This window comes from Lysinibacillus sp. PWR01 (genome assembly GCF_043359455.1).
GTDB classification, from domain to species: Bacteria; Bacillota; Bacilli; order Bacillales_A; family Planococcaceae; genus Lysinibacillus; species Lysinibacillus fusiformis_F.
The window spans coordinates 115,344-173,014 of record NZ_JBHERJ010000067.1 but is presented as its reverse complement, the minus strand read 5'-3'; the positions used below and the strand labels follow the sequence as shown (position 1 = coordinate 173,014).

The 57,671-nt window shown below is 31.7% G+C and carries 52 protein-coding genes and 2 pseudogenes (1 of these 54 only partly in view); 41 read left to right on the top strand and 13 right to left on the bottom strand.

Features of this window, described 5'->3' with window-relative positions:
- Positions 1 to 218: 218 nt before the first annotated feature.
- The 5 genes from ACEVFT_RS14070 (at position 219) to ACEVFT_RS14050 (ending at position 4,225) form a co-directional block, all read left to right on the top strand.
- Positions 219 to 341 (top strand): hypothetical protein, encoded by a 123-nt coding sequence (locus ACEVFT_RS14070; protein ID WP_393950454.1) that lies wholly within the window; start codon positions 219 to 221, stop codon positions 339 to 341.
- A 231-nt stretch (positions 342 to 572) separates the two neighbouring features.
- The gene (locus tag ACEVFT_RS14065; RefSeq protein ID WP_393950452.1) at positions 573 to 1,706 is read left to right on the top strand and encodes a hypothetical protein; all 1,134 of its coding nucleotides are present in this window, start codon (positions 573 to 575) and stop codon (positions 1,704 to 1,706) included.
- A gap of 897 nt (positions 1,707 to 2,603) precedes the next feature.
- Entirely contained in the window at positions 2,604 to 2,846 is a 243-nt protein-coding gene (locus ACEVFT_RS14060) for a hypothetical protein (protein WP_393950450.1), read from the top strand.
- Positions 2,847 to 3,368: 522 nt separating this feature from the next.
- A complete protein-coding gene (locus ACEVFT_RS14055) occupies positions 3,369 to 3,833 on the top strand; it encodes a hypothetical protein (protein WP_393950449.1) in 465 nt (154 codons plus the stop codon).
- 17 nt (positions 3,834 to 3,850) lie between these two features.
- Complete coding sequence (locus ACEVFT_RS14050; RefSeq protein WP_393950447.1) at positions 3,851 to 4,225, top strand: DNA adenine methylase; 375 nt, start codon at positions 3,851 to 3,853, stop codon at positions 4,223 to 4,225.
- A gap of 3 nt (positions 4,226 to 4,228) precedes the next feature.
- Here the strand turns inward: ACEVFT_RS14050 and ACEVFT_RS14045 are convergent, their stop codons facing one another.
- Positions 4,229 to 4,627, bottom strand: coding sequence for a hypothetical protein (locus tag ACEVFT_RS14045; protein ID WP_393950446.1), 399 nt, complete (start codon positions 4,625 to 4,627; stop codon positions 4,229 to 4,231).
- Between the two features lie 179 nt (positions 4,628 to 4,806).
- Here ACEVFT_RS14045 and ACEVFT_RS14040 point away from each other — a divergent pair, with 179 nt between their 5' ends.
- Complete coding sequence (locus ACEVFT_RS14040; RefSeq protein WP_393950445.1) at positions 4,807 to 5,310, top strand: hypothetical protein; 504 nt, start codon at positions 4,807 to 4,809, stop codon at positions 5,308 to 5,310.
- A gap of 183 nt (positions 5,311 to 5,493) precedes the next feature.
- Here ACEVFT_RS14040 and ACEVFT_RS14035 read toward each other — a convergent pair whose 3' ends face one another.
- From ACEVFT_RS14035 to ACEVFT_RS14005, 7 genes are all read right to left on the bottom strand, one after another.
- Complete coding sequence (locus ACEVFT_RS14035) at positions 5,494 to 6,936, bottom strand: Eco57I restriction-modification methylase domain-containing protein (protein WP_393950443.1); 1,443 nt, start codon at positions 6,934 to 6,936, stop codon at positions 5,494 to 5,496.
- A 5-nt stretch (positions 6,937 to 6,941) separates the two neighbouring features.
- Positions 6,942 to 7,601: an HNH endonuclease gene (locus tag ACEVFT_RS14030; protein ID WP_393950442.1), complete on the bottom strand. Its 660-nt coding sequence runs from the start codon at positions 7,599 to 7,601 to the stop codon at positions 6,942 to 6,944.
- Positions 7,591 to 8,286 (bottom strand): hypothetical protein, encoded by a 696-nt coding sequence (locus tag ACEVFT_RS14025; protein WP_393950441.1) that lies wholly within the window; start codon positions 8,284 to 8,286, stop codon positions 7,591 to 7,593. Before ACEVFT_RS14025 ends, ACEVFT_RS14030 begins: the two co-directional genes overlap by 11 nt.
- Before the next feature lie 8 nt (positions 8,287 to 8,294).
- Entirely contained in the window at positions 8,295 to 10,418 is a 2,124-nt protein-coding gene (locus ACEVFT_RS14020) for a sensor histidine kinase (protein WP_393950439.1), read from the bottom strand.
- A gap of 71 nt (positions 10,419 to 10,489) precedes the next feature.
- Positions 10,490 to 10,633, bottom strand: a complete 144-nt coding sequence (locus ACEVFT_RS14015; RefSeq protein ID WP_393950491.1) for a 23S rRNA (pseudouridine(1915)-N(3))-methyltransferase RlmH — start codon at positions 10,631 to 10,633, stop codon at positions 10,490 to 10,492.
- 29 nt (positions 10,634 to 10,662) lie between these two features.
- A complete protein-coding gene (locus ACEVFT_RS14010) occupies positions 10,663 to 10,866 on the bottom strand; it encodes a 23S rRNA (pseudouridine(1915)-N(3))-methyltransferase RlmH (protein WP_393950437.1) in 204 nt (67 codons plus the stop codon).
- Positions 10,867 to 10,972: 106 nt separating this feature from the next.
- Positions 10,973 to 12,352, bottom strand: coding sequence for a CAP domain-containing protein (locus ACEVFT_RS14005; RefSeq protein WP_393950436.1), 1,380 nt, complete (start codon positions 12,350 to 12,352; stop codon positions 10,973 to 10,975).
- 435 nt (positions 12,353 to 12,787) lie between these two features.
- Here ACEVFT_RS14005 and ACEVFT_RS14000 point away from each other — a divergent pair, with 435 nt between their 5' ends.
- The 7 genes and pseudogenes from ACEVFT_RS14000 (at position 12,788) to ACEVFT_RS13970 (ending at position 16,631) form a co-directional block, all read left to right on the top strand.
- On the top strand, positions 12,788 to 12,940 hold the full coding sequence (locus ACEVFT_RS14000) for a hypothetical protein (protein WP_393950434.1): 153 nt from the start codon (positions 12,788 to 12,790) through the stop codon (positions 12,938 to 12,940).
- 85 nt (positions 12,941 to 13,025) lie between these two features.
- A complete protein-coding gene (locus tag ACEVFT_RS13995) occupies positions 13,026 to 13,484 on the top strand; it encodes a recombinase family protein (protein WP_393950432.1) in 459 nt (152 codons plus the stop codon).
- A gap of 46 nt (positions 13,485 to 13,530) precedes the next feature.
- A pseudogene (locus ACEVFT_RS13990) lies at positions 13,531 to 13,707 on the top strand (recombinase family protein); the annotation flags it as partial.
- A 315-nt stretch (positions 13,708 to 14,022) separates the two neighbouring features.
- Complete coding sequence (locus tag ACEVFT_RS13985) at positions 14,023 to 14,562, top strand: hypothetical protein (protein ID WP_393950431.1); 540 nt, start codon at positions 14,023 to 14,025, stop codon at positions 14,560 to 14,562.
- A 95-nt stretch (positions 14,563 to 14,657) separates the two neighbouring features.
- On the top strand, positions 14,658 to 15,158 hold the full coding sequence (locus ACEVFT_RS13980) for a hypothetical protein (RefSeq protein WP_393950429.1): 501 nt from the start codon (positions 14,658 to 14,660) through the stop codon (positions 15,156 to 15,158).
- Positions 15,159 to 15,182: 24 nt separating this feature from the next.
- Positions 15,183 to 15,977 carry an RNA-dependent RNA polymerase family protein gene (locus ACEVFT_RS13975; RefSeq protein WP_393950428.1) on the top strand — a complete coding sequence of 265 codons (795 nt, stop codon included), beginning with the start codon at positions 15,183 to 15,185 and terminating at the stop codon, positions 15,975 to 15,977.
- Positions 15,978 to 16,145: 168 nt separating this feature from the next.
- Entirely contained in the window at positions 16,146 to 16,631 is a 486-nt protein-coding gene (locus tag ACEVFT_RS13970) for a hypothetical protein (RefSeq protein ID WP_393950426.1), read from the top strand.
- A 391-nt stretch (positions 16,632 to 17,022) separates the two neighbouring features.
- On the opposite strand, the gene ACEVFT_RS13965 is transcribed toward ACEVFT_RS13970, so the two are convergent.
- Positions 17,023 to 18,177, bottom strand: a complete 1,155-nt coding sequence (locus ACEVFT_RS13965; protein ID WP_393950425.1) for a tyrosine-type recombinase/integrase — start codon at positions 18,175 to 18,177, stop codon at positions 17,023 to 17,025.
- Between the two features lie 34 nt (positions 18,178 to 18,211).
- Complete coding sequence (locus ACEVFT_RS13960) at positions 18,212 to 18,604, bottom strand: helix-turn-helix domain-containing protein (RefSeq protein WP_393950424.1); 393 nt, start codon at positions 18,602 to 18,604, stop codon at positions 18,212 to 18,214.
- A gap of 2,267 nt (positions 18,605 to 20,871) precedes the next feature.
- On the opposite strand from ACEVFT_RS13960, the gene ACEVFT_RS13955 reads away from it, so the two are divergent.
- On the top strand, positions 20,872 to 21,492 hold the full coding sequence (locus ACEVFT_RS13955) for a M1 family aminopeptidase (RefSeq protein WP_393950423.1): 621 nt from the start codon (positions 20,872 to 20,874) through the stop codon (positions 21,490 to 21,492).
- 366 nt (positions 21,493 to 21,858) lie between these two features.
- On the opposite strand, the gene ACEVFT_RS13950 is transcribed toward ACEVFT_RS13955, so the two are convergent.
- Complete coding sequence (locus tag ACEVFT_RS13950; protein WP_393950421.1) at positions 21,859 to 22,059, bottom strand: hypothetical protein; 201 nt, start codon at positions 22,057 to 22,059, stop codon at positions 21,859 to 21,861.
- A 1,147-nt stretch (positions 22,060 to 23,206) separates the two neighbouring features.
- Positions 23,207 to 23,992 carry an IclR family transcriptional regulator gene (locus ACEVFT_RS13945; RefSeq protein ID WP_393950420.1) on the bottom strand — a complete coding sequence of 262 codons (786 nt, stop codon included), beginning with the start codon at positions 23,990 to 23,992 and terminating at the stop codon, positions 23,207 to 23,209.
- 417 nt (positions 23,993 to 24,409) lie between these two features.
- On the opposite strand from ACEVFT_RS13945, the gene ACEVFT_RS13940 reads away from it, so the two are divergent.
- From ACEVFT_RS13940 to ACEVFT_RS13830, 24 genes and pseudogenes are all read left to right on the top strand, one after another.
- Positions 24,410 to 25,357, top strand: a complete 948-nt coding sequence (locus ACEVFT_RS13940) for a sugar kinase (protein ID WP_393950418.1) — start codon at positions 24,410 to 24,412, stop codon at positions 25,355 to 25,357.
- Positions 25,332 to 25,985 carry a bifunctional 4-hydroxy-2-oxoglutarate aldolase/2-dehydro-3-deoxy-phosphogluconate aldolase gene (locus ACEVFT_RS13935; protein WP_393950417.1) on the top strand — a complete coding sequence of 218 codons (654 nt, stop codon included), beginning with the start codon at positions 25,332 to 25,334 and terminating at the stop codon, positions 25,983 to 25,985. Before ACEVFT_RS13940 ends, ACEVFT_RS13935 begins: the two co-directional genes overlap by 26 nt.
- On the top strand, positions 25,986 to 27,074 hold the full coding sequence (locus ACEVFT_RS13930) for an alanine racemase (RefSeq protein ID WP_393950416.1): 1,089 nt from the start codon (positions 25,986 to 25,988) through the stop codon (positions 27,072 to 27,074).
- Between the two features lie 109 nt (positions 27,075 to 27,183).
- Positions 27,184 to 27,645: a RidA family protein gene (locus ACEVFT_RS13925; protein WP_393950415.1), complete on the top strand. Its 462-nt coding sequence runs from the start codon at positions 27,184 to 27,186 to the stop codon at positions 27,643 to 27,645.
- Positions 27,646 to 27,751: 106 nt separating this feature from the next.
- Positions 27,752 to 29,080, top strand: a pseudogene (locus ACEVFT_RS13920) (GntT/GntP/DsdX family permease).
- Positions 29,081 to 29,477: 397 nt separating this feature from the next.
- Positions 29,478 to 29,795, top strand: coding sequence for an ArsR/SmtB family transcription factor (locus tag ACEVFT_RS13915; RefSeq protein WP_393950413.1), 318 nt, complete (start codon positions 29,478 to 29,480; stop codon positions 29,793 to 29,795).
- A 69-nt stretch (positions 29,796 to 29,864) separates the two neighbouring features.
- Positions 29,865 to 30,545, top strand: coding sequence for a type 1 glutamine amidotransferase domain-containing protein (locus tag ACEVFT_RS13910; RefSeq protein ID WP_393950411.1), 681 nt, complete (start codon positions 29,865 to 29,867; stop codon positions 30,543 to 30,545).
- A 227-nt stretch (positions 30,546 to 30,772) separates the two neighbouring features.
- The gene (locus tag ACEVFT_RS13905) at positions 30,773 to 30,931 is read left to right on the top strand and encodes a hypothetical protein (protein WP_393950410.1); all 159 of its coding nucleotides are present in this window, start codon (positions 30,773 to 30,775) and stop codon (positions 30,929 to 30,931) included.
- 206 nt (positions 30,932 to 31,137) lie between these two features.
- A complete protein-coding gene (locus tag ACEVFT_RS13900) occupies positions 31,138 to 32,157 on the top strand; it encodes an NADP-dependent oxidoreductase (protein ID WP_393950408.1) in 1,020 nt (339 codons plus the stop codon).
- A 128-nt stretch (positions 32,158 to 32,285) separates the two neighbouring features.
- On the top strand, positions 32,286 to 32,384 hold the full coding sequence (locus tag ACEVFT_RS24765; protein WP_483869623.1) for a cysteine-rich KTR domain-containing protein: 99 nt from the start codon (positions 32,286 to 32,288) through the stop codon (positions 32,382 to 32,384).
- A 1,493-nt stretch (positions 32,385 to 33,877) separates the two neighbouring features.
- The gene (locus ACEVFT_RS13895) at positions 33,878 to 34,816 is read left to right on the top strand and encodes a trigger factor (protein WP_393950407.1); all 939 of its coding nucleotides are present in this window, start codon (positions 33,878 to 33,880) and stop codon (positions 34,814 to 34,816) included.
- Positions 34,817 to 35,454: 638 nt separating this feature from the next.
- Positions 35,455 to 37,215: an ABC transporter ATP-binding protein gene (locus ACEVFT_RS13890; protein WP_393950405.1), complete on the top strand. Its 1,761-nt coding sequence runs from the start codon at positions 35,455 to 35,457 to the stop codon at positions 37,213 to 37,215.
- 13 nt (positions 37,216 to 37,228) lie between these two features.
- Positions 37,229 to 38,974 carry an ABC transporter ATP-binding protein gene (locus ACEVFT_RS13885; protein WP_393950404.1) on the top strand — a complete coding sequence of 582 codons (1,746 nt, stop codon included), beginning with the start codon at positions 37,229 to 37,231 and terminating at the stop codon, positions 38,972 to 38,974.
- A gap of 53 nt (positions 38,975 to 39,027) precedes the next feature.
- On the top strand, positions 39,028 to 41,934 hold the full coding sequence (locus ACEVFT_RS13880) for an insulinase family protein (protein ID WP_393950402.1): 2,907 nt from the start codon (positions 39,028 to 39,030) through the stop codon (positions 41,932 to 41,934).
- A 77-nt stretch (positions 41,935 to 42,011) separates the two neighbouring features.
- Positions 42,012 to 42,326 (top strand): thioredoxin family protein, encoded by a 315-nt coding sequence (locus tag ACEVFT_RS13875; RefSeq protein WP_393950400.1) that lies wholly within the window; start codon positions 42,012 to 42,014, stop codon positions 42,324 to 42,326.
- Positions 42,327 to 42,361: 35 nt separating this feature from the next.
- A complete protein-coding gene (locus ACEVFT_RS13870; protein ID WP_393950398.1) occupies positions 42,362 to 42,877 on the top strand; it encodes a hypothetical protein in 516 nt (171 codons plus the stop codon).
- A gap of 639 nt (positions 42,878 to 43,516) precedes the next feature.
- Complete coding sequence (gene pepF, locus ACEVFT_RS13865) at positions 43,517 to 45,334, top strand: oligoendopeptidase F (RefSeq protein ID WP_393950396.1); 1,818 nt, start codon at positions 43,517 to 43,519, stop codon at positions 45,332 to 45,334.
- Between the two features lie 22 nt (positions 45,335 to 45,356).
- On the top strand, positions 45,357 to 45,788 hold the full coding sequence (locus tag ACEVFT_RS13860) for a RidA family protein (protein WP_393950394.1): 432 nt from the start codon (positions 45,357 to 45,359) through the stop codon (positions 45,786 to 45,788).
- Between the two features lie 121 nt (positions 45,789 to 45,909).
- Positions 45,910 to 47,085 carry a trans-sulfuration enzyme family protein gene (locus ACEVFT_RS13855; RefSeq protein WP_393950392.1) on the top strand — a complete coding sequence of 392 codons (1,176 nt, stop codon included), beginning with the start codon at positions 45,910 to 45,912 and terminating at the stop codon, positions 47,083 to 47,085.
- Between the two features lie 45 nt (positions 47,086 to 47,130).
- The gene (locus ACEVFT_RS13850) at positions 47,131 to 48,606 is read left to right on the top strand and encodes a sigma-54 interaction domain-containing protein (protein WP_393950390.1); all 1,476 of its coding nucleotides are present in this window, start codon (positions 47,131 to 47,133) and stop codon (positions 48,604 to 48,606) included.
- Between the two features lie 77 nt (positions 48,607 to 48,683).
- Positions 48,684 to 49,610 carry a trigger factor gene (locus tag ACEVFT_RS13845; RefSeq protein WP_393950388.1) on the top strand — a complete coding sequence of 309 codons (927 nt, stop codon included), beginning with the start codon at positions 48,684 to 48,686 and terminating at the stop codon, positions 49,608 to 49,610.
- Positions 49,611 to 49,693: 83 nt separating this feature from the next.
- A complete protein-coding gene (trxB, locus tag ACEVFT_RS13840) occupies positions 49,694 to 50,617 on the top strand; it encodes a thioredoxin-disulfide reductase (protein WP_393950386.1) in 924 nt (307 codons plus the stop codon).
- 153 nt (positions 50,618 to 50,770) lie between these two features.
- Positions 50,771 to 52,750: an S-layer homology domain-containing protein gene (locus ACEVFT_RS13835; RefSeq protein ID WP_393950384.1), complete on the top strand. Its 1,980-nt coding sequence runs from the start codon at positions 50,771 to 50,773 to the stop codon at positions 52,748 to 52,750.
- Between the two features lie 136 nt (positions 52,751 to 52,886).
- Positions 52,887 to 53,183 carry a YerC/YecD family TrpR-related protein gene (locus tag ACEVFT_RS13830; RefSeq protein WP_393950382.1) on the top strand — a complete coding sequence of 99 codons (297 nt, stop codon included), beginning with the start codon at positions 52,887 to 52,889 and terminating at the stop codon, positions 53,181 to 53,183.
- 633 nt (positions 53,184 to 53,816) lie between these two features.
- Here the strand turns inward: ACEVFT_RS13830 and rpoN are convergent.
- Entirely contained in the window at positions 53,817 to 55,082 is a 1,266-nt protein-coding gene (gene rpoN, locus ACEVFT_RS13825) for an RNA polymerase factor sigma-54 (RefSeq protein ID WP_393950380.1), read from the bottom strand.
- Between the two features lie 136 nt (positions 55,083 to 55,218).
- Between rpoN and ACEVFT_RS13820 the strand changes: the two genes are divergently transcribed.
- From ACEVFT_RS13820 to ACEVFT_RS13810, 3 genes are all read left to right on the top strand, one after another.
- Positions 55,219 to 55,626 (top strand): hypothetical protein, encoded by a 408-nt coding sequence (locus ACEVFT_RS13820; protein ID WP_393950378.1) that lies wholly within the window; start codon positions 55,219 to 55,221, stop codon positions 55,624 to 55,626.
- Positions 55,627 to 55,953: 327 nt separating this feature from the next.
- Positions 55,954 to 56,079, top strand: coding sequence for a hypothetical protein (locus tag ACEVFT_RS13815; protein WP_393950376.1), 126 nt, complete (start codon positions 55,954 to 55,956; stop codon positions 56,077 to 56,079).
- Between the two features lie 993 nt (positions 56,080 to 57,072).
- A protein-coding gene (locus ACEVFT_RS13810) for a spore germination protein (protein WP_393950374.1) crosses the window boundary here: on the top strand, positions 57,073 to 57,671 show its start. The gene runs 1,042 nt beyond the window's last position; only the first 599 of its 1,641 coding nucleotides appear in the window; it begins with the start codon at positions 57,073 to 57,075; the stop codon falls past the right edge of the window.

Genomic DNA, 57,671 nt, shown 5'->3' with positions numbered 1-57,671 from the left:
ACAACGTTTTAAGTGTTTTATTTCGTCCCAAAACTTACGTTGGGTAACTTTTCTCTGAGATTCTATTTATATGTTATCGTCATTCAGAACAAGTGGATCGAACAGTCTTCTTTAAAATGATTTTTCGCAGCATCTCAGAGCGTTATTTAATGTTAAAATTGAACCAACCTTGTCTTAAAGGAGAATTTTAATGAAAAAGCTATGCAGGAGGGTCAAACATGGGCTTGAAACGTACTATAAAGAGAAAATCTACACAGCCTCACACCAAAGTAACTAATTTTGGATTTGATAACACGATTAAGAAAATTGATAAGGCGATTGCTCTGCTTGGACAAAAATAGCTCATTTAGTTCTCGATAATCTTGTCTACCAGAATGTTCTAATATTTCGGTTGCGATATGGCTCACATTTCAATTACGAAATACAATTAACATTGTTAATTAAAAAATGTGTAAAAAATAATTGACCGAAAATGTATTTTTTTATAAAAAATGAGAATAATAAAACTTTTTGTATAAAATTTATATCTCTTTAACAGAATGTCCTTATAGAAAAATAAGGAGTGGTTTAAATTGAGTAATGAATCAGGAGCAAAAAAGAAAATGTTATCATTATGGGCGACTGAAAAAAACAAAAAAGTAGCTGGGAAAAGTTTTAATACTGTTACAGTAAAAGATAAATACAATGCATTCTGGATTTGTGATTTCAATAATCCTAATTGTCTATTTACAGTAAAATCACCAGAGAAGGTTTATCAAACTATAGTAAGGGGTGGGGTTGTCTGTCAATTTTGTAAAGGTACGAATATAGAAGTAAGTGTTCAAACCAAAGCTAACCATGAACATATCGATAAATATTGGCACAAGGGAAGAAATAGTGCAATGGGTTACATCCCTTCTACTAAAGCTGCAACTTCTAATGATTACATTTATGTAAAATGTGAGGAACATAATTGGGGAATATACGAAGAACAAAAACAAAGGTGTGCTGATTTTACGTATGGTCGTATTGCATGCCCACAGTGTAACGGAAAACAAGCAACAGTAGAAAACAATCTTAAAATTAAGTATCCAGTTATCGCCAAAGAGTTAAATCCTAATTTCAATTCTGAATCGATATTACCTAGCACTTCAGCTAAATATCCGTTTTGGTGCAGCCGTTGCAGGATGTATTATTTAAAAGAAGTACGACAAAGAACTGCACAAAATCAAGGATGTCCAATTCATAATTCTTCCCATAATTTTTCAAGAAGTGAAAGATTATTAAAATTAATATTAAATGAAATTATTGGTGATTTTGATAAGCAATATCTTGATATAACGTGGGAAAGTGGACGTCGTATTGAAATAGATTTATTAGAAAGTTCCTTACTTATAGGCATTGAATTTGATGGTAATTATCACAAAAAAAGAAAACAAGTAAAAAGAGACCAAACTAAAAATGACTTGTTATATAGACACCTTAAAACTATAGGCATGTCATTATTTATTAGAATACGCGAAAAAGGATTACCTGAATTACAATATCACGAAAATCAAGAACTAATTATTTGTGGAAAGTATAGGAATAGTTTTAAATTTCTAATACCTGCTATCCAACAATTAATTACTTTAATTAATAACCGGATGCAGTTAAATATAAAATCTTACTCGGATACCGAACTTTTAATTTTAATAAAAAAGTACCTACCATTAGCAAGGAGTTAGATGGAAAGGGGGGATAGTATAAACAATTCTTATTGAATTTGTTGGGTGAAGAAGATGAAGATTATGAGGATACATTCTAAGATGTCATAAAAATTGGCATCTTATTTTTATTCATTGAGTATTTAATGGTTTCGAAAACAATATTCCTCTAATAGGAACATATGTTTTGTGTGGATATTCCAATAAATAATTATTGATTATTGAAAATATGTTTATGAGAATAAAATCAATCATGATTGATTGAGCTAATACATAGTAGATAGAGAGAGTCTGAATAGAACAGTATAAACTGAGTACCAATAATACTTCACCCACACCAAAAAACGAACTCAAGCAACTCAGAATTTGTAACATTTCTTGTATCTAGCTTACCCATTCCAACCTACATCCTTTTTTTCTACCCAAACACCCGAGCAACCATTTGTTAAAGGAAATCTGAAACTTGAATCCAGAGTAAAAATGAATTAACAGTTAGTCGGCGTCTAGAAATATATAAACTAGAGATAGACTGAGCAAAAATAAATACCATCCAGAGAACAACAACATTTTATCCCACACCACGCAAACCCAAGTAACTCAGCCATTTTCAAATTTCCCATTCAACTTGAGTATTAGCTTTTTACATTTTTAACATTCCCCATAATAACCGAACACCCACTCACCCAATCACTAGTATTGATAATTAGGTCGCAGTCATCACTTCAAAAAAGTTTTTAAAATGAGTTTGATTTTATGAAAAAAGACATAGTGCAGTAAGAGTTTAAAAAAATGATGGTATAAGTGAAATTTTTCTTCATTTTTTATTTATTAGAAGGGTGAGTTGAATATATTTGGGGTGATTTTCAAAAGATGCTCTTTAAGTAGAAAAAAAAATTCTACTAGAGAGGAATGGTATTAATGAGTAAAAATCAATCTGCAAAGAACCAAGTAAAAGTAAAAAATGGGGTATTACTACAGATGGATATTCAATTCCCAAATGGTATCAAAGAAGTAGAAACTGATTGGAAAGTAGAACTACTACTTGAAGAACATCCTGAATTCACTGGTAATGTCTATATTGCCAAGTTTACAAGCAAATGGGGCAATACTAATCCAATTTACTGCCTTTGTTCTGACCTTAATTGCAAGAAAAAACAATAAGAACTGATAAGGGAGTTAGTAAATAGGGGGAGATTTCATCCAGATGAACTTGAGGCATTTATACAGTATGTTGATTGTCTAAAGGTAGCTGAACTAATTACTTCAAATGATGAGGGGTATAAGCAACATATTTTAGGAACTACTGAACTCACAAATAATGATGAAGCTGAAAATGTTTATCGTGCTATTGTTGAGCATGCAATCGAAAATGAATCTGTATTCCCATCTAAGAATTTTGGTGGTTATAGAGCTGAACATGACGGAGTTCGATTAGACCAACCTAAAGAAGAAGCTAAATATGGTGAATATGCTATCGCATTTGAGGCATCAAGTTACGTGACCTTTTAGAAGTTAACAACACTAAAAGACTTAATGCTATATTAGGTGATTTAGCTAAGAGAGGGTTATTTTTTCCAGGCTCATCTGAAAATCGAAAGAAAGTTACCTTACGAACTGGTTATGCTCAACACTGTTATATCTTTAAAATTGATGAATTAGTTTTGTCTGAAGGAGGTAAGTAGAATGTTTGATGTTAAATATATAAAAGTACTCAAAACAATAGGGGGTAAGAGCCGCCTAAAAGTATTACTTCCCATTATTAGATATATATGCAGCACCCATAAAATTAATGGTTTTCTAGGTTTATTTGGAGGAGGCAATAAGTTCGTTCCTCAATTAAATAGGAGAGTAGTACTGTTCAGGCTATATAATGAGCTAGATAATGGTGATAATGGTATCTCAAATGTTATGGCTTGTTTGTCGGATTGGGGTAGTGCGAGAGAATTGGTGAACTTGACATGGGAACTGCAAAAAACAATTAAGAGCGAAGAAGACTTTGAAAAAGCTCGTAAGGAAAAACGCTCCGAAGATACACCTATGCTTAAATCAGCAGCACTTACGATTATTATTGCAGAATATAGTCGAGCCGGAGACAGAAAAAGTTTTTGTAAAGAAAATGCTGAGAAGGGATTAGCTATGATATTTTAGTTAGATACAAAGAGTTAGTGCCGTTATTACAAGATGTTGCAATAACCCAAGCAGACTACAAGTTCTTTATTGAGGAATATAGACACAGAAGCGATTTTCTATGCATCTTAGACCCACCTTACGTGGACTCAGATATCTACGAGGATTCATTTCCAAGATGGAAACATGAGGAATTGGTTAGATTAATTGAGAAGGCTAAGATGAAAATTTTTCTTTGTGGAACTGATAACGATATCTATGAATATCTAGATAAGGACAAGGGTTGGAACAAATATTACGTTGGTGACATTCCAAAAAGCAGTGCAGCGAAATCAGGGGAAAAACAACCTGAATTCATTTGGACCAACGTAAAAGTACCTTTGTATTTGTTACCCAAGCAGATAAAAGAGTAACAGTCACCCACTTACCCGTTCAACCCAAATTTCATTGGGTGAAAATAGGATGTCTAGTGTACGGTTTTTGTACGAAACCTTAATACCGTTTTGTGTGAATCCCTTAGTTGTGCTGAATTCACCCTTTAAGTTTGAGTAGTCGTACTTTGTATGCTCGAAAGATGGTGGTGCAGGGTTTTCTGATGAACCACCGTTTACTACAGGTGGTGTTGGTGTTTCAATACCACCTGTGCTTGTACCAGTGTTAAGTGTGTCCTTGATTGTACCTCCTTTGACTGCATCGTTGTAACGACCCATGAAAGCTACGATGTGCGCTCTTGCAAGCTTTGTGTTTGCTCCAAAGTTGTCTAGTGTTTGACCCTTAGATGCGTTTACCCCTGTTGAAAGCCCATTTGCATACATGAAGTCAACCCTTTGATTGGGGTCATCTCTATAACCTATGGGTAAAGGGTATAATCACTTCAAAAGAATTCATGATAAAAGTCGACATGAGAAAATCAACATTCTATGCAAAGGTTAAAAAATACCGACAACAACAAAAAACATCATAGTTTAAATACAGGATTTGAAAGGAGTATTGTATGGAAGAGAGTAAAACAGGAAGTGTATTACCATTAGAAAATTTAAGAGCAATACAATGTATGCGTAGACTACCACTACCCCGTAGTGTCATTGATACCTACAAATATCAAAATAGGATATTGAAAACCTATTATTATAACTTAAATAATATTGAGGAAACTGAGATGGATGCCCATGATCAATTGATAGTTGACGAACTGGATAAGTACGGTAGAAAAGTATTTCATATTTTCCACTCCAGAGGGATGGTCGAGTACGCTCCAAATAAGAAAGATTGGATGATGAGACGAGCGTATGCATTTATTAACAGAATAAACAATGATAAAAATATTAATTCAATTAGTCATAGTGAAATAGGACAAGGGGTATTAGATGCCTTTGTTATTTGTGAACCAATTAATACTGAAGCTTCTAAAGTATTAGCAAATGGCGTTTTTTCATCTATTAGCTTATCAAAGATTATATGTTTAAGTGGAGAAGAGAAAGTAATTTGGCATTTTTGATAGGTGTAAGATATTTAGAGAATTAAAGTTGAGATTAAGAAGCAATATTAAAAGAACTTCCTATGTTTTAGTAGGAAGTTTTTTTAATATTGGTTAAAGATATTAATAATGTTAATAATGAAAAGCTAGAGAGAGATGACCTATATATGACTCTACTTTACGCTATAAAAGGAGTTTTTGTTTTTAGTGGGGAATTGGATAATTTAAAATATCTTTGACTGAACAACGAACAGATTTACCATTGGCATTTATTCCTCTTAAAGAAATATAATTAAAAAAATCATTTGAATTTAGAATCTCCCTAGCATAAGTTAAATCTTTATCAGCAATTGGTACTATATAAAAACCAGAATAAGGTATGGTTTCTTTATCTAAGAGATAGCAACGAATTTGATGAGTAATTACTGACGATATCATCAGTTTTTCTTGGTCTAAATATAATAATGCTTGTGACCGACCATATTCAAACCATCTAGCGGAATTATCAGATTTTCTATTACTCAACTTATCAAAATAATTTTTTAAGTATTTTGTTGCTCCTGGATAGTTTGATTTGAATTCTTCCTCAGTAATCCTAACTAATAATCCATCTAAGTACTTATATGGAAATATAATGTATTCCTCTTTTCCTAAAGCATATGATCTCGGGCTAGCTGCTTTTCTTAAAATATCTTTTTCAATTATAGACCCTTCTATTTCAATAAAATTTGATGTTTCATTTATAATGTCTGCCTTTTTTATTACATAAATAGAGTTTAGTAATGTAGCAACACTATTGGATACTTTGAAATAGTCTTGAAATCTAATATCATTTTTATTGCTCATATAATTTTCTTCAACACTAAACAACCATTTATTTTCTAGAAGATCTTTCTTAATTTTAAATTCACTAGCATTATCTTCATCAATGTATCGTATCCACTCTTTTTTTACTGATTTATCAAGAAAGATAATAGCAGGAGATGTTAGTGCATCTTTAAAAACTGTGCTTTCTTTATAATCATAAACGGCTCTTAAGAATTTTTTTATATAATCCCTTAAAGATTGTGCGAATACATTTTTGAAAATACTATTTGGGATAATATATACCATTTTCCCTTGCTCATTTAAATCTTGTATACTCTTTTCAATGAAAGCATAACAATAATCAAACTTTCCTTTATCACATGTTGTAAAATTATCTCTTAAAAATTCACGTTCTTCAATTTCCAAATCTTGATATGTTATATATGGAGGATTGCCAACAACGTAATCCACTCCTCTTTCCAATTGATATTTTAAGTAATCTTTATTGTTTATATTCCAATCAACTGACTCGATTCCTTTACTTTTAATAAAAGAATTTAGATTATTTATACAAGTTTCTTTTACATCATTATCTATTTCGAAACCTATTATATACGTCTCTAAGTCACTTTTTATTTTTTTTCTAGAGTAGTTTTTTTTCTTTGCCGCATTAAAATATCTATTAACAATTTGGATTAATACATCCCCTTCACCACAAGAATTTTCTAGTATGTATTTGCCTAGGATTTTTTCACCCTTGTAATTTATGCAATCAAGCATTTTGTTGACATATTGTTTAGGAGTAAAAATTTGACACCTATTTTTCATTGTATTCACCATTAAACTTAGTAATTTCTTCTTCTTTTACTTTCAATTTTGAGTATGAGAGTTTCCATTTCTTTAACGATTCTTTCAGTTGGGTATCTATCACAAAAGTCCTTCATTTCCATAAGCAGAAAATCTAAACGTCTTAATTGATTTTCAAAATTTAAGTCCATATAAAATTTTTTAATATCAGTATTTTCTTTGAAGTCTGCACTAATTTTTATAGAATAGTCATCTTTTCGTTCAAAGATTAAAGGTAATTTATTGTGATCGGGATGTAGCAAGTCTATACTCTCTTTACTAGATAAAAAGTTAGTTTTCCCACGATTACACATTTGACAACTACTAACTAAATTGTCTATGCCGTTTATATGATCATAAGTATATCCTAAGTTTAATCGTAATACTGATTCTGGTATAAAATGATCCACTTCAAACTTTGAAGAATCAATTACCTGCGTACTTATTCCACAATAAGCACATTTTTCATAATAAATAAATCTAAACTTTTTGTTAAAACCATTTTGTCTGTTTCTAATATAATTATATATATTCTCAGCACGAGGGTGAATTAATCGGAAATCACCCATAAAGTCAATTTTTTTAGACCCTAAATTAAAATTATAATTAGTATACTCTGTGTTTCTGTAGTCATTAGCAACAGTAACATTACTTCCCATAATAATTTTTTACCTCTCTAAATAGTTTTATCAATTCATCTAAATCTTGTTTTTCAAACAAGGCTGTATCCACTATCCCTGAAATTGTATTTTGAATAGTGCCAATTAGTACTTCATCTACTTCATTTTCCATAGTCAATTGGTCTAAAACTTTATGTTCTTCTATTGTTGCTAAAATATATCGTATTAACACTGGGAGTAATTGTTTATGATAATGCTCTATAGATGAGCCATTCCCTTTCCATTTTTCTACAGTTAAAGAATTCGCTTTACCTCCATTTTGACTAATAACTATTGTTTTTATAAAAGGGAAGACTTGTCTTAAAATTATTTTAAATTGCTCACCTGTAAATTTACTCAATGGAGAATTTTCATTCTCAAACAACCATGAGTCGATAACAATTATATTAGCCCTACTTACCATCTCATTACTCAAAAGAGTTTTATAGTCGTCGTCTTCTGGTTCGAATTTATAACTATCAAATTGGAATTCATAATCTTTATAAATTTCCACTTTATTAAAAAAACTTGTAATTTCATTTTCTTCAGTGTTATTTTCATAAAATCCAATATTTTGCAATGAATTCTTTTTGCTATTTAGGAACGCACATAATTGATCTAAATACCGCTCAATATCACGATTTAACCTGTCATCTATATAGCAAATGTTAATCTTACTTCTCATCTTTTTCATCACCCTTTTAGCGAAAAATATATTTCAAAACCGTAATTACTAGTTATCTCAATAACTTCTCCGTCATACATATGCAATGTATTATTAACTATCCACATTCCAAGACCATGACCGTCTCTTCTAGAAGTTTCATGCACTTCTAAAATTCGCATAGGATCACTTTTATATTTCTCACTTAATCCTACACCATTATCAGAGTATTTAAATAGCAATTGATTCCCATCATTAGTAACTTCAAAATTAATTTCCAATTGACCTACCATTTCATTGTTTTGAATGCTATTTAATATTAAATTATCAAATATAACTTCTAGTACATCCTTTGATATTTTATATTTAATGGGCATATCGTTTTTTATAGATATATCAAACTTTAACCATGTATATTGAGATGTCCAAGTTTCGACTATTTCATTTAAGGTTTTTTCAATAGACTGTATTTTAGATTGGAATTTTTGTTTCTCTACTTTTTTTAGTATCACGTCTATAAAAGATATCAGCTTTAAGTTAATATCTTCCAGCTCTTCTAATATACCAGGAACGTTTTTATAAGCAACTTTTGTACACTCATCAGAGTTTAAAACCTCCCAAAAGCCATACTCTTTGAGTGCGTTAATTATATCTTCATAACCACTTTTTAATGCACTTCTTTTATTGTATAACTCATGTCCTATTGCACTAGCTCTTAATCCTTGTGTAGCTAATACATTTAAAATTCTAACATCATACTTATGTTGCTTTTCACTTTCAACACGTGCCTTTGTTTGTTCATCAGCTTCTCGTTGAACTTCTATTATTTCTGCTGCTAGAGAGGAAAGTTCTTTTCTTGACATTGTAGTTACTTTTTCAGGGCTTTTTAAAAAGGCTTTTATATGGTTTTTTTCCTCTTTAACAGGCATACTATCTAAATATAATTGATTAATTTTTCTTATAATTGATTGACGGTATTTCTCGAATCTGCTAAGACCAAATCCTATAATTTCCTTTAATAATAAGTAGTATTCATTTTCTTCAAGGCCTTGTCTATTTGCTAGATCTTTCAAATAAGGGTTAATCCTTTTGTCAATCTTTACAAAACCGTAAATTTGGTTACTTCTTACTCTCCAACTACCTGATAAATGTGTTGCAGCTGCTGGAGATTTTCTAGCTCGAGGTGTTATATCTAACCAATCTTTAGTTCCGTCAAAGGATGTTATACTAAATGCATTTCTATACAGGACGATACCTGTAGGCGCTGGAGGTAAATTATTATGTTTGTATTTAAACTTTTGTACATTTTCAGTAGATGTTTTACCTAATAAAAAATATAATTCCGCACTGAAACTACCCAAGCCTGATAAATACTCATCTAAATTATCAAATTTTCCTTTTAATTCTTCAGACATATCAAATTTATCGTTATAGTGATTTATAGACATATTACTAACTAAAGATTCAACTTCTTTTCTGAATTCATCCGAATTCACACTAATTGACAAATTCATATTTGTACTATCATACGATAATGTTATTGAAGCTGAATAATCTTCACCTAATTTAATATCACTAAATGTGTGTTTAATGGGGATTTCTTCATTATTCAAGTGATGTATATTTATTACCATTTTATTATCATTATAAGAACGCCCTAGAAAACTTTTCAGATTCTCTATATCCTTATTTCTCCATACATCTCTTAAATTATTAATCTCGATTATAGTACCTTCAATAATATCAAGTTCAATTTTTTTAAAATCAGTTGTAACCCAGTTAGTTTCCCATAGAATAGCTTCTTCACAAATTTTTTTTGAAAAAACTTTAGCATCATTTCCTAATCTAGCTAAAGCAAATCTACCTACCCCTTTAGAACCTGATAAAACTCTGTCTTTGTAGGTATCTATATTTGCTTTTTTACTTTTCCCTACATGCATCCAATTATTTTTAATATCTTCTTCATTCATTCCACAACCATAGTCAATTATTTTAATATGATTACTATCGATAAAAATATCGCAAGTTTTAGAACCAGCATCATAGCTATTTTTCACCAGTTCGAAAATAGCAGATTCTTTTGTACTGTAATTTTGTCGCCCTAATAGTTCTGCTATTTCTTCCTCTTCTATAGTAAATCTTAAATTCTCCATTGATATCACTTCCTTTATGAGTATTTAAGTTTTCTTGATAACCTAATACATTGCAACTTTTTAGTTGCCGATTATTTATGATATGGCTCATTCTGAAGAATACGATATCCTCGATATATTTGTTCAGTTAATACTAATGCGTGTAATCCTAAGTCAACATCCATAGGTATAATTGAAATAGTTTCATCAAATTCAAAACTAGTAATACCAAGAATGAATGTAATATCTGATTTACCGGTTGTGCCTAGTGTATCAATTTTCCCAGCCAGCTGTTAGTAATACCAATTTTGTATGTTTTAACAGACAACTTCTTAATCAACTGTTCTGGATTTTTAAATTCTTTCATTTTAAATTTTCCATATCGAGATAAACGTTTTTCATACTCTTTTATTCCTTCATAACAGAATTTATCGAATTTATTGCCGATTACATATAACTTGATATTCACGGATAACCTCCCTCTATAATCTCTTATTTTACAGGAAGATATGAAATTATATAACCATAGACAATGCATTAGCATAAAGTATGGTTTAAAAATGGCTTACTAATCACTAATTATTAAATGTTTGTTCATAGCGGTGGAAGAACGCTACTGCATGTGCTCGTGTTAAGGATGACGTTGGCATGAAGTCTTTGTCCGTTTTAGCTGTTGTTAAGCCGTAGTCCCGTAAGAATCGGATGGCTACTGGCTGAGATACTGTTCTGCCGTAGTGCATTGATGCTAGGATACGAGCAAAATTACCACGTGTGATGTCCTTGTTTGCTAAAGCCTTTTTAGATGCTGTGTTTGCACCGTTAACTGGTAGACCGTATTTACTCGCTAGTTGGTAGTTTACATCCGCTACCCATGATGTCTTTGGTTTTGTTGAAGCCAGTTCATCAGGTTTGAAGTAGCGTAGTAATACCGAAAGCATTTGGTTTTCGGTTAAGTTTGTGTTCGGTTTTAATAAATTTTCGTATTTCTTTGTGACTGGATTGTACACATTTTGATACCCATTAATACCCCTGTTAACTGCCCATTGAAAATCCTCTGCCCAGTATTGGTCTGCTCTGTAGTCAGCGAATTTTGTTATGTCAATGCTACCTACTGGTGGTTTAGAAGGATTCGTGGGGTACGATGGGTCAGTTGTTGACTTTCCCACAGTTGTGAACGACCATGTTTCTGACTGTGCGTTACTATTATCGTCAGTCCATGTTGCCTTTGCTGTGTATTTTTCACCCTTTTTAAGTTCAGCTTTAGGGATTGTGTAGAAGAAATAACGAGTCCCATCTGATTGATTTTTAGGGTTAAGTGTGTCTACACGAATATTTTTACTGTCATACAATTCAATGTTAAATGCTGAGTTACGTTTTACACTATCTGGTGAGAAAGATACTACATACCCTGACTTTGTTACCCCGTATTGAGTTAAAGGACTCCCTTCAACGTTTGTTAAATTATACGCAGTATCTACATTTATTTGTCCATTGTAAGGATACTTAACTGTAGTGTAAGATTGGTTTTCGGTATTCTTATTATCTGTTAGTACAAAGACAAGGTTATTTCCACTGATAACAATACCTACTGTATCAACACCCCCTGCCAAGAGTAAAGTTCTGTGGGAAGTAGACTCTAGCAAATTAGCAAAAGCCTTTGGTGCAAAGGCTAAAGCTTCGGAAAAACTGATATATTCTGAAGGGTTACTCCCGACTGCAATAAATCTATCCTTTACAGTCTCACCAGTAAAACCCGATTTACCCCTCTCTTGTGTATGCGTTGCTCCGTGTGTTGCCACGTACACTGCATGGTTTTGAGCTGACTCGGATAATCGTGCGTCAATTGTTAGTTCAGGTGCGCCTGATGCCTTACGAACTGCGTTTAATTCTTTGAGGTACTGTGTTACCTGTGCCGAATACGTGTAGTTGGCTACCGACTGTTGCGCTTCTGCCACTGGCGTTGGTGCGATGTAATTAATGGATGATACCCCTGCCGCTAACTTGTCGCAATAGCAAATGCCTTCAAAAACTTCTTTGATATACTAATTTTCTCCTATTCTATAAAGTAATTTTATATACCAATACAACTATATTTTTGCACATATTTAGGGGTGTGTGAAGATATTAGAGATTTTAATTTCTATTTATACATAAATAATCCAAATAAAATATTATAAAAAATACCACTTACATTGGTTAAGCCGTATATTTTTAGTTTACCCAAAGAATAAGTGTGATTTTTTTATATGTAATTGTATGATCAAAACAAAAGCTGATTGATACTAAGAAATTAGTATAGTAGCATGAGGCAAATTAAGAGAATTATCAAGAGATTCTCCATTTAGACATGGAGTTGAACTCCAAATACCCTATTTCGGAGTGAGATAATCATGTCAACTGAATTAGAAAAATTATTTAAAACGGAGCAAGAAATACAGCAACATATTCTAGCTGACTTTGCTTTTGAATTGTTTAGAGAATTAGAGAAATTAGCTGAAATTTATGGTAAAGAAAAATTGATGAATATGGTTTTAGAAAAATAGAGAATATCGTGAACAGTAAAATGATCTACTTTAGATAAGCGATTTAATAGAGTTATAATTACAAAAAAAGGAAGTGTATCAGCGGATGGAAAAGAAAAAAGTAGCAATAGGATATATCCGAGTTTCGACCGAAGAGCAAGCAAAGGATGGTTATAGTTTAGATAATCTAGAATCTGTAATAAATAAAAAATGTGCTTACGAGGGATTGGAACTAAAGCGCATATTCCACGATAAAGGGATTTCTGGTTCTTCGATGGATAAAAGGGAAGGTATAAAAGATCTTCTGAAGTATATAAAATCTAATAAAGTGGATTATTTAGTTGTCTATAAGGTCAGTCGTTTGAGTAGAAAGATAGCAGATGTGGTAGCTATTGCAGATCATCTAGAAAAAGTAGGAGTAAAACTAATTGCTATTGAAGATAATATTGATACTTCAACACCTATGGGTAAATATTTTTTAGTATTGGGTGCAATATTCGCAGAAATGGAACGTGAAAATATCATTACTCAGGTTAAAGGTGGCATGGAACAAAACCTCCTCTAGGATATGATTTAGATAAAAAAAACTTAAAGTTAATGAAGAGGAAGCTGAAATTGTTAAATTTATATTTAACGAGTATTTGAAAGGCAACGGTTATAAAGCAATCGCATCTTTTCTTAATGAAAAAGGTTTTAAAACAAAGCTAGGCAAATTGTTCAATGGTAATGGAGTTAAAGAAATTCTAAAAAACCCTATATATTGTGGTCAAGTAAGGTGGGGCTACTGAAAGGATTGGGGAAAGCTTCATGAAGGATAGTGAGACTCCCATAATTATAGAGGGTATTCATGAGGCAATTATAGAGAAAGAAATTTTCGATAAAGTACAACATATTAAAAAGTATTCCCCGATATCATATGAAACAATTCAACGGAAATCATTTATTAAGTGGTTTAATCCGTTGCCCTGACTGTGGTTACGGTATGTCTATGCAAAATGGTTAAAGTAAGGGTAAGGTTTATGAGTACTACACTTGTAATCAATATCAGACATATAAAAAATCTGATATAGAAGAATTTTTAACAATATTAGAGGTAGTTATCAATGAAATCCTCTACATTAACTACTATATTAGAAAGTTTGAATAATACTGGGCATCAAGGTAAGCAAATAGGTTTGGATATAAAACGTAAAGAAGATGAAATAAAAAAACTAAGAAGTAAAGAAAGTAAACTAATGGATGAGTTACTTGAAGGCAATGATAATTACAAAACTACTATAAGAGGGAAAATTCAAGAGATTTCAGATGAGATAGTAGTTTTAGAAAATGATATCTTGAAATTGCAGACTGCTATCCATAAAATTGCTGAGTCTAAGTTGGATATTAGTGAGATAAGAAATCTACTTCAAAAGGCTGGAAAAGTAATACCACTATTAGATAAACCTTTCCAGCAATCATTGACTCGCAAACTTATTACTTCAATCAAAGTCAAAGATAAACGCATTGTAGAAGTACATTTTAGTTTTCAAAAAGGCTTGAAAGTGGATTACACCAAGGGATTAGAGGAAGTACCTACTGATGATCAGAGTTTTAGGGTTAGGAGTGATTCGGTGAACTGTATCATAAGTAAGTGTTGTTTATAAAAATTATAAAACATACTAACATTAGTAGCACAAACCATGGCCTTGGTTTGTACTACTAATGTTAGTATGTTTTATTTTGGTTATGGAGGTATAAAATGGATGTAAAGAATCTTTTAATATTAAATAGATTTATTCCAAAAGAATTACCATGCGAGTTTGTTGTGAAAAATTTACATAAAATCAATATGGATACTTTAGGTTCAGGAGAACTAAAAAAATGGTCTAAACTTATAGAATTTAGTATTCCTAAGAATGATAATTTCAGAAGGGTTTGTTCAATTGTTCATCCACTACATTTTGTTCAATTGGCAAATGAAATTAAGAATGAATGGTCAAATTTAGAGACTTATTTTCAAAAGTCAAATGTTTCTCTTACAAATCCAGTTATAAAGAAAAATGGTGTTTTTCCTAATTATAGAATGTCTGAAACAACGCAAATAAGACTTTCTAATTTAAGTTCTAAAAAATATATTTTAAAAGTTGAAATTAACAGATATTATCCAAGTATTTATACTCATTCTATACCTTGGGCATTACACGGAAAAAAATCGCTAAAGATAAAATGCAAGATCGTAATTTACTTGGAAATAAGTTAGATGCATTAATTCGTAATATGCAAGATGGACAAAGAAATAATTGGTACAGCTATTGATATGCAATTTAAAAATGCGATGGCTAAAGAAGTTAGGGGGTATAGTTATACAGATGATATGGAATACTACTTCGATTCTCATGAGGAAGCAAACCATGCTTTAACTGTCATGAACCAAGTATTAAAAAATTATGAGTTAGACTTAAATGTCGAAAAGACAAACATAATCAAACTTCCTCAACTTATTGAACCTGATTGGCTATTCTATTTTAAGAAGTTTAAATTTAGAAAGTCCAGCAAACCAGAAGATTATATAAAATTACAGATAGTTGATCTTAAAGAATATTTTAATAAGATTTTTTATTATAAAGATTTAACTAATGATGTAGGTATTTCTAATTTTGCACTAGAGTGTTTAGGGAGGATAGTTATCAAAAAAGAAAATTGGGGGTTATTTGAATCTCTGCTGTTACAAACAATACTAATTGATTCTAGAGCAATTCCAAAAGTATTTGAAATAATGGAAGCTTATAAATATAGAGGTTATCCATTAAATTTAGGTAAAATAGGCGAATCTGTAAATTCAATTATTAAAGAACAAATTCAACTTAGAGGTGATTATGGGGTTATTTGGGCATTAAGTTTAGCAAATAAATTTAAATTAAATATTACAGAGGATGTTACTTCGCTATTATTAAAGAATGATAATGCTCTTATAAACATATTGGTAATGGTTTTAGAGCATAAGGGTCAGTTATTGGGTCATAAAGACTTTTCTTTTTATGAAGAAATATTAAGTAATAATGATTTATATGGAAAATAGTGGATATTACTGTATGGATGTTGTAAAAATGGTTGGTTAAATAAAAATAGTAAGATATTAAAAAAGGATAAATTTTTTAATATCTTACTGAAAAATCATGTTTCCTTTATAGACTCTAATTATTCAATAGTTAAATCAAATATTAATATACAAATTGTGAATTTGTGTGTGGAAAATATTAGTGGTTTAGAAATTAACAAAGTTTATAAAAAGATTTTAGATGAATATTCTTATGATTTAGAAGAAGAACATGAACAAGAATTGTTTAAAGAACTTATTGACCTATTAAAATTAAAAATTAGTAAGCAAAATTTATTTGATACGAATTTAAATGGAAATCCAAGAGTTGAGGAACCAAAAGAAGCCGAAGAAGTAGTAGACGAAACTGGGGAACCAAAAGAAGCCGAAGAAGTGGTAGACGAAACTGGGGAATCAGAAGAAGCTGAAGAAGTAGTAGACGAAACTGGGGAATCAGAAGAAGCTGAAGAAGTAGTAGACGAAACTGCGGAGCCAGAAGAAGTTGAAGTAGTAGGAGAAATTGGAGAGTCAGAAGAAACAACAGAAACTTATAATTGGTTAACTAACTTCCTCGCTACTAATATTCGAAATTCAAATGATATTAACTGGGATGATATAGATATAGATTATTTTTAACCTAAACCGCATTAGTAACATCACGGTGAACAGTACCAAAAGTCGAGATTTCGCTTACAGAATGCTCGGTAATTGTATTTCCCACCAAACACACCACCAAAACAATGAAAATTTTCAAGAAGTGCTGTCACTTAAGGAAAAAAGAAAAAAGGAAAAACCGTCTATTATTGAGTCGGGATAATTAATAAAAATGTGAAAAGCTTGGGTAGAGCCTTATCTAATAAGGTTTCTGCCAAGCTTTTTTTAAAATTAATGTATAAATAAAAGGTTAGTTTTAAGTATTTCTTTACTTATTGCGAATACCTGCTTAAAGATAGAGAAAGAACAATACAAATATACTTTAGCACGAAATTGAGATTCAAATAACGATCATTTATGCAGTACGATTAAATCACTCATCTAATAGATTATATAATTCAGGAATGCAATGAATATACGTATCTACCGTTGTTGCCATGTCTGTGTGACCTAAGAAATGTTGAACGAATTTTATATCTTTCGTTTGATAATAGATACGAGTAGCACAACTGTGACGTAAGCCGTGAATTGAAACAAGTTTTAGTCCGTGTTGAGTTTGGAACTTTTTTAACCAGGTATTTAACTTGCTGTTAGTATAAAAAGTATTTTTATTGTTTGGGAAGATAAACTGCTTATCACCTTGATGCTCAAGACGTTGCCACTTTAATTGTTCTGCTTGGAGCTCCTGCCATTTTAATAGTGCTTGGAAAGTTTCCTCATCAATATCAAGTGTTCTTACTAAAAAGTTCTTCGTAGCTTTAATATAAGGCTTATTCAATTCGTCCATACCAACTGCTTGATGAATATGGATTTTTTTATTTAGAAAATCAATATCTTGCCATTGTAGTGCAAGAAGCTCTCCTTTGCGTAAGCCTAAATTTATAAACAAGAGGAAACTTGCAATTTTTGAAATATCATCTGTTGCTTTTAGCTTTTGAATAAATAAATCTATTTCATCTAATGTATAGAACAATTTATCACTTTGTGCACTGTCTCTCTTTCTTTCTTCTTTTTTTTCCCATGATCGTAAACCACCAAGTTTAACAGGATTTTTCGGAATGTAATCGTTATGGGCAGCTTGTTCTAAGCATTTATTTAGTTCGATTGCTACCTTTGACGGTTTTTTTAATTTTTTTTGTTTCCATACTTCAAATGACCGTAAAGTATCTTGGTAAGAAATATTTTTAAGCTTTAAATCTCCGTAAAAAGGTAGGATGTGGTTTTTGAAAATACCTTTAATTTTCCCTAAAGTACTTTTTTCGAGATTACAAGTTAGAAGGAAGTCTTCATAGAAAGAATGATAGAATTGTTCAAATGTAAGGTTTTGATTGTCAGTATCATTTCGTTGAAGCATTTCCGCTTGCTTTTGAGCATAAAAAGCTTTTGCTTCCGTTTTTGTTTTAAAACCACGCTTTGTAATGTCGATTTGCTTTTTCGTATAAGGATCGATCCCCCCATACATTTTCACCATATAATGAGGAACGCCTCTTTTCATATATTCTTTAACTGCTTTGTCCATTGTTGTCATTAGAATGATCTCCTTTTGTGTTTTCCATTATTTTTTATGCTTGTACATTTTTTAAAAAGTGATTAATTTCCGTTTTGGAGAATCGCTTGCTGCGACCAATTGAATTACCTTTAAGTCCTTGATCAATAAGCTTTTGTAAACTTTTATAGGAAATTCCGATATAATCGCAAGTTTCCTGAACGTTTAGCCATTCTTTAGCTGCATGCTCATTATGCTGTCCAAATGTTTTATCAATTTTTTTTTCAAAGATTTGTTCAAGGTTTTTATCAGGAGAAAATCCAAGCTTTTTTCCAAGGTAAGAATCAAGCTTTGCATCAAGGATTGATTCAATGTTTTTTTCAAGGATTTTTTCAAGGGTTTTTTCAAGGCTTTGTGTAATTAAGCTTTCAATTTTTTCTTCAAATGATTTTTCAATAGTTAGTTCCATTTGTTTGTTCCTCCGCAATAGATAGTAAGTGTTATTAAGTCATTAAAGAATTGCTACTCCATGCTATACACTTGCAGAAATGAATATTCATAAAAAAAGTGTCGGACACATCTGAATGTCAGTTATAAGATGTGAAGCTAGCTGAAGTATATCTACGACACTCTACACACTTGCAGAAATGAATATTCAAAAAAAGTGTTTAACACATCCGATTGGCAGTTATAAAATGTGAAGCCAGCTGAAGTATTGCTACGATACTCTATACACTTGCAGAGAGGAAAATTATCGAAAAAGTGTCGGACATATCCGATCGTCAGTTATAAGATGTGAAGCCAACTGAAGCATACCTACGACACTCTATACATTTGCAGAAATGAAAATTTCTGAAGTAGTGTCGAATACATAGAATCAGCTAATCATCAGCTTTCTAAGTCGGACAGAATCCAGAAATAAGATAATTAAAATTGTTTACTTCTAAACATTTATATTAGGTAGCTATGATGTTTGATTGAGAAATTAAGATTAGAGGAGAAGGATTACAGAGAGATGTTTATTTTGTATTTTAGGGTTGGAACCGACACAAAATGTCATATTAAGTATAAGAAAGTCGACGCTAACATTTGAAGTAATGAAAGTAATTCTTAAATCTTAGGGAAAGACTTGCATCAATTGAGGTCTAAATACCAATTTCTTTTAATTAACAGAGTTTTGATATTCAATGATACATGTTAGTAAACGAAATGGCATAAGCGGGCTTGGAGCGAGAGCAATCCGTAATGCTCGCCTGTAGTGATCCGACAACAAGTAGGCTTAGGCATGCATGAATGTACAGAGATATACTTGCTTCTAGTTCGGAGGAGGAAACGAGTGCGTACACACATATAGGAATTTGTTGCACATAGTTGTCATATTTTAGACATAATTTAAACATGCCTGTATTAAAGGCAACTAAATCATAAGCCAATAATTTCAAACAAATAGGGCTAAAAGAGCATTCAGATCAGCAGATACATTTGAGGTCTAAATACCTTTTTCTTTTTAATTAATAGTGTTTGGGTTTTCCATGATACGTGCCATTAAAAGAAATGACATAAGCGTGCTCGGAGCGAGAGTAATCCGTAAAACTCGCTTGTAGTAATACGATAACAGGCAGGTTTACGCACGGACGTATGTACATCAATACCTGCCTCTAGTTCGAAGGGGAAAATGAGTGCGTGCACACATATAGGAATTTGTTGTACACAGCTGTCACAATTTGGACACAATTAAAAAATGCCTATATTAAAAGCAACTAAATTATAAGTCAATAATTTCTAACAAATAAAGGCTATAAGAATGTTCGAACCAGCAGCTACACTTGAGGTCTAAATGACTTTTTCTTTTTAATTAACATTGTTTTGATATTCCGTAGTACGTGCTAGTAAACGAAATGCTAGAAAAAGCTCGGAGCGGGAGTAATCCGTAAAGCTTGTAGTAATCCGATACAAGTAGCTTACGCACGGACGTATGTACACTAATACTTGCCTCTAGTTCGAAGGGAAAAACGAGTGTGTGCACACATATAGGAATTTGTTGTACATGGTTGTCACAATTCAGACACAAATATAATGTACCAGAAGTAAGACTAACTAAATTAAAAGCCAATAATTGCAAACAAATAGGGGCTATATATGGGAAATGATATAAGTTATACATCATTTATATAATATTTATACAACATATATATAACTTATAACGAAAAAGGCATAGGGTGTTTATTGGGTATTAGTTCCACATTTATACAGAAAATGATATAAATTATGCAACATATATATAACTTATATCGAAAAGTCATAGGGTGCTTCTCGGATATTAGTGCCACATTTATATGGGAAATGATATAAGTTATACAACATTTATATAACTTATATCAAAAATGCCATAGAGGTTTCTTGAATACTCAAGCTACATTTATAAAAATAGAGGATTATTGTTGGAAGGAAATGACTAGGAAAACTATTAAATAATTATTCCAGTAAAAATGGGGTTAAATAGCAATGGAAGGATTCGACTGAAAAAACTATTATTTGATTCCTCCAAGGATTTTAGCCTATTTAGAGCTTAAATCCTGAAAAAAATTTCGAAAAAAAGTTGAAAAAGAATTTCATTTTTTTTATTGTAAATCCTTTAGTATCAAGGGTTGAGGGGCGTAATTGCTTAGGCAATATCCCCCTGACCAATCGATTACACGTAATAGAAATATTGCATTACTGAACTTGCTGCTATGGTTGAAGTTAAAACTGGAAATTAATAATGATTGCTTTCCGAATTTAGTGGCGTTAAGTTTATTGGGGCCTTATCCTTTTAAACAATTAGATATTGTAATAGATGGAATGGGTATGGAGTATCCAGGAATTGTAACAGCTCATTCGATTTATAATAGTGGTCCAAGCAATTCTCAGCAACTTAAAAGTATGGTAGTTCATGAGATTGCTCATCAGTGGTTTTATGGGATAATTAGTAATGATCCATATAATAATGCTTGGTTAGATGAAGGTTTCGCAGAATTTGCTACTAGTCTATTTAAGTATGCGAAATTGAAACAAAGTGAAACTTATAATTCGATGTTCAGAATTGACCCAGAACGCGAACTTCCAGCAAATCTACCACTTGATCAATACGATGAATCTAATATGAGTTCATATGTTTACGGAAAATCCGCCATAATGTTATGGGCATTATTTAAAGAAAATGGAGAGTTAAAAGAAGCTGAAGAATTTTTAAAAACTTATTATCAATTTTATAAAAATAAAGAGATTGATTCTAAAGAGTTTATGAGATTTACAAGATACTATTTTGATTTAAAAGATGATTCATTATTTGAGGGTTGGTTACAGCTAGAAAATTAAAAATGAATAATTGATTTTTTAATTAATAGGAGCATTAGACTATAAAGGGAAAATTGTAGGAAGTAGCAAGTAAGAGTAAGCAAAGACGAATTAAAAAGTCGAAAACAAAAAGAAGTACGTGAGCAAAGAACAACGCAGCAAAGAATAGAAAAGAATGCCCATATTGTTGATGCAACGAAGGGACAACTTGGTTACAGAGCATCATTTGATGATATTGCGTATACGCATGTATGGAATGGCTGACATAGTGCTGTGAAATATTTGCATCTTGCCTTGAGGTCATAGAAGAATTGAAAGCTAAAAGTGAATAGTAAAAATTAAAGGAGATCTTGAATGAATTTTTCAACTCTTTTTTTGTTTAGTTTATTATGATCTGTAACCGCCAAAACTCTCCGAATCCCACTCATGAATAGCATTTTGATCCGTCACCAACACCTTTTCCATATAAATGATGGTCGTTTCAATTTTTTCATGACCAAGGGATTTCATAATTTTATATACATCTGAACCATTTATATGTGAGATGATAGCAAATGATGTCGGAATAAATGAGGCGTAATGACTCATTATTTGGGTAGGCCCGACACACCATCAATGGCCATATCCCGCGTTTCATCAATGATACCGAACCCTTTGTATTTGCTATAAATAATCTGGGCGATAGTTGAATACAAAAAACAATATGGATAAGACGGGAACACCCCGCTTCATGAAATCTTTTTGGAGAGTGACTAAGTCACCTCATATTAGTTATCTTGAAGAGGGGGTTTTTGTCTTTTTTTGGGTATCCATACGGTAAACGTTCCTCTGGGGTACTTTTCGAAATATATAATGACTTCATTTTGCTGTAATTTTGTATTTAAATCACTTAACATTGAGAGGAGTAATTAATATGAACAAATACAAATTTTAACGAATGTAATTGTAAACCGAGATTATATGAAAGGTTAGAACCTATGTAAGTCCTATTGATGGAACCAAAGGAGTTATTGTTAGTATGGTGTAAGGAACATGGAACTCGTACTTGGGGTAGTACCAGCAAAGCTATCACCAACCGCAATAAGGAATGTCAGGGTTATAATAATATGTTTAAGCTTAATATTTCCTACACACATAACCCCGTACCTTTTTGGATGGGGTTACTTCAACTCAGCAATTTATATAGCTATGAGGAAGGTATAAGATCCAGCTGAATAACGCCAATACAAACAGTGCTACTATTATCTTAATTCTGGAAAAGTTTTATAACTAATCAAGAAAAGAGGGTTTTTGCCCTTTTTTCTTCTTTAATCTAGTATAAAAAGACGGAATAAATAAGCGTGAATGAGTTAAAATGAGACTTTTTGAGATTTGAGAAGATGTTATTTGTAATTTACCTCTACAACCGCCACGAAAGAGCATTTAGTTTTGCGTGTGACCTCTGTAGCAACACTATATGGTACCTAAATTCCTTATTTACTCGTTAGCTTGTCTAGAATTAGCCTCGGAGCCTTCGGCGTGGCCTTTGTGTAGTCCAAAAGGTGCAATAAAGGGTTATTTGCACAAACTCTAAAAAGGTGTATAAACAGAAAAACAACCTGTCAAACAGATCGGATTTCATAAAATTTCTCTAGCAAAATGACGGACAGACGTCCTAGACAGCCGAGTACCATAGGACGTGGCTGTCTCTAGCAGGATAAGTGAAACTAAGGGAATCGCCAATTCCTGCTTAACGCTATTCCTCGCTAACTTCCATATCCCAAGCAAGAGTGCACCCTAAACTTTTTGAAATGTCTGCACAAGTTTTTAAAAGGATGTTAATAAAGTTGTTTTGATCTATTCCTTTTGACATTCTTTCTATTGGACCGGAAAGACTGAGCGCAGCAATGATTTTATTTTCATGATTAAAGATTGGTGCCGCAACGCAAAGAATACCTTTTTCATGTTCTTCATTGTCAAATGCGAAAGATCTTCTTCTACTATCTTGAATCCTATCAAGCAATTGATCAATAGTTTTAATTGTGTTTTCTGTGTAAGGGTTAAATAATTTCCCTCTATACAAATCTTCAATCTCTTTATCAGGAAGTTCAGATAACAAGATCTTTCCTACTGCAGTACAATACAGTTTTACTCTTTTACCTATCTGAGAATACATTCTTATTGTGTGTCTTCCTTCTACTTTATCAATGTAAATAGCTTCGTCGTGGTTTCTTACACAAAGGTGTACAGTTTCTCCGGTAAAATTTGATATTTTTTCCATATATGGTTTTGATATTTTTACAAAATCATATTTTTTTAAGACCTTTGTAGAAATCTGGAGAATTTTCGTACTTAACGAATACTTTCCAGTTTTCTCATCTTGTTCAACATATCCATTACTAATTAAGCTTTGTAACAAACGGTGTGTGGTGCTTTTTGGCAAATGGATTGTTTTCGTGATGGCCATCATGTTTAAACCTTCTGAATGCCCACTAAGTATATCAATGATTTGTAGGGCTCTATCAATAGATTGAACAGACATTTTATCAACTCCCAATATAAATCAACAACAACTATATTATAGATTTTCTTATCTATAAAAAGTATTCCCAAATTTTTTTGTTCTTAATATTAAATATTAATCTATTTTGAAATTAACAGAAATCAGTATCATAATACGGAACTGGATTGAATTTGTAAAGATGTAATCACTTTGCGTAAAATTTTTAATTTAAAAAAAATTTGCAAAATATTTTCTTCTCTTATATTATTATTTGTAATAAATAGAACTATGTTCCACAATACGGAACTAACAGAGGGTTTTGAAGAAATAATCACTTTTTGGGAATTTCTCCTTATCTAAAAAAGGTTTGCAAAAAAATTTTCTTCTCTTATATTTATTATTATCTAAAATAAACGGAACTTTGTTCCGCAATACAGAACTATAAGGAGGTCTTGTATGGATGTAATTACATTAGGGGAAGCAATGGTCTTATTTGAACCGGCTTCTTCTGAGAAAATAAAATATGAGAGCCTATTTAAGAAAAGAATTGGCGGAGCTGAATCAAATATAGCTATTGGTCTTGCAAAACTGGGACATTCGGTTTCTTGGATTAGTAAGCTTGGCAATGATGCATTTGGAGACTATGTTTTGTCTTATATTAGAGGCGAAGGTGTCGATGTATCAAATGTTGTTGTAACTGGTGACTATCGAACCGGTATTTATTTCAAAGACGCTTTTTACAACAACAAAATAGAAGTTTACTATTACAGAGATGATTCAGCTGCTAGTCACCTTTATCCGGAAGATATTAATGAAGAATTATTTTTAGACAGTAAAATTCTTCATTTAACAGGTATTACACCATTATTAAGTAAAGATAATTTTGAAACCGTTTTATATACAATTGATTTAGCCAAAAAACATAATTTAATGTTTACTTTTGATCCGAATTTGCGAATGAAGTTAAAAAGGTCTTCGGAAATGAAAGAGACCATGCAACGAATCGTACAAAAAGTGGATTACTTTTTACCAAGCAGACAAGAATTTGAATATCTCTATGGAAGTAGTAGTGATGAAAAAGTTTTTCAAGTATTACTGGAGAAAGGGTTAAAAGCCATTGTTTTAAAAGATGGAAAAGACGGGGCTATTCTTTATGAAAATGGAAGAAAGCAAAAAATAGCTGGAATACCAAATAATCATGTTGTTGACCCAGTTGGAGCTGGTGATGGTTTTGCGGCTGGATTTCTATCTGGTTTAATAGATAATTTAAATTTAGAAGAATCGGTAAAAAGGGGGAATATTATTGGTTCATTGGTAGTCGGAGTTAAGGGAGATAATGAAGGTTTGCCAAGTAGAAAAGAACTTGAAGAATTCTTGTTTGAAAAAAACGATGTTATCAGATAAGGGAGATGAAAGAATTGTGAAATTAGAAAACGCCAAAGTAATAGCAGTTTTGAGAAACGTTAACACAGAAAATTTTTTTGAAAGCTTGGAAGTGTTAGTTGAACTTGGAATCAATGTTTTAGAGGTTACGCTCGATAACACAAATGCTTACGAATTAATCCAGAAAGCAAAAGAAAAGTATAAAGACAAAATTATGTTGGGAGCTGGAACAGTTTTAAATAAAGAGCAAGTCCAATTAGCATATCAAGCCGGGGCAGAATTTATTATTTCACCGCATTTTGATGAAGAGATTGTTAAAGAAACAAAAAAGCTTGGACTAACAAGTATCCCAGGTGTTTTTACCCCGAGTGAAATGATGAAAGCCCTTAACAGTGGAGCAGATTCTGTAAAGATTTTTCCTGCCACTAGCTTAGGTGTGAATTATTTCGAAAATTTGAGAGGACCTTTTAAAAATCTGCCTTTAATCGCCACTGGTGGGATTAATCAAGATAATGCAAGAGAGTACCTTAATACGGGAATAAAATCTGTAGGAATGGGTTCTTGGTTAATGATTCAAGATAATGAAGATTTAAATTCCTACAGAGAAAGAATCGCTGGATTTGTTAAGACTTTGAAAGGAGATTTGTAAATGTTAACACCTTATATCGTAATTGATGACGAAAAGGTAAGAGTCAATTTAGAAAATATGGGAAAATTTGCAAAAGAAAAAAGTCTCCTCTTAAGACCGCATATAAAGACTCATAAAAATTCTTATTTTGCCATGCTTCAACAAGAATATGGAGCTGTTGGTATTACAGTCGCTAAGCCTTCAGAGGCTCTAGTGATGTTGGAGAACGGAATAAAAGATATTTTTCTTGCGTACCCAATTGTGACGGAGGAAAAATCACGTTTGATTAGGGAGATTAATGATAAAGCAGATAACTTTGTCGTAGCTGTCGATAGTTCACGAGGAGCACAGGTTCTTGATGAATGTATGAATAAATCAGAGAAAAAACTAAAAGTGAGAATTGAAGTCGATACTGGTTTGAACCGAACAGGAATTACGAATAATAAAGTTATCTTATTGGCTAAAGAGATTAAAGAATTAAAGAACCTAGAATTAGAAGGCATTTTTACTTTTAAAGGGGCAGTATACCAAGGAAAAGGGACTCTAGATTTAGTTAAAGCAGGAGAAGAAGAAGGGCAATTAATGGTAGAGATAAAGGATGAACTAGCTGAGAATGGCATCTATATTGAAACCGTCAGTGTCGGATCAACTCCAACAGCAAAAACCGTCTCCAATGTAAAAGGTGTAACTGAGATCAGACCTGGGACATATATTTTCAACGATGCGATGCAGATCAAACTGGGGATTAGTGATATAGAACATTGCGTTGCCAAAGTTTTTACAACGGTGGTAGGCAAATATGAAGACCATCTAGTGATCGATGGTGGAAGCAAAACCTTTGCCACTGATGTCCAGCCGAACCATGCTCCATTGGATTTAGAAGGGTTTGGAATTGTTGTTGGTCATTCGAACTTGAAGTTTGCTCGAATGAACGAAGAACATGGTGTTTTAGTATTTAATGGCGAGTGTGATGTAGAAATAGGAGATGTCGTAGAAATCATACCTAACCACATTTGTAGCACAGTCAATTTGCATGATTATGTATATCTAAAAACATTAGATGGCGAATTTCGAAAACTGGAAGTTGAAGCAAGAGGTAAAGTTTACTAGGAGGGTTAACATGTATAAGTTAGTCATTGTCGTTGATGGTATTGTTGACCCTTGATAAGGAAAACATATACATCAAGATTTATAAAAATTTTAAGTAGAGGTGTTTATAATGACTGTTGTTGAAAAAAAATTAGAAGAATTGGGAGTAGTGTTACCAACACAAGCAAAACCGAAATTTATGTATGTTCCGGCTAAACGTACTGGTAATTTAGTTTACACTTCTGGAATGGATTGCCGTGTAAATGGTGAGTTAATTTATGAAGGTAAATTAGGAAAAGATTTAACGATTGAGCAAGGGAAAGAAGCAGCAAAGCAATGTATTATAAATGCGTTAGCTGCCATTAAAGCAGAAATTGGGGATCTTGACAAAATTAAAGAAGTCGTGAAAATGTTAGCCTTTGTTAATTCGGCACCCGGATTTGCGGATCAACCATATGTGATTAACGGAGCTTCTGAGTTTCTTGAAGAAGTTCTTGGTGAAAAAGGGAAGCATGCTCGTTCTGCCATCGGTACAAGCGACTTACCATTTCACACACCTGTAGAAATTGAATTGATTGTCGAAGTTAAATAATATCTTCTACGATTTTCATTATTTCTCCTCCTGATGTACAAGTCAGTGAGGAGAAATTGTACTCATTTAAAAGGTTGTACATATAAATCAAGCAAAGGGTGAAGTTATGTCTGATAGTTTCTTACTTGTACTTACGGTTTTATCAATAGGGGTCATTATAATAGGTGTATCTTTGTTTAAATGGCATCCATTTATCAGTTTGCTGGTTGCCAGTCTATTTCTTGGAATATTTTCAGGTTTGGAAATAAACCAGTTGATTACTTCATATGAATCTGGAGTGGGAGCTGTGCTAGGAAACCTAGCCGGAATTATTGGACTTGGTACGATTCTCGGGAAAATGCTTTCGGATTCTGGGGGAGGGTATCAAATAGCCAATAGCCTTATAAGAAAACTCGGAGTCAAAAATATTCATTGGGCCATGCTTTTCTCGGGCTTTATTATTGGTATCCCTGTTTTCTTTGAGGTTGGACTTGTTATCTTATTGCCATTGGTAATTGCAATTTCGAAGAGTTCTAAACAATCGATTTTGTTTGTCAGTCTTCCAGTACTTGCGGGCTTGTCAATCGTACACGGTCTCGTACCTCCGCATCCGGGGGTGATGCTTGCCGTTTCAGCCTACCATGTCGACACAGGTAAATTACTATTATATTCTATAATAATTGCGCTTCCAACAGCCGTGATTGCGGGTCCAATCTTCGGCAAATGGATAGATAAACGAGTGAAACCTATGGGAACACCAACTCTATTTGTTACTGAAATAACATATGAAAAGCTCCCTAGTTTTAGAGTTTCTCTCTTCACAGTCCTACTTCCTGTTCTAATCATGATTTTATCAGTTGTAAGTAACGCATTTCCGCTTGGGGAAAACATTCAGAGTATAATGAAGGCCCTTGGTAATCCTTTAATAGCATTATTAATTTCTGTCTTTGTCTCCTTCTTTACACTAGGATTTCATCAAGGGATGACCAAAAAGAAAATTAGTAAATTATCTGAAGAATGTTTAATGCCGTTAGCGACCATTCTACTGATCATGGGTGCTGGTGGCGGATACAAGCAAATTCTCATCGATAGTGGAGTAGGGAATGCCATAGCCAATTTATCAAGTAACTTGTATGTTTCACCTATAATTCTAGCTTTTTTGGTAGCTGCCTTTATACGGGCGGCCACTGGGTCAGCAACCGTTGCCTTAACGACTGCATCTGGAATCGTTGCTCCCATTGTTGAAAATATGACTGGCGTTAATAGATAGTTGCTCGTCATTGCGACCGGAGCAGGATCCCTTATATTCTCACATGTGAACGATTCCGGTTTTTGGATGGTGAAAGAATATTTAGGTTTAAGTGTAAAAGAAACCTTTAAAACATGGACTGTTATGGAAACGCTTTTATCTTTGATTGCTTTTGGATTAGCATTGTTACTGGATTTGTTTTTTTAAACACTTAAAATGGTTGGACAGTTTGAATCGGTGATAGTAGTGTGGATTAAAATCCTCAACAACTTCTTTGTAATTGTTATCTCTTAAGGGGGCATCGCCTCATCGGGTTCTAGTGCAAAAAGAATCAGATTTATAAACCGTTCCATATAACACATTTTAAATTATCTATTTCGTATCACTTATAATTGATTTCTGCTTTATTCTGGACAGACTATACCTGCTGGTGAGGATGTCCTTTTTTTATCACAGTACATTAATTTTCCATCAACAATAAATATTATTGAATCTTTTTCAATTGACATTACAATTTTTATGAAATACAATACGTTCAAATGTTTAAAAGTTTAAACATTTATTACGATAAAAATGAAAGAAAGAGTGAAATCTTATGAATGATATGAAAACACAAGAAAACATGTCTCTTTTTAGACAGTTATCGCCTATATTTAATGTGTTGAATGATGAGAATAGGCAAATGATAATACTATTGTTAGCTGAAAAAAAAGTCGAAGGGATGTCTGTAACCGATATTACAGAAGAAATCGAGTTATCACGTCCAACGGTTTCTCATCATTTAAAATTGCTAAAGCAATGCGGTGTTGTTTCATTTCGAAAAAAAGGTACGGAACACATTTATTTTATTACGCTAAAAAGACCCGTAGATCAAATGAAACAACTTATTTTTATGTTGGAAACTCATTGTGAATTATTATGAAGTGATGAAAATAATTGTTAAATATAACAATTTCAATTTGGGAAATTATTCGATGTATCGGGAGGAAAAATGAAAAAAATATTAGTAGTTTTAACCAATACTACACATTACGAAAATTATAACGAGGCTACTGGTTTGTGGCTTGGTGAGGCCACAGAATTTGTTGAAGAAGTTCTAAAAGCAGGATATACAGTAGATTATGTCAGTCCAAAAGGTGGTTTTGTTCCATTAGATCCAAGAAGTATGAAGTATGCTAATGATAGTGACTTTAGTATATATGATTCGGAAGATTTTAGAAAAAGAGCATTATCTAATTCTTTAAATCCAAATCAAATATGTTCTGAAGAGTATAAATCCATCTACTACACAGGCGGTCATGGGGTTATGTGGGACTTTCCTAAAGATGAAAATCTTCAAAAAATCGCAATGAAAATCTACAATTCCGGAGGATATATTGCTACGGTTTGTCATGGTATTGCAGGGCTTCTAGAGCTGAAAGATGATTCAGGTAACTATTTAATAAAGGGAAAAAATATAACTGGATTTACAACTACAGAGGAATGTTTGGCGGGTAAAAAAAATAAAGTTCCTTATTTTAGTGAAAAAGTTGCTCAAGAAAGAGGGGCTTATTTCAACAAGAAAAGAGCTTATAGTGAATTCGCTATTCAAGACGGAAGAATAATCACAGGACAAAATCCTTTTTCTGTAAAAGCAGTTGCTAATCTTTTAATCAATGCTATGAATCAATAAAACTATTCTGAAGTGTAGTAGCACATACTTGGAGTTACTTTTGACGTATGTGATATAAAAATGAAAGCAAAGCCATAATATGAAGGTTTTTTATGATAAACAACCTGTAATTGGCGATGTTGAATGGGATGATGTATTAATGAAAGTAGAAATTTTCGGGCAATTACTTCCCATAATTTCATATGAGGGCGAAAAATTTCAAGAAGAAGTAAAAAAGAGAAAAATCATTGGCTTTATACTTGTTTTCAGAAGATGAATCATTAAAAGCAAAATTTCTAACAGAAGTATCTCTTTGTGGAGTAGGTCAATCTGGTATTGGACACTACCATGGAAAAAACAGTTTTGATGAATTTACACATAAAAAAACAATTATTGAAAAGGGATAAATTTTTAGCTTAAATTTTTCTACATCCATCAGTTAATAGTAATAGTCTCAAATTATTAAAGAGAATTTTGAAATCAAATGTGATTCCAAGGAAAAACTCACGATGTTTAAGAATGATAATATTTATTAGAGTTTATAGCTGAATAATATGAATAAAAGTACTAGACAAAAAGTTAGTAAAATGTTTGTTGAGAGGAAGAGAATGAAGTGAAGGCATATCAAATAAACAAATACGGAGAATACGAGCCGTTAGTAATGAATGAAATAAGCAAGCCAAAAATTCAAAAAGATAAAATCATTGTTCGTGTACATGCTGCCAGTATAAATCCGGTTGATTATAAAATTCGAAAAGGAACTGCAAAAGTAATACTTCGATATAAAATGCCGTTAACATTGGGGCATGATTTTTCGGGAATTATTGAATCCGTGGGATCAGAAATACATGAATTTAGTGTAGGAGATAAGGTTTATGGACGAATTCCAATATCGGGTTCTCCAGATGATACACCCGGATCGTTTCAAGAATTTGTACTTGTGGGAGAAAATGACATCGCAAAAATACCTAGTAATCTTACTTTAACGGAGGCAGCTGCAGTTCCTCTAGTAGCTTTAACGGCTTATCAGGGACTGTTTGACTGGATTCAGTTACAAAAAAAACAGTCAATTTTAATAACAGGAGGTGCTGGTGGAGTAGGACATGTTGCCATTCAGCTGGCTTTAATGGTGCAAGCTAAAGTGTATACAACTGCTAGCAAAGATGGCACGCGCTTTTTGAAGGATTTTGGAGATATTGAATTTATTGATTACAAAACCGAAAAATTTTATGAAGTTTTGTCGGATGTAGATGCTGTTTTAGATATGCAGGGAGGTGATGATCTTAGGCTTTCTTTTAATATTGTAAAAAAAGGTGGAAAAATAGCAACAATAAATTATTTACCAACCCCCTCCTATGCTGTCGCTTCAGGTAGAGGAAAATTAACACAGTTCTTTTTAAAAGTAGCCACATATAGCATGAGAAAAAAAGCTCAAAAACACAAGGTTTCTTTCCATTCGTTTCTTACTTTATCCAACCGTAAAGAACTTGAAGTTATTTCAAAGTTTATAGAAGAGGAGCAATTAAAAGTAATAATACAAAAAGTATATTCTGATAAAGAAATTAATACTGCGGTTGAAAAAGTTATGAATGGAAGAGTTAAGGGGAAAATTGTGGTGAAGTTTGACTGGTAAAACACTATATGGTGTTTTGGAAAAGTAAAATAAGGAAGAATATCAAATGTGAATGAGTATTGGTTATTATATCCTGTTTGCAAAAGCACATCTTGAATAAAGTTACGTGATGATACAGTATTAATTAAATTTCCTGTATATATTACCCTAAATACAAACAAGAAACCTTAAAAAATATAGACACACTAAAAGTAACTACAATTACAGAGCCAGACGCAAAAATGTAGAGCCTATAATTTGAGAAGTTAAAATCAGTACTATGTCAATTTCAAACAATATTCTCCCTAAAATTTTACCTACTTTTAAATCTAAATTTTAGGATTTCAGAATAAAAACCTATAACGGGCCATTCTAATGACATTTAACCAAGGTCATTAATAAAGAAGTTGACTTTTGTATTGTACTAACTGAAACACATCATCAATTCGTTAATAATAATTCTATCATTCTTTTTGTGAGATCATGCTTTTATAGTAACAATAGAACAAGTAAGTAAACATCCTCTTACCTTTTTTGATTATGGAACCATGGATTAGCTTATGATTCATCGGCTATTCATAAGTAATAATGTAAACTCAAATATATTTCTAGAAGTTGATAATACGGAAACAGCAAAAAATTTAGTAATTCGTACCATGATATGTTGATTAAATTAATTGATTAACTCTTATATCTTTATTCTATGAGGAATTTTGCAACATGCCTATCAACTTAAGGTTTAACACCGTACACAAAATCTTCGTTTTTGGGATAACCTGTTCCGATAAAGTTGATGGTGACCGTACATTTTCAATAACCTTCCCACAAACTTCTTATTTAATCCATTTTCACTCTAAAAAGACTCTTTAAAAGAATTAGTTCCTAAGGGATAAAACACTGTATTGTACAAAATGGTTTGGATTTCTTTGGTTAACTTTTAATTGTATCACTTAGAACCTCCGTTTAAGCATCTTTCACCGATTAAACACCGAAAATCAAAGAAATTTATAGCCAATTTTTTTACCTAAAGCTGTTGAACCCATTAAATAGTATTGCTTCGATTTTAAAACTTTTCTGATCAATGGTCTAATTGAGGGTAATAATTCATCTGAAATTGCGATTCGCCCAGATATAATCAGTTCTAAAGAATTGGATTTTTTAGTAAAGTACCTGGTGCGAATGTGCTCTGTTTAAGTTAGGCTGAAACAGCTAAACGAATTGTTTCAACTTTTATCAATACGTAGTGACGGTAATGAAGAGCTGCCACATTTACAGTTCCATGGCAGCCAGAGATAATAAACGTTTACATACCTTGGTCGATAAATTCCCAAGTGAAGAGTGCAAAATAGCTGTTTATCTGACTTCTTTTCGGATAAACGGCTATTCGTAATTGTGAGTATAGGAAAGGTAAGTCCTTTTTATAATCATTTTTTTATATTTTCACTTCTCAAAAATGATAATTATTCTTTCAAATTTAAGAAAAAGAACCACTTTAAAATAATTTAAGATTAAGAAACGTTTAAAAAAATCAATGATTTTATTCATAATGAAAAAATGATTGTGTTTTGGCATGATTATTGCATTTAATTTAAAAGAAAGGAGATAGTATTGAAAATTTTCGCTAAGATGCCCAATATTTGGTGTTATCATTGCAGGCTTCAATCGTGTTAATAGAAATAATTGAGGTCTTTCTAATGTTTTTTAAAACATTGTAAGGAAAAAAATTATAGGAGTGAATATTATGTTTAAATCAAAAGCTATAAAAATAAACGGTCTTAGAAAAATTGATAATTTGGATATATCAGATCAAATGGTTGAAATAGAAAACCAAATTATTAATTCAATAAGTAAACTACTCAATAAGCATTCCGAGTATAAGAAAACAAATGATGGTGTAAAAGTAGGAGATCTTGTAAACCTCAAATTAAAAAGTACTAATACAAAATTTAATAAGGAAAATTTACCTGTTGTAGTGGGTACTGGGTTATTCGATAAAGGTTTTGAAGAATTACTTATAAATTTTATTCCGACTAAAAAATATATGATTAATTTTAATGGAGATGAAATAGAAGTTACCATAACAGAAATTAAGAGAAAGATTCTACCTGAATTAACTAATGATCTAATAAAATTAGAATGTATAGATAAAGTCGTAACTGTAGAAGATTACAAAACAAATCTATTTTATACAATGGTAAATGAGAAAGCATTTGAAGTTGCTTCTGAATTTCTTTCTAAGGTAAGAGAAGAATCTGAATTCATAATTTCTGAAAATGATGTAAATTTATTATTTGAAGGCGATTTGTCAAAAATGAGATTTCTTAGTTTAGAAGAGGGCATGGTTCTAGAGGAGATGACAGATAATGAAATAGGGCAAAGAATTGGTATGCCGTCATTAGAGAAATTTGAGGAGGTATATAAGAATGAGAGATATCCAATCATGCTTAAACGAGCTTTAATAGGATTCTTTTTGGCTAGTGAAGATAATTTCAACTTGGATGAATCCACTTATGAGCAATCTTTTGAATTTAAAGATTATTATAAGAATTATTCAATGAGTGATCGAAAAAAACTGCTTCCATTTTTTAATTATCTAGTTTACTCGTATTCAGCTTTTGCTCAAGAAAAAATCACCAATTTGGTTAAAGAATCATTTTCTTATAGAAATATATTAAAATAAACAATAATAAAATAATATCTAAATGGTTCATGACAAAATATGATGAGAATATTAATGTTTAGAAATTAATAGGTGAAGGATTTGTTCTGGTAGATTTTTAGTCTGACACATGTGGCCCTTGTAAAACATTGGCACATAATTTAAATGGTAGATCCCCCTTATATTACTACTTCTAAAATAAATATTATTCATTTTCCTAATAGAGGTGATAAGTTTGATGTGATGGTAGTGCCAACAATTAAATTCGTTTCAATAACATAAATAAAGGTCAATTCTCACTAATGATAATTCTACTTTTCATTCGTGAGAATTTAGACAATCATTATTTAACAATCTAGTAATAAACAATAATGAAAAAAATAAAAAAGGGACCATTTTTAACTGAAACTTTAGAATTTTAAATCTCTATTAATAAACTTGGCATAGATATTGCAATATTTAATTAGTGAAAGGAGTGTTTTAATAAATAGATTCAAAAACGATATCTAGCAACCATAATATTCTGAATGTTTAATCTACTCTTAAGAAAGTAGTTCCGTAGTTCTTTTACTATCTAAAACGGCTAGATAAGTAGGAAAGAAACAAAAAGCGAAGTCAGCCTGAGAAGAATTCATAATGGAATGAATGGGGAGAATGGGGTGCCAAAAATTAAAACTAGAAAAGAGAGAAAAGTAAATTCTAAAAGGAGAGAAGAAAATCCTAATAAAGGAGTATGGAAAAGATTCATAAAACTTATATGGAAATCCAAACTACCATATTTATGGATTGGGATTTATATCATCACTGGTATCATTGCTATAAAAATCGGGATTAAAGCCCCTTCTTATACTGCTGAATTATTTAATGGGAACGTGAGTGTGAGTCTTGTTGTATCATTAGTATTCGCAACCGTTGCCTCAACTTTGATTGGCCAATTATCTGGAATTCCAAAAGGTATTGCAGAGGCAAAAATCGATATGAATTTAAGAACAATGATATGGGGGAAGATGCTCCATTTACCCGTAGGCTTTTTTGATAAAAGTAAGCCGAGGGACATGGTAAGCCGTATTACCACAGATACTGAAGTTGTTAGTAGATTAGTTGTGGGAACTTTGATTGGAGAAATTACAACGCTTTATTTATTCTATGAAACAGCTAAACAGTTGGCCAGTTACGACGTAAAATTGATGTATTCAATTTTTGTATTTATTCCTGTCCTTATCTTAGTCAGCTATATTTTTGGAAGATTACTTTATAAAACTAATAATAGAGAACAATATAGAGTATCCAGATTAACGCAAGTACTTGCAGAATTAGTATCAAATGTACCGTTAATTAAATCCTTTGCTAATGAAGAAAAAGAAACTGAGCGTGGGAAAGACGCTATTAGAAAGTTGTATAAAGCCAATATATCTAGTGGTGTGGTAGGTATGTTCTTTATTCCTGCATTTTCTTTAATTAACTTAATTCAAACAGTGTTAATAGTAGTTGTAGGAATAGCTCTATTAAATGATGGTGATATTACAACAACAATGTGGACAGCTTATTTTCTCTATGTTGGTAATTTGGTTAATATTGTTAATTCCAAAGCTGGAACGTGGAAGGAAATAAAAAGTGCACAAGGTGTAACTGATAGAATTAGCCGTCTAATGGAGCACGTGGAGGAAGAATATTATTCAAGTAAAAGTGTTGGGAAAATGGAAGGGGATATTGTACTTAATAATGTTTCCTTTAAATTTGGAGAACAGCAAGTATTAGAAAATGTCTCATGCAGATTTAAGGCAGGAAATGTTACTGCATTGGTTGGATTGAGTGGTTGTGGAAAAACGACCATTCTGAATTTAATCGATCGTTTTTATCTACCAGTGGAGGGAGATATTGAAATTGGAAACCAAAATATTATGAATTATAATCTGAAAGAATATCGCCAATCCATTACATATGTTTCTCAGAATAGTGGAGTCATGTCAGGAACCATACGAGAAAACATTCTTTATGGAATTAACCGAGTTGTAGATGAAGATGAATTAATTGCTGCAGCAAGGCTTGGAAATGCATACGAATTTATATTAAAGTTTAAAAATGGTTTTGATACTGAGGTAGGCGAAATGGGTAATAAACTTTCTGGTGGTCAAAAGCAACGAATAGCAATATCTAGAGCAATTCTGAAAGATCCAAAGTATCTATTACTAGATGAAGCAACTGCTAATTTAGATGCCAATGCTGCAGAGGAGGTTTTAAGTGGCCTGAAAAATCTAATGAAGGGAAGAACTGTCATTATGGTTACCCACGATCCAAACTCTATGCTAATCGCCGATGAAATAATTGTTTTAGAGAACGGTAAAATTACATCTGTGAGTACGCATGAAAAATTAATAGAAAAAAATGAGTTTTATCGTGAGATCACAGATATGCATTGAGAGGAGTGAGTAAATGAAAAATTCCAAAGAAGCAGCAAAAATGGAGTGGAAGCTCTTTCTTAAGATTTTTAAAAAGATAAAAATACCTTGGATATTATATATTGTATCATTTTTATCTGGTTTAATTTTAGCTTGGATATCTCTAAAACTAGCTCAAATTCAAACAAAAATTCAAATAGGTAAATTTTTCGAAGATAATGCACTTTATGTATTTATAGGTCTGACGCTCCTTACTATTTTAATGACGATAGTGCAAGAAGGAGCTACCCTTTTTGCCGATCAGAAAGTAAATAAACGCTTAAGGTCTGTTTTATTAACTAAAATACTGAGAACAAAAATGCGTGTGATCCAAGAGGAAAAGTCTGGCGGTTTGGTTTCTAGGGTCACTAATGATGCAACTGCTGCAAGTAGTGTAACAAGTATTCTAACTCGTATTTTTGCTTCCTTTTACAGTTTTCTGGGTGCATTATTTGGTATGTATTTATTAAACCCTACTCTGACAAAGACATATGCATTGATGATACCATTGACACTTTTCATATTTTGGTTTGTTGGGCGCATTCAATTTAAAATTCAATTTAAGTTTTTCCATACTTATGGTGTAATGACAAATTACTTTTCTGAACATCTAATCAACATGAAATATGTAAAAGCACAAGCCACAGAAGATGAAGAGATGGTCAAAGGTATCAAAGCAATAAAAACAAGATACAAAGCTGATTTATATAAAACGTTTATGGGAACTGTTCAAACAATAGTAGGGAGCCTTATTACCACCCTCTCTATGATTATTATTTTTGTTTTAGGTGCCTTTTATGTTAGAAATGGGACTTTTGAGACTAACGATTTGGTTACATTTAAAAATTTATCTTTAATTATGCTCCCTGGGTTATATGAACTATTAACGCAATTTCAGACAGTGAAAGGCGCTCAAGGTGCTACAGCAAATATAGCGAAGTTACTGGAAGTAGAGGAAGAAGAAGTTAAAAGGAAGCTATCGATTGGATCATTAAAAGAAGATATTACTTTTGAAAATGTATCTTTTGGTTATAATGATCAACTAATATTGGAAGATGTCAGTTTTACTATTCCAAGAGGTAAGGTTACAGCTATATTAGGGAAAAACGGAACTGGTAAATCTACTATTTTTAACCTTATTGCTAGGTACTATGAGCCTAATGGTGGATCAATCAACTTTGGATCACATGATGTGAGCCAGATTCATCTAGATGAATGGAGAAGAATGATGGTGTATGTATCTCAGAACAGTCCAATTCTTTCAGGTACTATTAGAGACAATATTCTCTATGGTGTTAGAAGAGAGGTTTCAGAGGAAGAGCTTAACAGAGCAGCAAAGCTTGCAAATGCTTATGAATTTATTCAAAAATTCCCAGATGGTTATGATTCTGAAGTAGGGGAAGCTGGAGGTAGGCTTTCTGGTGGCCAAAAACAAAGAATTGCGATTGCGAGAGCACTAATTCTAAATCCAGAATACTTGTTATTAGATGAGGCAACAAGTAATTTAGATGCTAAATCTGAAACATACATTAACGATGCGCTTGAGCATTTAATGAAAGGAAAAACAATCATTAAAATTGCACATAATTTAAAATCTATTCAAGGTACAGACAACATAGTTATTCTTGAAAATGGAAAAGTTGTTGCAGAAGGAAAACATAATGATTTATGTGAAACAAATAATTATTACAATGGCTTTGTTAAATTGCATAAAAATAAAGCGGGTAGCCTTACTATTTAAAATTCACAATTGTTTTTCTTTGTAAATTTCTAACTATTAACTGGAGGATTATAATGGAAGTAAATGAACTTTATCACGGATTTAAAGTAGATAAAAAAGAAAAAATACAAGAAATTAGTGGTACTGTTTTTCTAATGAAACATATTAAAACAGGTGCAAATTTGGTTTATGTAAGAAATGAAGATGAACATAAAGCATTTTCAATTGGATTTAAAACTCCCGCAGAAAATGATACAGGTGTTTTTCATATTCTGGAGCATTGCGTATTAAGTGGTTCAAAGAAATACCCAGTTAAGGAGCCTATGGTTGAATTAATGAAAGGCTCCATGAAAACATACTTAAACGCTTCTACCTATCCAGATAAAACTTTATATTCTTTAGCAAGTGTTAATTCAAAGGACTTATCCAATTTAATCGATGTTATTTTGGATGCAGTATTTTTCCCAAGACTGTATGAACAAAAGGAGATTTTCCAACAGGAGGGTTGGCATTTAGCATATAGGGAAGATAAGAAAGAGTTTATTTACAAAGGCATTGTCTATAATGAAATGAAAGGAACTTTGTCTTCACCTCAGCAACGCTTGATACATTCAATGTTTAAAGCATTATATCCGTTTACACCGTACGCTACTGTTTCAGGAGGGGATCCGCAACATATTACTAGTTTAACCTATGAAAAACTATTAGAGGCGCATCAAAAATATTATCACCCCTCAAATTGTCTAGTTTACCTTTATGGTGATGTGAATATTGAGGAGGGATTACAACAAATAGATGAAGTACTTAGCAAATTTGAGCATAGAGAAGTTATCCCTCCAGAGCAAGATGATTTTCAGGTTGGAGAATTTATTGAGATTAAAAGTGCGTACCCGATTTCTGAAAAGCAAATAGAAGAAGAGAGTACATTCCTATCTTATGCTTATAAGGTTAAGGATCTAGATGATAAAAAATTAAATGTAACATTAATTGTTTTATATAAATTACTCTTAGAAGGAAACTCAGGGATTTTAAGAAAAAGATTATTGGAAGAAAAATTAGGGAAAGATGTTATTGGCTATGTTGACTATTCTTTAAAACACCCACTTTTTGCAATTTGTGCAAGCAACAGTGAAGTAAAAAATAAAGAAAATTTTATTAAAGTGGTACAGGAAACCTTACAAGAATTGGTGAAGGATGGGATTGATAAAGAATTAATTGAATCAGCTCTTATCTCAACTGAATTTGAACTAAGGGAGGCAGACTACGGAGTATTTCCATCAGGGCTAACTTATGGAATTAAGGCTGCATCAAATTGGATTGCTCAGAAATCGCTTTTTGATTCATTTAAATATGAAAATTCAATAGAAGAACTAAAATTAAGTGTAAGTGAAAGGTATTTTGAAAACTTTATTGAAGAACACTTATTAAATAGTAAACACTCTGCAGTTATAGTGTGCAGTCCATCAAAGCAAATTGCGAAAGAAGAAATTGAAGATGAACAACAAAAGCTTGAGATGATCAAAAATAGTGTAGACAGAGATGATATAGAATCAATAATTGAGGAAAACGCTAAATTGAGTAAGTTTCAATCTACTGCTGATAGTAATGAGGCAAAGGCGACTCTTCCTAATTTACTAATAACAGAGATTAATCCGCAACCTCTTCATTTGCCGTTGAAGGAAATCAGAAACAATGGATTCAATCTATTGTTCCATAACCATCAAACCAAAAAGGTAGTTTACTACAATCTATACTTTAATGTCGGGGAAGTAAAGGAAGATCTATCTTACTATAGATTGTTTACTGAATTATTAGGGAAATTAGGAACCTCAAAATATACTAGTGATAATTTAGCAAGTGAAATAACATTGAAAATCGGAAAACTAGCAATAGATAACCATCTATATTCAGAGACTATTGAAAGTTGTCACCATAAAGTAGCTGTAAAAATAAGAACGACATATGAAAATATTACCAAGTCATTAAAACTCGTTCATCATATCCTAACGGAAACATCTTTCGAGGATAAGAGTAAAGTTAAGGAACTTATCGGAAATATGGTAAGTAATATGAAAAATCAATTAAATAATAATGGAAATATATTTGCATCTCTGCGGATTAACAGTAATTTATCGGCTGCAGGATATTTAAATGAAAATTTGAGCGGTATTACTTTTTATCAGTTCCTTATTAAACTTGAAAATGAATTTGAACAGCGTTATGAATCAATGGTAGAAAAGTTGAAAGAAATAGCAATTAATTTGTTTTCTAAAAGCAATCTAGTTGTGGGATTAACAGGTGATACAAGTGTTATGACAGTATTTTCTAATTCTTTAAGTAAATTAGACCTTCCAGCAGGTAATATTCGCAAAACAGTTCCTTTATATTTAAAGGAAAAAATAAGCAAAGAAGCGTATACAAATAGTAATTCAGTTGTACATGTGGTTCAAGGGGGGAATTTTAAAGAAGCTGGTTTTGAATATTCTGGACACATGTTGGTACTTGCAAAGATATTGAATTTGACTTACTTATGGAAGAATTTAAGAGTTAAAGGAGGTGCTTATGGAGGTGGGATAAACATCTCTATTAATGGTAATTTAAACTTCTATTCTTATCGGGATCCAAATTTGGTTGAAACATTAGAGATTTTTAACAAAACAAGCAGTTTCGTGGAAAATTTAGACTTAACAAAAGCAGAATTGCAAAGATATATTATTGGTACTATAGCAGATTTAGATAAACCAATGAATGCTAGATTAAAGGGAGAAAGAGCAGATACTAACTACTTTATTAATAATACCTATGAAATGCGAGCTAAAGTTAGGGAAGAGATATTAAAAACAACAGTTGAAGATTTAAGATCCCTAAGCAAAGTGTTCAAAGCTATGGAAGGAAAACAACCTTTATGTGTTGTAGGTAATGAAAATAAAATTAATGAACAAACTCAATTATTCGATTTTTCATTACCTTTACATTTGTAATGTTAAAGTACATCTAATATTTTATTTATAATAATCTATTTTCTTGTAACAAAACAAAAAGACGGAGGGAACATGGAATGACTATTTATGAAGCAAATACTGAAAATTTAAAAGAATTAAAACAAGAGGGCTTTGGAATAATAGATTTTTATTCAGAAACGTGTAATCCTTGTAAATTTCTTGCAATAAATTTAGATGAAATTAATAACGAGTTACCATTTATTAAAATTATTAAAATTAATACTACTCAATATCCCAATTTAGGTGAGCAATATGGTGTTATGGCTGTCCCTACACTTCTTTTTATAAAGGATGGAGAAGTAATTGAAAGAGTCGTAGGATTAATGAATACTGAACAGTTAAAAGAAAAAATCTCTCAGCACTATTATTAATTAATTGTTACGAGGAGATAATGAGGAGGAATATTATGAAAGTTGGGAAAAAAAGTAATATACTATTTTTAGCATTTGGATTATTTCTGATTCTTGCGGCGTGCAGTGAACAAACTGAAACTGAAAGTCCTAAGACTGATACAGTACCCACAACAGAAGATAGTTCTACTGATAAAACAACAAAGGATTCTGAATCAGCTGATAGTGAAAAACAATCTAAGCCTCTTGCAGAAATGACTCTTGATGATTTAAATGATTATTTCGTAAAACTAGATTTAGTAAAAGAAGGTGCAAAGATTAGTAAAGTTGGTGGGATTGGCTCAGATGCGATTAAATATATGGATGAAAACGTTGAGATTTATTGGTATGATTTAAATAATATGGATCAAACTCTTCAAAAGGAATATAATAGTGCGAAGAAAGATGGGTATGTAACACTGGCTCAATCCAATAGCATAATTATGTTTGAAGTTCATGGACCATTCGGAATAAATGCTAGTGCTTCCCCAAGAGCAGAAGAATTTATAAATGCAGTTAAGGCTCTTAAATAATCTAAAACAATATTATTTACTAAGTAAAACCCAGTTTGCATTAATGCTGCTGGGTTTTATTTTATTTATATTGAGTATAGAAAATGATTAGTTCAAATAAATTTATTTAAAGATAGGATATATCCAACTTAGTTTATAAAATATATTATGTATTTTAATTGATATATTATTTCCTATACAAATAGAGTTAATAGGAATTTATTGTCTTTCTTAGTAAAATATATAGTACTACCTTCTATTAGTAACTTCATTATGATATTTTTATCTATCTTCTCCGTTTGAAATATTCTAATTTATTTTTATTCACTTAGAGTTTGAAAACAAATAAATGTGTGTTTTCATTATTGCAAAATATATTTCAATAATGAGAATGTGGTAGGGAAGTTGTTTGTATTTTTTTCCCCCTTTTCCTCTAAACAACCTTTTTCAATTGTCTATAGTGAGAAAATTAAGACTGGGAATACATATTTAGAAGCTTCATATTTAGTTTCTTTGGTTAACTTATATGGATTTTGTAAATATTTTAAAAGTGGCATGGTTTTTGCATATTAAATAAATGAAAGGTGGTAATGGTAAATGAATATTGATTAGTATTTGAGGAACTCACTGAAATATATTAAAAAAGAGGGGTTTGATAAAATGTCAGTAACATATAAAAACAGGAATGAAGTCCCCGAGCAAGAGAAGTGGTGCTTCCAAGATATCTATCATACAAAGGAAGACTGGGATAACGATTATCGCTGGATAGAAGATATGATTAAAAAATTGCCTAAGTTTGATGGCAAAATCCATAATGGCGAGTCTCTTTATCAATATATGTCTTTAGCAGAAGAAGTATTAAGTAAATTAAATCTTGTATTTGCATACAGCATGCTCCAAGCAGATATTGACACACGTGATGTTTATGCACAATCGTTGCTTGATCAAGCAAAGCAGTTATCTGTTAAGTTTAGTTCAGCTACCTCATTTTTCAAGCCTCTTTTGCTTACATTTGAAGAGTGCACTATAAAAGAGTTTATAAATCAAGATGCTAGGTTGAATTATTTTGAAAAAGATCTTTATGATTCCATCCGCTTTAAAAAACATATATTAAGTAAAGAAAAAGAGGAAATCTTATCTAATCTGGGTGATGCCTTATCAAGTCCAGCTAATATTTATAACATGATAAGTAATGCTGATATAAAGTTTGGAAAGATAACAGATGAGAATGGTCAAAAAGTGGAGCTTTCGCGTGGCATGTATTCCCAAATGATCGATGATGAAGACAGAAATAAAAGAAGAGAAGCATACAAAGCATACTATAAACCTTATTTGCAGTTGAAAAATTCTATTGCTTCTACTCTTTCAGCAAGTATAAAAAATAATGTAACAATTGCTCGTTTAAGAAATTATCCGTCTGCTTTAGAAAAAAGTTTATATATGGATTTGATACCTAAAGAGGTTTATGAAAATTTGATTTTGGCAACAAAATCGAATATCGCACCACTACATCAGTACATGTCAATACGAAAGCAAAAGTTGGGTTTGGAAGACCTAAGACAATATGACCTATCTGCACCCCTTGTTGAAGGAGTGAAATTAAACATTTCATATGATAGGGCTTATGAAACTGTTTTAAAGGCATTAGAAGTTCTAGGAGAAGATTATGTAAGTATTTTGAAAAATTTTAAGGATTGCCGTTATATTGACGTTCGAGAAGTACCCGGAAAGAAACCAGGAGCATACAATTTGGGAGTTTATGGAGTTCATCCATTTGTATTATTAAATCATCACAATGATTTGAATAGTATGTTTACACTGATTCATGAATTAGGCCATGCAATGCATTCTTGGTACTCAAATGAGTTCCAGCCACGGATCTCTGCATATTATAGTATTTTTGTTGCAGAAGTTGCGTCAACAGTGAATGAGGTATTGTTAATACATTATCTACTTGAGAACGAAACAAGTTTGGAAGTAAGGAAATATCTCATTAATCACTTTATCGATCAATATAAAAGTACCTTTTTCACCCAAGTTATGTTTGCGGAATTTGAAAAAATCACTCATGAATATAGTGAGGAAGGTAAACCTTTAAATGAAAAAGTATTTTGTGAAATTTATGAATCGTTATTCCGAGAATATTTTGGGAATGAAATTGAATTTGATGAAGAAGTACAATACGGTTGGGCAAGAATTCCACATTTTTATCGACCATTTTATGTCTATAAATATGCAACCGGGTTTGCAGCAGCTATCCATATAGCAGGAAGGATATTAAGCGGAGATGAAACTACTTTAATAAATTATATAGATTTTTTAAAGAGCGGAAGTTCAGATAATCCGCTAGACTTATTAAAAAATGTAGGCGTTGATTTATCAAAGCCTGAGCCTATTGAGAATGCTTTGAAACATTTTGAACAGCTTTTAAAACAGTTTATATCTTTGGAGATTAATAATAATACTAATATTGTTTGAAAATTATAACAGGAGGATAAATATGCGAATAATACAAACGAAAAATGCACCTGCAGCAATTGGGCCGTATTCTCAAGGTATTGTTGTGAATGATTTATTTTATAGTTCTGGTCAAATTCCTTTAACTTTTGAAGGTGATATACACCAGGGTGGCATAAAGGAACAAACACATCAAGTTTTTAAAAATTTGATGGCTGTTTTGAAGGAAGCTGGGGCATCATTAGAAACAGTAATAAAAACAACGGTTTTTATTAAGAATATGGATGACTTTGCAACTTTCAATAAAGTGTATGCTGAATACTTTTCTACTCATAAACCATCACGCTCCTGCGTAGAAGTGGCTCGCCTTCCTAAAGATGTACTAGTTGAAATTGAAGTGATTGCACAAGTTAAGAAATTAGAAATATTGAGTAACAAAGATAGTGACATTACTTTGCAAAGTTTTGTTATCTAATGATAATTATTTTTTCAAACTTGAGAAAATAGGATTGTATTTAGTTCCTTATAGTAATAAATCTACGACATTCATAAATTAAATACAGAAAATACATTTGTTGAAAAAAAGGAGATTGGAAATGAATTGGAAAGATAGTACAAAGTTGATTCATGGTCAAGATATACTAGAAAAAAAAGTAGGACCAATAGTTACAAAAGTAATTCCTGCAGTAGGTTACTCATTTCCTGATATTGATACTGCGATAGGGACTGTTTCAGGTGAAATTAATGGGACTTATTATGGAAGATATGGTAACCCAACATCACAAGAATTAGAGAAAAAGATTGCAATGTTAGAAAATGGAGAAGCAGCTTTAGGTGTTAGTAGTGGGATGGCTGCTATATCAAGTGCGTTGTTAGCTTTTCTTGAAAACGGTGATCATGTTATTTGTACAAAAGACGTATATGGTGGAAGTTATAAATTTTTGACTTCCTTTGCAAGTAAATATGGAATTACTACAGACTTTGTTGACTGTTCAAACTTACAAGAAGTTGAAAAAGCTATTAACAGCAATACTAAAGTACTTTACATTGAATCACCTTCAAATCCATGTCTCACAATTTTAGACATCCGTGAGTTAGCAAATTTAGCCCATTCTTATGATCTTAAAGTCATAATAGATAATACCTTTATGACGCCATATTTACAAAGACCATTAGATTTAGGTGCAGACATAGTTGTGCACAGTGCTACAAAGTACTTAAATGGACATGGAGATGTAATTGCTGGCTTTATTATTGGAGATAGAGATTCTATTATGATGATGCAAAAAAATATGGTTGGTGATTTGGGACAAGTACTCAATGCATGGGATGCGTTTCTCATTGATAGGGGCTTAAAGTCGTTGAGCATAAGAATGAATCAACATTGTAAAAGTGCATTGCACATTGCTCAATATCTAGAAAAGCATTCCTCAGTGGAGAAAGTAATTTATCCCGGTTTAAAATCCCATCCCCAATACAATTTAGCAAAAATCCAAATGAAGGAAATGGGGGGGATAGTATCTTTTGAAGTAAAAGGAGGGTATCAAGCTGCAAAAAAATTTATTAATTCTTTAAAGATGATAATTATTTCATTTAGTTTAGGTGATCCTGAAACTCTAATTCAACATCCTGCATCTATGACTCACGCCTCGATGCCACGTGAAGAAAGGTTAAAATGTAATATTACTGATGGGTTAATTCGTTTGTCTACTGGATTGGAGGATTCAGAAGACATTATAAATGATTTACAACAAGCCTTATCACAGATATAGTATTTTAAAATACTTATTTATATATATGCTAAGGGGTGCTGAGTAATGAGGTTAGAAAGATTCTCAAATTTAATTGATTTTGTAAAATCATTTGAACTAGAAATCAGAAATGAATTTGGAATAGACTCCATTATAGAAGATTATTCAAATTTGCTCAATTTTGATGTTATTGTACATGATGAAAATGGAGAAATCATAAGTGGCACAGGTCGCTATAAGAACCGCTTTGGTAGTGGAGGGAAAAATTCATTAGTTCAAAAAGTCCTTAAAAGCTTAGAACCTTATATAGTTTATGATTCAAAGAAAAGTGAATTAGGTTGTAGTAATTGTAGCTTTAATGATAGTTGTGTTGGATATGGGTCAATTACCTATCCAATATTAAATAATCAACATAAAGCGATTGGTGTTATTAGTATAATAGGTTTTTCTAATGAACATAAAGAAGAAGTGAAGATGAATACTGAATTTTACCTCCAAAAATTATTTAATTTTAGTATCGAAATGGAGAAAAAATTAAGAGCCCTGCAATTACCAAATCAAAATCGGCTAATAGATAATGAGACTATTAATTTTAGAAGTATTATTGGTAATGACAATGGCCTTATAAATCTAATTAATAAAGCAAAAAAAGTTAGCAATAGTCCTTCTACAGTTTTAATTAGAGGAGAAAGTGGAACCGGAAAAGAGTTGATTGCTCGTGCAATTCATAATGAAAGTTTTAGAAATAGTAAACAATTTGTTGCAATAAACTGTGCAGCAATACCAGAAACATTGCTTGAGAGTGAATTGTTTGGTTATGAAGGTGGATCTTTTACGGGTTCAAAAAAGGAAGGTAGTAAGGGGAAATTTGAGCTAGCAGATGGGGGTACAATTTTCTTAGATGAAATTGGAGATATGCCACTTTCATTACAGCCAAAATTATTAAGAGTATTACAAGAAAGAAAAATTGAAAGAATTGGTGGAAAAAAATCAATTCCAATCGATGTTAGAGTTATTGCAGCAACTCATCGAAATTTAGAATCGATGTTACAGGATGGTAGCTTTAGAGAAGACTTATATTATCGATTAAATGTTATTCCTTTGTATACAATGCCTCTTCGGGATAGACAGTCAGACATTGAATTATTCTGTAACTATTTCATCCATAAGCATTGTAAGCTCTTAAATAAAGAAATTATGACCTTAAATGCCGATTTAGCAAAATGGTTAATACAATACTCCTGGCCAGGAAACATTAGGCAATTAGAAAATGCAATTGAGTATATGGTTAATATGGCTGAGTCACCTGTAATTGGTTTTCATGATTTACCTGATTATCTAAAGCAATCAGCAGGGCCTGAAAATACAGGTTTAAGTCTAGAACAAATGATTTCCCAATATGAAAGAAAAATATTAGAAAGCTACTTTGTACTGGAAGATTACAAACATGATAAAAGTAAAGTAGCAGAGGAATTGAAAATCTCACTTGCTACACTATATAGAAAACTTGATAAGTATAATTTTTGCGAAGATGATAAATAATATTGAAAATTATTATTTATTTTAAGCAAAGTAAGAGATATTCTTTTTAAAATTAATGTATTGGGATGTGTTACTAGATGTTTATTTCTAAGATTTATAAAGTTTATGATATAAAGGAAATAAATCTACCAGAGATGTCCACTCTAAGATTGGAATTAGAAAATGAAGTTAAAAAAGCAATGAATGATTTAGTTAATAAGTATGCAAATTATTGTGAAATTGATGGTAAAGTTAAAAATCATGACTTAGTCTTATTAGACTTCGAGAGCAATTATGAAAAATTTAATAAAAGTAATATTCCCGTTGTAGTTGGGATGGGATTATTTGATAAATTGTTTGAGGGGCAACTAATAAATCTTAATATAAACAATCAGGTAATAATGAAATTAAACAAAACTGATGTAAAAGTAACTATTAAAAAAATTGAACGGAAAATATTACCTGATTTAAATGATGATTTAGTAAAGATGGAATCGATAGAAAATGTAACAAAAGTAAATGAATATATAAGATTTATAAAAGAGAAGGTAACAACGGAAAAACTAAATAATTTGGTAAATAAAATAATACCTATTATTATTGAGAACTCTATTTTTGAAATTTCAGAAACAGATGTAAATAAGTTATATGAATGTGACTACAAAAAAATGAGGTTTCTAAGTGAACAAGAGAATACTGTTCTTGAAGAATTATCTAATAGAGAATTAGGAATACGAATTGGCTTTGGAACATTAAAAGAATTTGAGTATATACACAAAAACGAGAGGTATCCATATCTGTTAAAAAAGGCTTTAATAGGGATAATTCTTGCGAAAGAAGACAATATATCTTTTAATAAATTTTCATATGAGCTCTCATTAAAAAATAACTCCTACTATAAACAATATTCATTGAGCAACTCTATGAAAATGCAACCTTTCTTTTCATATTTGACTTATTCATATTCTAAATATTTACATGAAAAATTATTTAAATTTTACAAAGAAAAACTTAATCAAGAATAGAGATAGAAAAATTTTTTCTTATGATGAGAAATTTTCTTACTTAATTCTATTCTTATTTTAAAATAAAATTGGGGGTTTTGAATTTGGAAAAGGTAGTTATTTTAGGATCAGGGCCAGCAGGATTAACAGCTGCAATTTATTTATCAAGAGCGAAACTAAATCCACTTTTAATAGAAGGTGAGCAAGCAGGTGGGCAATTAACTCTTACTTCAGAAGTTGAAAATTTCCCTGGATTTACAGAGGGTATTAATGGACCTGATTTAATAAAAAATATGCGGAAACAGTCTGAAATGTTTGGAACGAGAATAAAACGTGGTTGGGTCTCAAGCGTGGATTTGTCTCAAAGGCCGTTTAGGTTGAAAATTAACAATAAAGAAGAAATATTAACAGAATCGCTAATAATCTCAACTGGTGCTTCTGCTAAATTATTGAATATTCCCGGAGAATTAGAAAATATAGGTAATGGTGTTAGTACATGTGCTACCTGCGATGGCTTTTTCTTTAACGGTAAAAAAGTGATTGTTATTGGGGGAGGAGATTCTGCAATGGAGGAAGCCGTATATCTAACGAAGTTTGCAAAAGAAGTTGTAATTGTTCATCGGCGAAATGAATTAAAAGCTTCAAAAATAATGCAGGATCGAGCAAAAAGAAATGAAAAAATTTCTTGGCAATTAAACAAAATTCCTTTAGAAGTAAGTACAACTAATAATAAAGTAACTAGCCTAGAAGTACTTGATAATAAAACCGGGAAAAAAATAAGTTTAGAGGCAAATGGAATTTTTGTTGCAATAGGTCACAATCCTAATACATCTTTTTTAGAAGGGCAACTAAGAACTGATAAAACTGGTTATATAGAAGTATTACCTGGTACAACTGAAACAAGTATTAAGGGGGTTTTTGCTTGTGGAGATGTGCAAGATACAAAGTATCGACAAGCAATAACTGCTGCAGGCACAGGATGTATGGCTGCATTAGATACAGAACGTTTTCTTGAAGAGATAGATTAATTTAGTTTATCCCATTGTTTTTTGTATGTAAAGGGTCTATATAGAATCAAATAAGAGGTAATTTAATTATGAAAATTGTACATTCTAGTAAAGAAAAACAACCGACACTATTAATTTTGTTAAAATGGTGTAGAAGTTTAAGAGGGTAAAAATATGAAAAAACTATCAATCATAGCATTGCTCCTGACTGTAGTTGGCTTACTTTTTATACAACCACAGCTAGCATCAGCCAATGAACTTTCAGGGCATTCCCATGAACCGGGTCTTCGTTATTTAATTTCCAAAAATGCATTACTCAAAGATGCCAAAGGAAGCTACCGTCCAAATGCGAATGTAACACGTGGCGAATTCGCTTCTTATTTAGCAAAATCTATGAATCTTAAAGAAGCGAACAACATAGTATTTACCGATGTCCGAAATACATATTTGTATGCGACAGATATTCGGCTCGCTGCCACCGCTGGGATAATTACAGGCTACAAAGATGGCTCATTTAAACCGAATGTAGCTATTTCAAGACAGCATATGGCGATTATGTTGGAAAGAGCTATAAACTATTTAGAAATTCCAAAAGGTACTTCTTCTATTACCTTTAAGGATAATGCAGCGATTATTAAAGAATTTCGTCAGGCAGTTGCTATAGGTGCTCAATTAGAAATCATTAAGGGCTCGGATGATGGTTACTTTATGCCAGAAAAAAACGCAACAATCGGTCAAGCAGCTTCATTTATCCATCGACTAATGACACTTGCTGGTGCAAATACTGGTAACAAAGATGGTAGAGAATCAAACCCTGGTAATCCTAAGGGCAGTGACCCTAACGGTGGTAATCCAAACCCTGGTGAATCAAATACCACTAAGTTTGCAGTGAAGGAAATCTCCAATGGTACACTGGTTGGTAATCAAGAATTCACTACCTTTGATGCTGCCGAAAAGGCTGTAACAAAAAATACACAGGTAATTGTTCAAAATGATAAAATTATGAAAATGTCCTCGGGCTATGTTGTGACAAAAAAATATGTTGCATTATACTCAGAAACTATTAAGGATCAAATTGCTGTTGCTGGGGTTACTGAAATGGAATACCTTAGCAGTGATGCTACACAGGTGAAGGTTCGACTAGCAGGACAAGTAGGATATTTAAAGCATGCAGATGTGACATTAATTCCATTTTCAATGAGCAAAGGTCGTTCTTACTATACAAATAAAAATGGTGAAATTAAACACACGCTTTACGATTATAAAACTAATAAGGATTCCTCTAGCTATGTCTTCGGAAAAGCGCCTACTTTTATGAAGCCAGGCGAAAAATACTATAGCTGGGATGGTATCAATTTTACAAATGGAAATGGCTCCTCTAAAGGTGAAGCCTATAACTACTATCAATTTTTACCGGCTCGTGCTAAAACACAATATACAGCAAAGGAACTTGATACGTATATTATGAACAAGCTGGCGGAAGTGGAAAGCACAGGAATCACTCTCTATAAAGATGCTACAACGAAAAGTAAGCTTATTGGCTTAGGGCAAACATTAAAAGAGGTAGAAAAAAAATCACAAATTAATGCGTTGCTTATTTTATCACTTGCTCAGCATGAAAGTGCTTATGGTATGAGTAAGAATGCCCAAAACTTAAATAATTTATTTGGTTTATATGTATATGATACAAATCCACTAAACAAAAAATTTGAAAGTGTTGCTGCTAATATCAGTGAGCTTGTTAAAAAATTTCTTCAGCCAAACTATATTACTCCAGGGGGGTCTCCTGGTAGAAACTATGCAAATGGTGCAGTAGTTGGTTCAAAGGCTGTTGGCTTTAATGTAAAATATGCTTCTGACCCATTCTGGGGAGCGAAAATTGCTGGTCATTACTACCGTGCTGAAAAGGCTTTAGGCTTTAGGGATGCCAAGAATCCATATACAGTTGGTATTACAACAACTACTGGTTTAAATGTTCGTACAGATGCATCGACAAGCAATAGCCCACTTTTTACTTATGCAAGAAGTGGTATGCCTGTTATCATCACAAGCTCTGGAACAAATGGTTGGTATGAAGTTCTTTCTGATAAGCTTCATTCAGAAACAGCTTTTATTAGTAAGGACTATGTGCAAGTGATTAACACTGTAAAATAATAACTGCCGCAGGAACAGAATGTATGGCTACATAGATACAGAACGTTTTCCTGAAGAGATAGATTAATTTAGTTTATCCCATTGTTTTTTTGTTTGTTAAGAATCAATATTGAATCAAATAAGAGGTAATTTAATTATGAAAATTGTACATTCTAGTAAAGAAAAACAACAGTTGATTAAAGCTATAATGTCACTTGAAACAATTGAAGAATGCAAACATTTTTTTGAGGATTTATGTTCACAAAGTGAACTCGAAATTTTTAATCTAAGGCTTTTAATAGCAAGGCTGTTAATCGCAGGACATTCCTATGAGTCAATACAAGAAATAACTGGTGCTTCATACAATACTATTGCAAAAATCAAGAAAATTACGAACAGAGAAAACAATCAATTAAGTAATGTACTTAAAAGGGTAATGGTTGCAAGAGATTAAAATTATTATTATCTATTAGGTAAGCCCAAATGGGTGTTTACTCTAGTATTCTTAGAAAAAAATAATTTTTTATGTTATAGAGTAAATAAATCACTATATCTCATTTGATAGACAAAGTCGATTTTCGATTTTGTCTAGTTTTTTTCGAAAAACACTTGTTATACTAGGGGCTCTAGAGAACTTCTAGCTAAGGATAATATCCGTACAACGAATTCAGGTATGGATCAACCGACTTAATGAGAAGGAGATCAAAGTCAATAATCTTAGCTTACATAACTTTGTGGATTATTTGTAGAGGAAAAGAAGTTTAATGTATTCATTTCACAGAGATACTTTTAATTATATATAAAATCAATTGTATGAATGCATTCTTGAGAATCAAAACCAAGAAAAATTTCATTAAGCTATTTAAATAGAAAATAACATTCACATTAGTGGAAGCCTGAATGTAAAGTACAGATGGAGGACCATTCAGTATATCTTTAGACATATACCACTACCCAAGGCAGCGATTAGACTCAGGAACAAATCGCTGCCTTATTTAATTCTATATTTTTCAATTAAATTAGGTATGTAATAATTTTACCTTTGAAAAAACTAGGTGATAAATAAAGACTATCTTTTGTACTTATATTATAATTCCTTACGTTTGTTTGTAGGGGGTATTCCTAAAATTTCGCGATATTTGCTAACAGTACGTCGAGCTAGATTAATACTATAATTATTTAAAAGTTCTTCCGCTATTTTTTGATCAGTTAAAGGTTTTTCTTTATTTTCTGTAGCAAAAATATTTTTAAGCATTTCCAAAATAGAACTTTGAGAATACTCAGTTTTAGTGCTTTCTATTTTAGTAGAAAAAAGATCCTTCCAAAAAAATGTTCCGACAGGGGTTTGGATAACTTTATTTCGTATAGCACGGCTTACAGTTGTTTCGTGCATATCTATTTCTATTGCTACATCTTTAAGTGTTAATGGTTTTAGATAGAGCATACCTTTAAAGAAAAATTGATGTTGGTGTTGTAAAACAACTGTCATTATCTTTATTATTGTTTGTCGGCGCTGTTGGAGACTATCTAAAAGCCATTTGTACTGTTTGTAGTGATTATTTATATAAATTTGCTCAGGTTTCGATAACGTTAAAGCTATATTCATATATTGATTATTAAGGTTTATAGTAGGTAATAATTTGTCATTAAGGCTAAAGTGTAATTTTTCATCTTTTATAAAGACGAGAATGTCTGGTGTAATAAATTCAACTTCGTTGAGTGCACTTAATACTAAAGGGATTGGGTTTAATTCTTTTAATTCTTGAATCAACAATATTAATTGTTCTTTTGTTACTTTTAACAATTTCATTAATTCGGAGTATTTTCTTTCTGCTAAAATTGATAGTCCTTCTTGTACGAGTTGATACAGTAATTTATTATTTTCATCACATTGTAACAAAAGGCATTCTTTTAAGTTTCTTGCTCCGATACCAGGTGGTCCAATTTGCTGTAAAAGTTGAATACCATATCTATGTTGATCATCTGATATATTTTTAAGTGGATCAGATGAATAACCGTTATTATCCAAATTATTAATTATTATCTTAACTATTCGTAGATCTTCATCTTTAAAGCTTAAATTGGCTGAAACTAATAATTCCTCCCGTTGATTATTTTCTGTTTGTATGTTATATATTTCATCTTCTTTTTTTATAATTGATTTTGAAGAAGTTTGATTAACTTGATCCTGAAAAGAAGAAGGTTTTATTTCGATTAAAGGGTTATCTAATTCTTGCTCATAAAGAAATCTCTCTAGTTCATTGGTCGTATATTGTAACAACTTAATAGATTGCTGTAATTGGGGTGTCATGATTAATTTTTGCTCTTGTCTTTGATGAATTTCAATATTCAAAAATAATCCTCCCTTTTTAAAAATTAATTAGTTTGATATTTATATAATAAAATTATACTAAATTTTTTTACATTAAAACATTTCGATGATTATTTTATTTTCAATACTTAATTTAAAGTGGTAGAGCTATTTATCAGTGGATACTACAAATGGTGATGAGTTAATTGATTGGACTAAAATAAATATCTGGAATTTGCATTCAAGATGTAGGGACATTCTAAATAACAGACTAGCATTTAAAGAGTTCTCAGCCATGCTAGAAAAGGCGAGAGAAAATAAGATTTGGTATTATAAAGAGTTAAGTACAAATACTTTCCCATATGTACTTATTGTTAACTTTGGCGTATTCCCTAAAATCGATGGTAGCAGTGAAGAAGTTTGGCATATATTTGATAAAAGTATGTATGGTGACGATCTATTTCTCCAAAAAGAAATTTCACATATATGGAGAGTAGCCAAGCTTGATATTGAAAGAGTTGAACTAGATTATGATACAACGAAAAGAGGAAAGCACTATGCTTGGAAAAACTTTCAATCGTTTTAAAAGTAATTATTGCGTTTTTTTTTATTATGATACAAGGCAAGTATCACAGTAATTTCTTATTTCTATAAAAAATAGGGTTATGGGATGTTATTTTCTTACACTGAAAGGAGAGAAGAGCATACAAGTAATTTTTTTGAATAGAATGGGGAAAATAAATGTTTAAAGATCAAGAAATATTTAAACTATCGACTATTTTTTGGGGGAAAGTTAATAAAATCTAGCTAAATTATGGTATAATTAAAGGGTAACTAGATAGAGGTTTCATGGGTAGTTGGCAAAAACTTAACCTATCTTCTTCATTTTTATGAAGAGAAAGGAGTTGATGCCATGACAGTTTATGAAGGTATGATGATCGCAATAAGTCTTTCCACGCTTATTGTATCTGTACTTGCATTGTCATTAACTTTTACACAAAAAAATAAGCCGTCCCTGCCTCCACAGCATGTGAGATGACTTACTTTCTAAACTTGCAAATCGCCTTTGAAGCGATTTGTCTTGTTACAAAGATCGTATGGTGTTACAGCACCATATGGTCTTATTTATTTTATATACTTCTTCATAAAGAATTATAACATGAAACCTCTATATTTTCAAAAAAAATAGTCCTTAAATACTGGTGTGATTTTAAGTGGCAATAAACTTATAATTTTACACATAAAAACAAAAATCTGAGCTTTAATATATTTATCATAGTTTCTGATAGTAGCTCTTTATTACAGGGAAAATAATCAAAAAAATTATTATAACTTTCTTTTTTTTTTAAATGCAATTATATTAGCAAGAGTAATATAGAAAAACAAACGAATTCCTTAACGTACAAGGAATTCGTTTGTTTTTGTACAAAATATGTCTATACGGACAATTTTCCCGAATGATAGGATGACCCCAAATAGAAGTATTCCATTTTGAAAGATTGATGAAAATGGAGTTTCACTTTTGAACTACGTATGAAATTTTTATTGCACTTTATTCCGTTTTTATGCATCTGGAAAAAGATTACAAATTCAATTCTGTTCTTTAATTCTAGTCATTCTTTATACAAATGTCATCTGTTGCTCCAACACTCATATTAAGTGGTTCTTCCTCTTCAATAGCTAAAATAACATATTTCATATTTTTTGCTTAAATCATTTAACCTTCAATTAGATGTACTAAAAAAAGCTTTTTAATCGTAAAGCAAGATTCGAGAGTTAATTACTTACACAGCAAGAAGAATGTTTAATGTTTAAATAGGTGCAAATTATCATCTTCTGTGGTAACTACCAAGTACAATATATTCTTATCTCTGTAGTCTTCATTAGATTATGATTTTAGCAAATAAAAAAAGTTAAGCTATTGTCAGGTATTATTTCAATCGTTATGTCCATAATACAATATCAAAAATTTTTAGTTAAAGTTTGCTCCCAGTGTATTTGTTGATATAGGGCATTTGAAGGGTGATAAAAAATGTGGAAAACTATTGCCTTCTTTCTACCGGAGTGGCAAGTTATTATACAGGCTATTATTATATTTTTAGTACCGTACTTGATCTCACGATTGTTTATTTGTACTCGTCACCGTCCAAATCAAAGTGATAAAAAATACGAAAAGCATTCTTCCCAAGAATCATTAGACAATTTCACTGACGATTTGAGCTTTAATTTGGAACTTATTAGAAAAAAAGTTGGTCATAATTCAGATGTGCATTTTAGCGAGTTTCACATTGGAAACACAGGTATTCAGGCTGTAATCATTTTTGTAGAAGGTTTGTCAGATAAAGATTTTATCGATAAATATCTAATAAAATCATTAAAGATTGACTCTATGTTTGAAAATAAATCTGCTTTTGTGAATGGAGATGATTTTAATGAGGTTATAAAAAATCAGGTTCTTTCTATTAGCGAAGTAAAGGAAGTTCATAATCTAAATGGTTTGATACCAAAAGTTTTAAAAGGCTCTACAGCTCTTTGTATTGATGGATCATCTGGCGTATTCATCCTAGGTACAGCCAAAGGAAAAGCACGGAGTATTGAAGAACCTGTTTCAGAAGCATTGGTAAGAGGTCC

Bases quoted from the DNA above. Each gene is read 5' to 3' on its own strand.
- ACEVFT_RS14070 (WP_393950454.1), top strand. From the start codon at position 219: ATGGGCTTGAAACGTACTATAAAGAGAAAATCTACACAGCCTCACACC.
- ACEVFT_RS14060 (WP_393950450.1), top strand. From the start codon at position 2,604: ATGAGTAAAAATCAATCTGCAAAGAACCAAGTAAAAGTAAAAAATGGG.
- ACEVFT_RS14055 (WP_393950449.1), top strand. From the start codon at position 3,369: ATGTTTGATGTTAAATATATAAAAGTACTCAAAACAATAGGGGGTAAG.
- ACEVFT_RS14045 (WP_393950446.1), bottom strand. From the start codon at position 4,627: ATGTATGCAAATGGGCTTTCAACAGGGGTAAACGCATCTAAGGGTCAA.
- ACEVFT_RS14040 (WP_393950445.1), top strand. From the start codon at position 4,807: ATGGAAGAGAGTAAAACAGGAAGTGTATTACCATTAGAAAATTTAAGA.
- ACEVFT_RS14035 (WP_393950443.1), bottom strand. From the start codon at position 6,936: ATGGTGAATACAATGAAAAATAGGTGTCAAATTTTTACTCCTAAACAA.
- ACEVFT_RS14030 (WP_393950442.1), bottom strand. From the start codon at position 7,601: ATGGGAAGTAATGTTACTGTTGCTAATGACTACAGAAACACAGAGTAT.
- ACEVFT_RS14025 (WP_393950441.1), bottom strand. From the start codon at position 8,286: ATGAGAAGTAAGATTAACATTTGCTATATAGATGACAGGTTAAATCGT.
- ACEVFT_RS14020 (WP_393950439.1), bottom strand. From the start codon at position 10,418: ATGGAGAATTTAAGATTTACTATAGAAGAGGAAGAAATAGCAGAACTA.
- ACEVFT_RS14000 (WP_393950434.1), top strand. From the start codon at position 12,788: ATGTCAACTGAATTAGAAAAATTATTTAAAACGGAGCAAGAAATACAG.
- ACEVFT_RS13995 (WP_393950432.1), top strand. From the start codon at position 13,026: ATGGAAAAGAAAAAAGTAGCAATAGGATATATCCGAGTTTCGACCGAA.
- ACEVFT_RS13985 (WP_393950431.1), top strand. From the start codon at position 14,023: ATGAAATCCTCTACATTAACTACTATATTAGAAAGTTTGAATAATACT.
- ACEVFT_RS13980 (WP_393950429.1), top strand. From the start codon at position 14,658: ATGGATGTAAAGAATCTTTTAATATTAAATAGATTTATTCCAAAAGAA.
- ACEVFT_RS13975 (WP_393950428.1), top strand. From the start codon at position 15,183: ATGGACAAAGAAATAATTGGTACAGCTATTGATATGCAATTTAAAAAT.
- ACEVFT_RS13965 (WP_393950425.1), bottom strand. From the start codon at position 18,177: ATGACAACAATGGACAAAGCAGTTAAAGAATATATGAAAAGAGGCGTT.
- ACEVFT_RS13960 (WP_393950424.1), bottom strand. From the start codon at position 18,604: ATGGAACTAACTATTGAAAAATCATTTGAAGAAAAAATTGAAAGCTTA.
- ACEVFT_RS13950 (WP_393950421.1), bottom strand. From the start codon at position 22,059: ATGAGTCATTACGCCTCATTTATTCCGACATCATTTGCTATCATCTCA.
- ACEVFT_RS13945 (WP_393950420.1), bottom strand. From the start codon at position 23,992: ATGTCTGTTCAATCTATTGATAGAGCCCTACAAATCATTGATATACTT.
- ACEVFT_RS13940 (WP_393950418.1), top strand. From the start codon at position 24,410: ATGGATGTAATTACATTAGGGGAAGCAATGGTCTTATTTGAACCGGCT.
- ACEVFT_RS13930 (WP_393950416.1), top strand. From the start codon at position 25,986: ATGTTAACACCTTATATCGTAATTGATGACGAAAAGGTAAGAGTCAAT.
- ACEVFT_RS13925 (WP_393950415.1), top strand. From the start codon at position 27,184: ATGACTGTTGTTGAAAAAAAATTAGAAGAATTGGGAGTAGTGTTACCA.
- ACEVFT_RS13915 (WP_393950413.1), top strand. From the start codon at position 29,478: ATGAAAACACAAGAAAACATGTCTCTTTTTAGACAGTTATCGCCTATA.
- ACEVFT_RS13910 (WP_393950411.1), top strand. From the start codon at position 29,865: ATGAAAAAAATATTAGTAGTTTTAACCAATACTACACATTACGAAAAT.
- ACEVFT_RS13895 (WP_393950407.1), top strand. From the start codon at position 33,878: ATGTTTAAATCAAAAGCTATAAAAATAAACGGTCTTAGAAAAATTGAT.
- ACEVFT_RS13885 (WP_393950404.1), top strand. From the start codon at position 37,229: ATGAAAAATTCCAAAGAAGCAGCAAAAATGGAGTGGAAGCTCTTTCTT.
- ACEVFT_RS13880 (WP_393950402.1), top strand. From the start codon at position 39,028: ATGGAAGTAAATGAACTTTATCACGGATTTAAAGTAGATAAAAAAGAA.
- ACEVFT_RS13875 (WP_393950400.1), top strand. From the start codon at position 42,012: ATGACTATTTATGAAGCAAATACTGAAAATTTAAAAGAATTAAAACAA.
- ACEVFT_RS13870 (WP_393950398.1), top strand. From the start codon at position 42,362: ATGAAAGTTGGGAAAAAAAGTAATATACTATTTTTAGCATTTGGATTA.
- pepF (WP_393950396.1), top strand. From the start codon at position 43,517: ATGTCAGTAACATATAAAAACAGGAATGAAGTCCCCGAGCAAGAGAAG.
- ACEVFT_RS13860 (WP_393950394.1), top strand. From the start codon at position 45,357: ATGCGAATAATACAAACGAAAAATGCACCTGCAGCAATTGGGCCGTAT.
- ACEVFT_RS13855 (WP_393950392.1), top strand. From the start codon at position 45,910: ATGAATTGGAAAGATAGTACAAAGTTGATTCATGGTCAAGATATACTA.
- ACEVFT_RS13850 (WP_393950390.1), top strand. From the start codon at position 47,131: ATGAGGTTAGAAAGATTCTCAAATTTAATTGATTTTGTAAAATCATTT.
- ACEVFT_RS13845 (WP_393950388.1), top strand. From the start codon at position 48,684: ATGTTTATTTCTAAGATTTATAAAGTTTATGATATAAAGGAAATAAAT.
- ACEVFT_RS13835 (WP_393950384.1), top strand. From the start codon at position 50,771: ATGAAAAAACTATCAATCATAGCATTGCTCCTGACTGTAGTTGGCTTA.
- ACEVFT_RS13830 (WP_393950382.1), top strand. From the start codon at position 52,887: ATGAAAATTGTACATTCTAGTAAAGAAAAACAACAGTTGATTAAAGCT.
- ACEVFT_RS13815 (WP_393950376.1), top strand. From the start codon at position 55,954: ATGACAGTTTATGAAGGTATGATGATCGCAATAAGTCTTTCCACGCTT.